The sequence below is a fragment of the Candidatus Eisenbacteria bacterium genome (assembly GCA_030017955.1).
Lineage (GTDB): Bacteria > Eisenbacteria > RBG-16-71-46 > JASEGR01 > JASEGR01 > JASEGR01.
The window spans coordinates 1-45,430 of sequence record JASEGR010000014.1 but is presented as its reverse complement, the minus strand read 5'-3'; the positions used below and the strand labels follow the sequence as shown (position 1 = coordinate 45,430).

Sequence of the window (45,430 nt, the reverse complement as noted above, 5' to 3'; positions counted from 1 at the left end):
CATTTTGAAGGATCTGGCCCGTTCATCCATCCTGCTGCCGGGCCTCACGGCATTGAGATACAGATGGAAGAAGACCTCCGAGAGATTCTCTGGCGAATTGTTCGTATAGCTCAACGACTCCGTCGCCAGAATCGTCCCGTCACCGACATTCAAAGTAGCGTCGATTGTGTAGTGAACAGCCTGCTGCCACGCTCCCGCGCTCCCGGTCACAAGAAGAAGGCAGAGTGCGATAACACCCAGAAAAGCGCTTCTCTTCACAATATTCTCCTTTTCTCACATCCCCTTTCACTGGGACATTCCAAAAATACTAGTTTCAGACTCCATCACCTGTCAAGGATGATAGGCCTGAGATGCAAAGCAGCGCATCCAACAAACGTGCCTCTTGACAGATCTCCAAGAGAGTTTCAAAATTATGATTGAGTTGGAAAGATACCCGTGAGTTGCGGATGATTGAGGAGGAAATGTTGCCTATGCGTCAAGTAGATCGCCCGGGAGATTTTGGCTGATGAGGGTCAGACTGTGCGTATGAATCCTTCAACTGCGTACATCGTACTTGGCACTGTTGTCATCGCCATCGGTGGAATCGTGGCAACACTCGGGTGGAACCTCAGGTCCACTCAAAACACCAGGAAGATGCTAGCTGAAGCGAGGATCGCGGAAATCAAGACACGTCGTCAGGCCCTCCTTTCCGCTGTCGTTGCCGAGGTCGGTCACAACGAAAAGACATCTGCAGATCCCAGGTTCACTGAGCTGGACGATGCTAAGTTAATACATTTCACTGTCTACCAGCGTTTCAGGGCTGATGCGCTTTCTGGGGTTCTGGCAAGTGGGCTGTTTCTTCTGGAAGACGATCGGGAGTTTTTCGAAGCCGCAACGGATTTGTACGAAAGGATCAAGGATTTCGATCGACGCCTAGATACTACCGAAGACGAAATCCGTCGTGCTCCCGAAACCGCACAGATGTGGAGGATAAAGCTCCGCGATAGCTCACAGTTCGCCGGTTTGAAAGAGCGGCTGGGCAACATGAGGAGGCTCGTGGCAACAAACTACGGCTCGGGGGAAAATTGGGACACTTCCAGTGGGGACTAGACTCCTGTCAGTTCGGACCAACTCTGCTCATATGTAACTTGTAGATGCAACTGGTACGACTTGGCACTGGAAGGCCGACCGCCTTTCGGCGGCAGTTCACGGCGACGGATGAGCCATGTCGATTGGCAGAATACGGAGCCAGTAGCGCTGGGCATCCTCTGGCAGAGCTTTCTTGGTTTACTTGAACAGATTGGATTTGGCCGCACCGGGTGAACTTTGCGCTGCGAGTATGCATAAGGAAGACAAGGAATGTCCGAGAGAAAAATAGCTTCCATCGAATGTCAGATACCAGGAGGACTCTCTGAATTTGTGAGCATTGATTCAGATACGTCTCTACTGGATTGGGACATAGTTCTCTTTCGTCCGCACATACGCAATTTGGTTGGATCCCACAATGACTTCTATAAGGGCAAACCGTGTTTATCAGATGCCCGGTCTTTCCTACTGCGCGAGCGCGCAGAACACTGGCGGCGTGAGATACTCGACGCGATCCACTCCGGTAAGACGGTCATTGTCCTCCTGACGGAGCTTCATGAGGTGTATGTAGATACGGGGGAGCGTGAGCACTCTGGCACTGGTCGTAATCGGCAGACGACCAGCGTCGTTGAGTTATACAGTAATTATAGGTGTTTGCCCTTCGATCTGAATCCGATCAGCTCCAAGGGTTCCGCCATGCGACTTGCGAAAGAAAGTGACATTCTTTCGAGTTACTGGTCCGAGTTCGGAGGTTGCTCTTGCTACACGTTACGCATAGAAGGACATATCTCAAAGCCGCTCCTGATGACAAGGACTGGAGACAAGACTGTCGGCGCGCTGATGAAGGTCAAGGACTCGACTGGGGCACTCCTGTTACTTCCACATCTTGATATGGAGTCGGAAGATTTCTACAAGAAGACAAAAGGCGGAGGGTGGAAATGGACAACACTGGGTCAGCAATTTGGCCGCCGACTCCTCGGAGCAATCATCGAAATTGACAAATCCCTGAAGCAGTCGGAGGCCATCACTCCGACTCCCGAGTGGGCGATGACCACAGACTTCGACTTGCCCAAAGAAGCGAGGTTGAGGCAGGAGTTGTTGAAGACAGATGATCGCCTCGAGAGACTCCAACGACAAAGACAGACGATACGAGGGCAACTCGTTGATGAGGGAGTTCTCCGGCGGTTGCTTTTCGAAAAAGGGGCGCCGCTGGAAGATGCAATTCTTCGTGCCTTGAAGCTGCTGGGATTCTCTGCCAATAGATATAGAGACACCGAATCTGAATTCGACGCAGTCTTCGAAAGTCCTGAAGGGCGTTTCTTGGGTGAGGCAGAGGGCAAAGACAACAACGCGATTGGAATAGACAAGCTTCGTCAGCTTGAGATGAATATTCATGAGGATCTAGAACGCGAAGAAGTAGCTGAGCCCGCTAGGGGCGTTCTTTTCGGCAACGCGTATCGCATATTGGCACTAGACGACAGAAAGACATTCTTCACCGAGAAGTGCCTAAAGGCAGTGAAGCGCAGTGGTACGGTCCTTGTAGAGACACCGGATTTGTTCAAGGTTGCTCAGTACCTTTCAGGAGAGGCAGATCGGGCTTATGCCCAAGAATGCCGGAAAGCTATGTTGGAATCTTCCGGTCATATCGCACGGTTTCCTCCACCGCCACAGCTCGCCATGGCCAAACCGACGATTAAGGAAGTCAGCGGGAGTGGATGACGGCCGTACCACAATCGATCGCTCGTATGGATGGTCGATAGCCGCCGCAGAGTTGGGGCGAGGACATTTGCTGGTCTAACGTTCACCCCTGATGTGAGATGCCCTGCCTCGGCGTCTGACCTCTCCTCAACGGAAGCCAGGGTGTCTGGCCCATGCAACTCCGCGGTGTTCTATCACACAGAGAACTTGTTGATCGGATGATGTTCACCTTGCCTTCCCTGACCGAACGTGGCAGGATATTAGCATGGCGATAACCAAGAGAAACGAAGCTTACTTTGAAACCAGACTTGGTCGAATTTACTGCGTCGATTCTCTGGAGTTCATGCGCACAGAAATTGGCGATGCCTCGGTCGATCTCATCATGACGAGTCCCCCGTTTGGGCTCGTGCGCAAAAAGGCCTACGGCAATGTGGACGCCGAGAGCTATGGGACTTGGTTCCACCCTTTTGGACTCGAATTCCACCGTATCCTGAAGCCTAATGGCTCACTTGTGATAGACATCGGAGGCGCTTGGAATAAAGGGCAACCCACGCGGAGTCTCTACCACTTCGAACTGCTGATCATGCTGTGCAAAGACCTGGGCTTCCATTTGGCGCAGGAAATTTTCTGGTGGAACCCCTCAAAGCTTCCAACTCCTGCCGAGTGGGTTACGGTTCGCAGAGTCCGCGTGAAGGATGCTGTGAACTGCGTCTGGTGGCTGTCGAAAACGCCTTGGCCGAAAGCAAGCAATCGCCGTGTGCTCCTTCCCTACAGCGACTCAATGAAGAACCTACTCAAGAATGGATACAAGGCGAAGAAACGACCGAGCGGCCACGACATCAGTACCAAGTTCAATATCAATAACAAGGCATCAATCCCACCCAATCTCCTGGCCGTCCCGAACACGGAAAGCAACTCCCATTACCTGCGGTATTGCAAGGAGAAGGGACTTCCTCAGCATCCGGCCCGTTTTCCGGGCGACGTGCCGGAGTTCTTCATCCGCATGCTCACCGATCCCGGAGAGATAGTCTTCGATCCCTTTGCAGGGAGTTGCGTTACTGGCGAAGTAGCCGAACGGCTGAAGCGGAAATGGATCTGTTGCGACAGTGTCGAAGAATACCTCGCCGGAGCATTAGCCCGTTTCGAAAACGGGGACCCGACCCTTTTTCCTGAGATGCCTCAGAACAGACACGTCAGAGAGATTTGCTATAAAATATTCCATCCTTCAGCCATGTGGGACCGGCTGGAATATGATCCACTGCCGGTACACGGTGGGCGGACGCGAAAGCTCGGGTCGAAAGTCAGACACCCCGACTCGGAGAGCAAGAGCAAACCCACGTTTGTCCGAGAGCGGGTTGCGAAGCCTAGGGGGAAAGCTCATTCGAGGGCGAATGCCGGAACGAAATCATCAACCAAATTCAAGAAGCGAAGTACAAGAAAGAGAGCCTGAGCCGTGCCAGCAATTGATCCCCCACGACTTGTCAATGCTATCCTCGACGCCTTTCAGGACTCGGGGGCATCCGGTATCTTTGTGTCATCACTACGTGAGCATCCTCGTAGATTTGTCGTGGAAACTGAAACTTGTGGAATAGAAGTGTGGATCTATGTCTGGACACTCACTCACGGCGGCAGGCCCAGTCTTCCCGATGAATACCGAATCCAGATGACGACCGTCTCCTCGCCCCTGCCATTGAATCCCAGAGGTCCTACCTTGCTTCTCGGATATGAACCGAACTTGAAAATGTTCACGGGTTTTGATCTGACCCGTCACCGTACATTCACTGCCGGTTCACCGTCTGTTCAGATCAGCATCAAATCCATTTACAGGGCTCTCGAGGACGGTCTCGCGTTTGATAGAAAGAGCAACCAAGAGATTGCTGTCGCGATCCGTCCAGATCAGATGCTTAACTACATGGCTAATGCCGAAGACCTTCACCGCTTGGGCAAGAACGCTGCAATGTACAGCCTGTTGTCTAGGGCGTCGGCGCTTGAGAGAATCACAACCGAAGAGATCAAGAAACTTACGCCAAAACGTCGGAGAATCCTCGCCACTGTGAACCGATGGGCACGATCAGCGTGCTTTCGCCAGCAGGTTCTCTCTGCCTACGGCAACAGATGCTCAGTTACGCGGATGCAGCTGCGTCTTGTCGATGCTGCCCACATCATGCCGGTTGAGGTAGAAGGGACAGCGGACGAGGTGCGCAACGGTATTGCTCTATCACCGACCTACCATCGGGCGTTTGATGGCGGCCTCATATACCTCGATGACCAGTATGTTATGAGAATCAATTCGGAACGGGAATTGCAGCTTGTGACACTTGATCTTAGCGGTGGAGTCGATGACTTTAGGCACTACCTTGACAAGCGAATTCACCTGCCCCCAGACAGGAGGCAATGGCCTGACATCAACATGATCCGAAAGGCTAACAAGTACCGACGTATTTGTAGGTAACCGGGTTCTGAGATTCACTTTGACCTGACGTCTGCCCGGGTATCAGATTATTACGGTAACGGTCTGAATAGAACGTCGGTGACTCAACAACTGGTTTCACATGGTCGTCGCTCACGCATCGGTAACTTAACCCCAACGTCATCCCCAGGAGTAGGTTCTTAACGAGTTGAATCTCCTGTTGTGAGGAAGTCTTCTGGTAGCTTAGGGCGCGACTGCTCGGGTGATATTTTCATCAACGATACTGAGACGTGCCCAGTGCCAGAAGTCTCTTCTTAGAGCTGAAGAGGCAGTCACTCATCGCGGCGAGCGAACCACTCATTCAGCGGATAGCCGAGCATTGAGAAACTCACCGCTGGAAATCTTCGACCAGTATCGCGACCGCGTCAAATCGATCCCGCAAACATTTCTTGAATCGCCTGGCAGTAGCCCCCAGTTCGATCGGTGCGTCGTGAGAACCAAAGCTGGCTTGCTATATGTAAACAATATGACATCCCGCGCCAGCTTGAGCGTGAATATCGTACACACCCGACCAGGAAAAATTGTGGGACTTTGAGAATTACCCGACTGACAAACTGCGTGGACAAATTGACAGCTGGAGGATAATATCCGGGAAATTGTACAAGCGGCGGTTGGATGCTTTCCGGTGTAAGAGATTCAATTGCGGAAAGGAGGAAATCATGAAGAAGTACGGTGCAGAGTTCTTCGGAACATTCTGGCTTGTCCTTGGCGGATGCGGGAGCGCAGTACTGGCAGCTGCATTTCCGGATTTGGGTATCGGCTTTCTTGGAGTTGCGCTAGCCTTCGGCTTGACGGTACTGACGATGGCTTATGCTATCGGGCATATATCGGGCTGCCATCTGAATCCGGCGATCTCCATAGGGCTATGGGCCGGCGGCCGGTTTCCTGGGAAGGAAGTAATTCCCTACGTTGTTTCCCAGGTCCTGGGAGCGATTGTCGCGGGGGCATCCTTTTCATTATTGCCGCCGGGAATGCAGCCTTTGATATGACCGCCGGTTTCGCTTCGAACGGCTACGGTGTTCACTCGCCAGGTGGGTATTCGCTGCTTGCGGCTCTTGTGACTGAAGTTGTAATGACCATGATGTTCCTGCTCGTCATTATGGGCGCAACTGATAAACGTGCGCCACAAGGCTTCGCCCCAATTGCAATTGGCCTGTGTCTCACCTTGATTCACCTGATCAGTATTCCTGTCACTAATACTTCGGTCAATCCTGCACGCAGTACTGGCGTAGCCGTGTTTGCCGGAGGGTGGGCTTTGGGGCAATTGTGGCTTTTCTGGGTAGCCCCGATCGTGGGTGGTATCATAGGTGCAACGATCTATCGGCTGATCGGCGGCAAGGAGAACTGATTGACGAAGCCTGCACTACTGAGGTTGGCACGCCCGCTGGTGCGCGGCCTTTGGGATCTTCAATCCGATTTGGGCGAGTGCTTTGTCAACCGGCAACTGCGCAAATGGCGGCTCAAGCGATTCAATGACACTGATCCGGGTTGCCTTTTCGAGGATTTCTTCGGCCAGCTGTTCTTTCTCTTTTTCCGACGGCTCACCAAGGTAGTTGGCGATAAGCTCGTTTACTCTGAGTCGCGCGAGGGCGTAAACCATACCGTCGGCTCTGTAGCAGGACACCGCCTCCTTGAATAGAGCTTTGGCATCGTCATAGTCTTCCTGCCACACAGCATGGAGGGCTGCCTCGTAGTAGTCGTCCCCCTTTTTTGACGTCTTCGTTACATGGATTGGCCTGGAGAAAAAATCTGACCTATCCGCCATCCGACCTCCATCTTGCACTGTGCGAAATCAGAGAATGCGATGGACCTGGCTCTGGTGGGCGCGTTCAAACCCAGGCGGTCCGCGCGTACTACTCCCTGCGTTACAAGAATGTCTGTGAATGAAACCTGGCCTACATTCTCTATTCAGATATTTCGTTCAATTGAAGGAAAACAGGAGAGTTTTTTCGGATTCCTGGTGCAGGTTGGCGAAGAAAGATGACGACTAGGCGGTGACCGTGGGGCGCAGAGCCGCAGTAGAATCGTCCGGCCAGTGCCAGGTTCCTTGAGGCAGAATCAGAATGGGAGTTTCAAACCGGAGAATCCTCCGACACCGACTCCGAAGTAAATGAGATTGTATTTTATGTCGAGCGGGACGCCGAGCTCAAAAACAAGGGACTTGGGGAACCACGGATTTAGTTGAGCTTCGCCGGAGGTCGAGACCTTAGTACCGGCAAATAGAGCCCAGGTGACTCTTGTGGGAAGGTCGCTGAACGAGACTCCCTTTCTCCTGTCTCGCCAATCAGGACCATACGCGCCATTGATGCCGCCGTAAATGTCCAAATCACCCCATGTCTTGCCGACCATGCCCGCGACCATCGGAGAAAGCTGCGCCCTTCCGACAAGATAGGTGACCGACGGGGCAACTGCGAAATCGACTGGCATTCCTCTGAGAGCGAATCTGACCTTTCCGTTTACTCCCACGCCGTACTGGATGACCTGAACACCAAAGTCGGCGTTGTCACTCACTCCAACCTGATAGAGTGCGCCTGCAGTAAGCGGAGGCGTGTAATCGTCGCTTTTTGCACTCTTTCTGTCCTTCTCGGAAACATAGGTTGGGAGATTCAGGAAAACTGTACCCGATGTCTTTCCCCTGCCGACGGTCCTTGTGCTTTGAAAAGTTCCGAAGAAGCATCCCTGTAGGAGCGGCAACAGTGCAAACAGAATCACACACCACAGATTCCTGGCCATGCTTCTGCGAGAGCTCACCTCAAGTCCTTTCTTCATAGAGAGGAAACTTCTTGGAGAAACTCTGGATATCCTTTTTCACTTCTTCAAGGACAACCGGATCACCCACGTTTGCGAGAGTATCGCAAATAAATGTGCCGATCCTCTCCATCTCCGCTTCTTTCATTCCCCTGGTGGTCACGGCAGGCGTGCCTATGCGTATTCCACTTGCCACCGTCGGGGGCTGCTCGTCAAAAGGCACAGTGTTCTTGTTCACGGTTATGCCAACAGCCTCAAGCACTCTTTCCGCATCTTTCCCCGTCACGCCATTTGCTTTCAGATTCACAAGCATCAGATGATTGTCAGTCCCTCCGGAAACGATGTGGAATCCTCTCTTCTTTATTGTCTCGCAAAGGGCTGAGGCATTCGAGACAATCTGCTTCTGATAGGCCTTGAACGAGTCTGCCATCGCCTCCTTGAAACAAACCGCCTTGGCAGCAACCACGTGCATTAGCGGTCCGCCCTGCATGCCCGGAAAGTTGCTCTTGTCGATTGCTTTTGCATGCTTCTCTTTACAGAGAATGAATCCTCCTCTTGGGCCGCGCAGTGTTTTATGCGTGGTGCTCGTGACAGCATCGGCATACGGAACCGGGCTTGGGTGAATTCCTGCAGAGATGAGGCCGGCTATGTGCGCCATGTCAACGACCAGATATGCTCCAACTTCATCAGCGATTTCTCTGAACTTCGGAAAATCTATGATCCTGGGATAGGCGCTTGCTCCTGCTATGATAAGTTTCGGCTTGTGTTCGAGGGCAATTTTTCTCAGCTCGTCATAATCTATTCTTTCGGTCTCCTTCGAAACTCCATAGTGGACTACCTTGAAGAATCTCCCGGAGAAGTTGACCGGGTGCCCGTGAGTGAGGTGCCCTCCGTGCGAAAGATTCATTCCCAGAATGGTGTCACCCATGTTGAGGAACGCAAAATACGTGGACATGTTCGCCTGGGAGCCAGAGTGAGGTTGAACGTTGGCGTGCTCGGCCGAGAAGAGTCTCTTCACGCGTTCGATGGCGAGAGTCTCGGCAACGTCTACGAACTCGCACCCGCCGTAGTATCTCTTTTTCGGATAACCCTCGGCATACTTGTTTGTCAAGGGCGAGCCGAGCGCTTCAAGCACGGCTTCGCTCACAAAATTCTCTGAAGCTATGAGCTCGAGCGTTCCCCTCTGCCGTCCGACTTCACCCAGGATTGCACTCGCTATTTCCGGATCCGTTCGCTCAAGATTGGCCATCTTGTTTGTTGTTGGCACAGCTTCTTTCTCTCTCATAGGACTTGATCTTTCCGATTCTTCTCCCATGGCGCTCGCCCAAGAAACCAGCTTCGAGCCACACTTTCAAGATGCGTTTCGCTTTCTCGGCGTCGGTCCTCATTGCTGCCAGAACCAGGACATTCGAATCGTTATGTTCTCTTGAAAGTTTCGCGATTTCTTCATCCATGCACAGCGCCGCTCTCACTCCCGGAACTTTGTTTGCGACGATTGACATTCCTATTCCGGTTTTGCAGATGAGAATGCCCCTTTCCCACTTCCCCGAGGCCACTCCTTCGGCAACAGGAAATCCGTAGTCAGTATAATCAACCGACTGCTCTCCTTCGGGTCCGAGGTCGGACACCTCGTGCGAAAGCGAGAGAAGGAAAACTCTGAGGGCTTCCTTAAGCTTGATCCCCTGATGGTCTGCTGCTATTGCTATCTTCATCTTATCTCGAAGCCTTCGCATAGCTTGGCGACTGAACGTAAGCAAGCCATCCATGCTTGTCTTCGACTTTTCCATCTATTATGCCGAAGAAGGCTTCCTGAATCCTCTTGGTTACAGGCCCCCTTCCGCCCTTGCCGATTACGATCTTGTCAATGGAATTTATGGGGGTCACTTCTGCCGCGCTCCCTGTGAAGAAGACCTCGTCCGCAATATAGAGAAATTCCCTCGGAATGGGTTCCTCGCGGACTACATATCCCATTTCCTTCGCGAGCACCATGACGGAATCTCTCGTTATTCCCAGAAGAATCGACGCCCCCATCGGAGGAGTGAATATCTCACCCTTCCTCACAACGAATATGTTCTCGCCGGAACCTTCACTCACATGTCCTGCCGGGTCAAGTGCGATCCCCTCACTGTAGCCGTCAACCAATGCGTCCATCTTTATGAGCTGCGAGTTCATGTAGTTCCCGCCGGTTTTCGCTAGGGCCGGGAAAGTGTTCGGTGCCATTCTGTCCCACGAAGAGACGCGCACGTCCACGCCCTTTTCAGTGGCGTCTTGTCCCAGGTATTTTCCCCACGGCCAGACGGCAATTGCAACATCGACCGGGCAATTCACCGGGTTCACGCCAAGCTCTCCGAATCCCCTGTAAACGAGCGGTCTTATGTAACACTCTTCAAATCCATTCGCCTTGATCGTTGCCTTGACAGCCTCTTCAATTTCGTCTTTCGAGTAAGGAATTTCCATTCTGTAGATTTTGCACGAGTCGAACATCCTGTCTGTGTGAGCATCAAGTCTGAAGACCGCGGGGCCTTTCGGTGTTTTGTAGCATCTTATGCCTTCGAAAATGCTCGAGCCGTAGTGGACAACGTGGGAGAGAATATGGATCTTTGCATTGTCCCAGTCAACCAGCGTGCCGTTCATCCAGATTTTGCTTGCTTTTTCCATGCTCCCTTCTCTCCTTTCCCATCCTTTTCCCGAACCATTCTGGTCAGAAGCTCGAGAGACTTATTCACAAGACTCTCAATCATTGTTAACGATTCCTCATAAGCTCTCTCTTGCCCTCCTGCCGGATCAACAATATCCCGTCGAGAGGGCACACAGCCACCGCAGAATTCGCTCAGAAGGAATGCTCTTGTCTTTGCCCCGGGAACCAGTTCAATTACCCTCTCAACATGTGACTCGTCCATCCCCAGAATCACATCAGAGCCTTCGATAAGCTCCTTCGTAAGCGGAGCTGATCTGTGCCCGGAAAGGTCGATTTGTCTTCTCTTCGCGACCTCTAAGGCAATTGGAGGGACCGTACTTCCAAGAGCAGCTATCGTTCCGCAAGACCTGACTTCAACTTCCTTGATCCTGCGCTCGGAACAGAGCTTCCTAAGAATACCTTCGGCAATCGGACTTCTGCATGTATTCCCAGTACAGACAAAAAGGACTTTCAACGTTCGCATTTTTCCGGCAGTTATCCTAAGTCCCTGTATGCCTGCTGTCAAGGAGAAAGCAGGCAAATCCCCTTGCGTCAATGACTATGCAGAGTGCCTTGACTGCTTGAGGAGCGCCGTAATCCTCTGCGCGGGAATCGCTCCTTCTCTGATGATTGATGGAGGCGAGATTCTGACGTCCACAACTGTCGAGGCGAGAGCCTGCGGGGATATTCCTCCGTCAATCACAAGGTCGATTCCGGTCTCGAAATTCCTGAGAACCTCCTTGCATGTACGCGGGGGAGTAGAGCCGGACACATTAGCGCTGGTCGAGACCATTCCTTCACCAAGCAATTCGAGAATCGAGAGGCAGAGCTTGCTTGATGGCTGCCGGAGCGCTATCCCGTCTCTTTCTCTTACCTCGGAGGGAAGGTCATCCTGCGGAGAGAGAATGAGACTCAGAGGCCCGGGCCAGAAACCTTTCATAAGGGCTTCTGCTTCCGGAGTCACGGCTTTCACGTATCGCGATACCCAGTCTCGTTCTCCCACGAGCAGAATAAACGGCTTTTTTGCATCCCTTTTCTTGAGCGCGATGATTCTCCGGATCGCGTCTGTCATCGAGAGAGATGCGCTTAGACCGTAGAGGGTGTCCGTCGGAAGCGCGAGAACTCCGCCGGTCCTAAGAACAGAGACAGCTCTCTCTATTGCCTCTGCTTCCGGTGCTTCGGGGTCGGCCTTGATTACTCTTGTCTGTGGTGTCTGAGCGCGAGTCATGTCTGGAGACCGCAATCGGCGATAGAAAGACTAGAATCCCATTTCATCCCACGAAGAGTTCTTCAACTTCTCCCTGAATCGTACAAGCTTCTTCTCCAGCTTCTCATCTTCGAGCGAGATTATTTCGATCGCGAGCAATGCAGCATTTCGTGCTCCTGCTTTTCCAACCGAGACTGCCGCAACCGGAATACCGGACGGCATTTGAACCGTCGAGAGAAGTGAATCAAGTCCGCCGAGTGATGCATCGAGAGGAACACCGATGACAGGAAGCGTGGTTTCAGATGCGATCGTCCCTGCAAGGTGCGCAGCCATCCCCGCGCCTGCAATGATTACCTTTATTCCCCTCTCTCTGGCCGAGATGGCATATTCTCTTACTTTTCCGGGCGACCTGTGGGCCGAGGCAACCATCTCCTCAGCCCTCACCCCAAAATGCGTCAGAACCCTCCTGCACTCTTTCATAACGGTCCGGTCAGACTTGCTGCCGTAGACAATTCCAATTGGAGGCCGAGCCATTTGCCTCACCCCTTCCTCAGATTGAGCTGCGCTTCTCTGTCAATCCCTCTTCCGGCAATGTCGGTCCTGCAAAACGCTCCTTTGAAACTGATCTTTGAGCAGGCTTCATAGGCATTCTTCTGAGCTTCAAACAGGGTCTTCCCTTTTGCGCAAACGGAAAGAACTCTTCCGCCTTTCGTCACGGTTTTTCCTTTTTCAAGTCCCGTTCCGGCGTGCAGGACAAGCGCACCCCCTCGTTCTGCTTCCTCAATCCCATCGATGGGAAATCCCGTGGAATAGCTCCCAGGGTAGCCACCTGATGCAATCATAACTGCCACACAGAATCCATCTTCCCATGTCAGGGATTGCGGCAGCCCCTTTCCCTCAACGACGGCATCCAGAACGTGAAGCAAGTCATCCTTAAGGAGAGGGAGGATCGCCTGTGCCTCCGGATCTCCGAGTCTGCAATTGTATTCAAGTACCCGAGGACCGGACTTGGTGAGAATAAGCCCACAGTATATGACGCCCTTGTAGCAGACTCCATCTTCCCTTAGTCCCGCCACGGTTCTTGAGAGAATCTCATAGACTTCCTTTTCAAGCTCACCTGACTCGGCAAAGTGAAAAGGCGCGTAGGCGCCCATGCCGCCGGTGTTCGGCCCTCTGTCGCCATCAAACGCCCTTTTGTGATCTTGAGAAGGGACAAGAGGAAGGAATATCTCTCCATCAGTGAGAGCAATTATCGAAACTTCTTCCCCTTCAAGGAATTCCTCAATCACGATTCTATTTCCAGAGGTCATGAATTTCTTCTCCACCATCATGTGACGGATCGCATCTCTGGCTTCGTCCGGAGATTCCGCGACGACTACTCCCTTGCCGTAAGCAAGACCATCTGCCTTGACCACAGTCCTGCCGCGATTCCCCGCCAGGGCCCCCAGAGCTTCTTCGTACGAATCGAAGACCTGAAACTGGGCAGTCGGTATGCCGTGCCTTTTCATGAATTCCTTCGCGTACACTTTGCTTCCTTCAAGGCGCGATGCCTCTTTGGTGGGCCCAAAAGCCCTGAGCCCTGCTTCGGTGAATCTGTCAACAATTCCCATTACAAGAGGTTCTTCCGGGCCGATGAAGGTTAAGTCAATCTCCCTCTCTCTCGCGAATTGAACAAGAGAACCGGTATCGTTAGCCGCGATTTTCACACATTCTCCCAGCTTTGCCATGCCGGCATTTCCCGGCGCAAAGTAGAGCTTCTCAACAAGCGCGCTCTTCGATAGCAGCCACGAGACAGCATGTTCCCGTCCACCACCGCCGACAACGAGAAGTTTTTTCTTTTTCATCAGGACTCGTTTGAAACAAACGTCAATGCTGCTTCTGGCATGACATATACCAGAGATTTTTCGGGGAGTGAAGCAGTCGCTTTCTCTATGACTTCTTCAGGACTTTTTGCAGATTCCATTCGCATTAACGCGACAACATCGCTGTCAAGTTCCGAGAGAAGCACAATGCTGCATCTTTCGGCTTTGTCAAGAGTTGCCAGTGCAGTGTGGCCGTTCAGAGTATATTCCTGCATCAACGACTCCCTGATCTGACCTGAGTTCGCAAGTTGAAAGTACGGGAGGAATGCCTCTGAACCGATTCCTTCACTGCATTCAGCCACCAAGACGAGCGTGCCCCCCTCTTTGACAGACTGAAACGCATGGTGCAATGCCTTGTGAGCCTGGATAAAGTTCATGTCTTTTGGAAATCCTCCGCAGCTTGCAACCACCATGTCTGCTTTTCTTTTCAGCTTCGTTGAGAAAACCTCCATGACCTTCTTGCTTCCATCTCTGTGCGCCGTCTCAACGTTGCCGCAGAAGAACCGCGCAATGCGCCCTTCTGCGTTCGTTATTGTGTTTACAAGAAACGCCGGCTTCGCGAATCTTACCGCTTCTATCATGTCTTCGTGCACGGGATTCCCATCCAAAATACCGGTCATCGAGGTGCCGCCCCTTCCCTTCTCGCCGCTCACGGTTAGTTTGTGGTTTGCGACAATGCTCTCCTTCGAAGCAATGCCTGGAAGAAAGGTCTTCCTTCCGCCAGTGAATCCGGCAAAGTAGTGGAAGGTTATTGAACCGGTGAGTATGAGTCCGTCCGCGTCCGCCGCTATTTTGCTCACCGTGACGGGGGGTTCCGCGCGACGTCATCCCCAGCGTAACCATGGATGATAGGTCGCCAGCGTCATGTTGAACCACCTTGTATTCTTTTCTCACCTCAGGGGTCAGGAGCCTGCCGAGTTCATCATCGGTTGCCTTCACGTGCATTCCGTTTGCGACAAGAAGAGAAATATCAATCTTGCTCTTTGCCCACGTTTTCAGATACTTCACGAGAAGCGGAATGAATTCGGTTGTTCCCGCAGACCGGGTCTTGTCAGGGACAATAATGGCGAGCTTCTTCTTGCCTGCAGCAAAATCCTTTAGAGGCGCGCTGCCTATTGGCGAATCAAGTGAGGCAGTGAGTGCTTCCTCGAGGTCAAGGATTGGCTCAAGCGGCCTTGGTTCGATTTTCTCAATTTTCGCATCCGGCGGAAGCTCAAGATTTCTGACTCCTTTGCCGTACTTGAACTTCATGAGTCTCTCCTTTTCCTCAAGGTTTTGAAAGCTCCTCTCTGAGAATCCTGTTCACAAGCTCGGGGTTTGCCATGCCCTTCGAGAGTTTCATTGTTTGCCCTACAAGAAATGTGAATGATTTCGACTTTCCTCCAAGGTATTCCGTGACAATCTCCTGATTCTCCTTCAAGACGCACAATATGAATTCTCTGATTTGTTCTTCATCGGTCACCTGGACAAAACCTTTCTCTTCTACTATCGACCTCGGTCCTTTTCCGGTCTTTGCCATCTCTTCAAAGACAGTCTTGGCAATCTTTCCGCTTATGGTCCCGTCCTTGAGAAGGAGGATTAGCTCGGAAAGAGAGTGACTCGAGATTGGGCAGGAGCTGATATCACCGGCTTTCTCGGAGACTATTCTCAAGACTTCGGTCATTATCCAGTTGCTTGCGGTCTTTGCATCACCGCACTCTGAGACTACCGCTTCATAATAATCAGCAAGCGATCTCACGGACGTGAGGAGCCAGGCATCGTGCTGCGGCAGTCCGTACTGCCTGATGAATCTCTTCCGTCTTTCATTCGGAAGCTCCGGGAGGCCCTTCCTGATCTCTTCAACCATTTCACCGCTTATGACGAGTGGAAGCAGATCCGGCTCGGGGAAATATCTGTAATCGTGCGCCTCCTCCTTGCTGCGCATCGGGAGGCATACCTCTTTCACCGGGTCCCAGAGAAGTGTTTCCTGCTTCACCCTTTCTCCCCGTTTCAGAAGCTCTATCTGCCTCTCGATTTCGAAACTCAGGCCTTTCTCAACTCCTTTGAAGGAGTTTATGTTCTTTATCTCTGATTTTGTGCCCATTTCCCGCTCACCTTTGAGTCTGACGGAGACATTCGCGTCACACCTCAGACTCCCCTTCTCCATGTTTCCATCGCAGACTTCGAGGAACTCAAGGAGCTGCTTCAGAGACAAAAGATATGAATGTGCCTCTTTCGGCGAGCGGATGTCAGGCTCAGTCACTATCTCAATGAGGGGAACTCCACACCTATTAAGGTCGACAAATGTAAACTGCTCATCTTCGTCTTTTTCCGGATGAAATGATTTGCCGGCATCTTCTTCCAAATGAATCCTCTTCAAACCTATTGTCCTCGCTTCTCCGTCGACCTCGGCCTCCAGGATTCCATTCTCAGCAAGCGGTTTCTCATACTGTGAAATCTGATAGCTTTTGGGAAGGTCGGGATAGAAATAGTTCTTTCTTGCAAAGATGCTCTCTTTCCTGATGGTAGTTGAAGCTGCAAGCGCCACTCTGATCGCAAGTTCGACAGCTTTCTCGTTCAGGACCGGAAGTACTCCAGGATGACCAAGACAGATAGGGCACACCTGCGAGTTTGGCGGCTCACCGAAATTTGTCCCGCACGAGCAGAATAGCTTAGACTGTGTCAGAAGTTGCGCGTGGATTTCGAGCCCGATTATTGCTTCGTACTCACTTGAACTGTTTTTCAAGCTCCGGCCTCTTGTTGTGAAATCCGCACTTCTCGGAAAAATTATATGCAATCCTGAATATCAATTCTTCGGAAAATGAAGGCCCAATCGCCTGAGTTCCTACGGGAAGGCCTTCGGCTGAGAACCCGGAAGGAAAAGAGATCGAAGGTATGCCGCTCAGGTTGACCGCAAGAGTGAAAATGTCCGAGAGGTACATTGAAAGCGGATCGACGAGCTTCTCTCCAAACCCAAATGGAGGTGTCGGCGACGTGGGCATAAGAACGGCATTGACCTTCTTGAAAGCCGCCTCGAAATCAGCTTTTATCAGAGTTCTAACCTTCTGCGCCCTCAGATAGTATTCGTCGTAATAGCCGGAGCTCAGAGCATAAGTGCCAAGCATGATCCTTCTTTTCACTTCTCTCCCGAAGCCTTCTGTTCTCGTTTTGTCGTACATGTCGGAAATATCACTGTAGTGCGCAGCCCTTTTTCCATACCTGATACCGTCATATCTGGCAAGATTCGAAGATGCTTCTGCGTTCGCGACAAGATAGTAGCTTGCAACTGAATACTTGAGATTTGGAAGCTCAATCCGCTCAGCCCTGGCGCCCAACGACTCAAGAGCCGAGACTGCTTTTTCAAAGCAGCTCGACACTTCCTCGTTGACCCCTTCTTCAAGGAAGCTCTCCGGGATTCCAAACTTCACGCCGTCGAGCCCCTTCTTTATCTCCTCCATTGAAACCGGCCTGGTCAGAGTCGAAGATGTTGAATCCATGGGATCATAGCCGGAAATAAGGTTGAAGACAGTCGCACAGTCCTCAATGTCACGCGAAAAGATTCCTATTTGGTCGAGTGACGATGCAAATGCAACAAGTCCGTACCGCGAAACAGCGCCATAAGTTGGCTTAAGACCAAACAGGTTTGTGAACCCTGCCGGCTGCCTGACTGAACCGCCTGTGTCCGAACCAAGCGCGACGGTGGCCATTCCGGCGGAAACCGCTGCCGCCGAGCCTCCGGATGAACCTCCCGGGACTTTGTCGAGATTCCAAGGGTTTCTGGTCGGGAAGAACGCCGAATTCTCGGTCGATGAGCCCATTCCGAACTCATCAAGGTTGGTCTTTCCAATCAGGATTGCTCCGGCCGCCTTGAGTCTCTGGACAGCCGTTGAATCATACGGAGGAATGTAGCCCTCGAGGATTCTTGATGCGCAGTTGGTTTCGATTCCCTTCGTGCAGATGTTGTTCTTTACGGCGACAGGCACCCCAGAGAGAAGCCCGTCACTTGCGCTGACAGAACCTCTGTCGATTGCCCTTGCAGCGCTGATCGCCTGCTCCGTAATGGCACTCAGGTATGCCCGGACCCTGCAATCGAATTTCCCGATTCTGCGCGCGGATGCGCCTACCACGTCCTCGGCTCCAATATTCCGGCTCTTGAGAAGCTCTCTGATGCTGTGGGCCGGCAGATAATGAATATCTTCATTCATGGCAGAATGGATCTCTTTACACGACCCTCGGGACCTTAAAGCATCCTTTCCCGGAATCTGGAGCAAGCCGTATCGCCTCGCCTTCCGGAAGTGAGGGTTTCGGCTCGTCGCTTCGCACGTGAGGGACAGGCTTATGAACGTAAGAGGTCGGCGGGATCGATCCAACATCAAGCTTGGAAATCATCTCCATGTACTCAAGAACAGAATTCAGTTCCTTGACAAGTTGCTCAATTTCCTCGCCGGTGAAGGAGATTTTTGCAAGCCGGGCGACATGAATCACATCTTTGGTAGAGACTGCCATCTAGAATCTCCCTCTGTAAGCGTAACCGACCAAGTCGCCAACGACGAGAACCTCTTTCGGAATTTCCCGGGCGAATCTTGATATCACTCCATCCGACTTAGTCCATTTCCTTCCCACTGCTGAGAAAAGGTACACTTTCTCTTTTGCTCTCGTCAGCGCAACGTGAAAAAGCCTTCTCTCCTCCTCGAGTTCATGCTTTTCAAGAAGAGAGGAAGCATGCGGGAAGATGCCCTCTTCGACTCCGGCGATAAAAACGACCGAGAATTCAAGCCCTTTCGCACAATGTACAGTCATCAGGCTCACTCTGTCACTACTTTCCTCCCATGTATCGACATCAGACATAATCGAAAGCTCCTGGAGAAACAAGATCAGATCGCGCGTCTCGCTATCTTGGTCCCATTTCTCAGCCGCCCTTAAGAGCTCTTCGACGTTCTCAAGCCTCTCCTCCCCCTCTTTCGAAACATACTCAAGATAACCGGTACTCTCGACCACGGCTTTCATGAGGCCGCAGACACCTTCGTTGCCGTGTGCAGCGAGGCCGTCAACCAGACCGACGAAGGACCCGATTGCCTTTTTGGCTTTCTCTCCAATGCCATCAACAGAGCGAACCTGCCTCAGGGCTTCAAAGAGCAGAATATTCTTCTCCTTGGAAAACTCCTTCAGCTTCTGAATAGTTGTCTTTCCGATGCCTCTCTGCGGGACATTCAATACCCTTAGAAGGCTTACGTCATCAAGCGGGTTGGCGATGATTCTCAGATATGAAATGAGGTCCTTCACTTCTTTTCTTTCGTAGAAGGAGAGCCCGGCAACTATTTCATAGGGTATCCTGCTCTTGAAGAGCGCATTCTCAATCGCCCTGGATTGGGCGTTGGTTCTGTAGAGAATTGATATCTGGCCGAAGCTTCTGTGCCTGGACCATTCGTCCCGGACCTTTCCAGCAATGCATTCTGCCTCCTGGTCTCCATCATTCACTATGAAGAGCGAAACCGGCTCCCCTTCTTCATTCTTAGTCCACATGGACTTGCCTTTTCTTTTGCTGTTGTTGCGTATCACTTCTTTCGCTGCCAGGACTATCTTCCGGCTTGACCGGAAATTCTCCTCGAGTCTGACCACTTTCGCACCGGGAAACTTCTCTTCAAAAGACAGAATATTTCCGAGCTCAGCACCTCTCCATCCGAAAATGGACTGGTCGTCATCACCTACCGCACAGACATTCCTGTGGATGTGCGAAAGCTTCCGGATCAACTCAAACTGAATGCAGTTCGTATCCTGGTATTCATCAACGAGGACATGCTTGAAGCGCTGCGCATAATCGTCCTTTACGGCTGGAACCTGATCGAAAAGTGAAACGGTCGCAAGCAGGATATCATCGAAATCGAGAGCATTTCTCGCAAGAAGTGCTTTGTCATATGCCCTGTATATGGCTGCAATATCTTTCTCATACTGGGTAGATGCGATTCTCAGGTATTCCTCATGAGAGACAATGGCGTTCTTTGCCGAGCTTATCCTGTCCCCAACGACCTGAGGACTGTACACCTTTGACGGGAGACCGAGGTTAGAGATGATCTCGTCCAGAACCGAAAAGCTATCCTTCCGGTCATAGACAACAAAATTGGGTCTGAGGCCAATTCTTGATGCATGGGCCCTCAGGATTCGAAGGCAGATTGAGTGAAAGGTGCCGATCCACATGTCACCCATCTTTTCTCCAAGAGAAGAGGATATCCGTTCCAACATTTCACGCGCTGCTTTTCTCGTGAACGTGAAAGCAAGAATCTCAGATGGAGCAACGGAGAGTTGGTGGACGAGATGGGCTGCTCTTGCCGCAAGTACGCTCGTTTTCCCCGAACCGGCGCCCGCCAGCACGAGAAGAGGCCCCTGATTGTACGTCACTGCCTCAAGCTGCGAGGGGCTTAACCTGAACTCCATTCTTAGTACTCTGCGCCAAGACTGAAGTGAATGTGCGACTTTCCGACATGGTCAAGATCTGTGGGCCAGGCAAAATCGACCTTGAGAATGAGGAATGAAAGGGAAGTATGAAGACCGGTGCCGAATGCCGCTTTCACGGAATCCAGTCTGTGGCCCCCTTGAGAATGTGTGAAGGCCTTGAACTCTCTGTTGTCGTACCAGGCAGCCCCCGCATCGAAAAAGACGATCCCGCCGATATTTCTTATTGAGATTGGGATGGGCCACACAATGCCGAGATGACTTATGAACGGATACCTGAGCTCGGCATTCACGAATGTTGCCTTGGTCCCCCTGAATTCGAAATCTCCGTATCCTCTGATTGTATAGACGCCTCCCATAAGAAGAGTCTCAGGCTGCGCGCCTCCTCCAATCGATCCTCCCACACGCATTGCAAGGCTGTAGCCTCTACTGAAGCCGACATACTTTCTGAGATCAAATGACACTTTCCTGAACGAGCGGTAGTTCTCAGTCAGACGCACTGATGGTGAATAGGCCACCCACCACCTCGCTCCGTTCGTCGGCCCAAGTTGTCCCCAAAGGGACGTGTCTTTAACAAGACTTATGCTGGGTGACAGTATGCGTATTACCTGCTTGGGATTATCCTGCGGTACGGGATACACCAGATAATCCGGAAGGAACTCTCTTTCTATTGTCAGATGCGTGAGGTCAAGGTCAAGTCTGGAGAATTTTCCAAAAGGATAGCTCCCAAGAAGAACATAACCATAAGTCCTCTCGGAGAAAAACCTCGCTCTTGAAAACTGTTCTCCCAGAAGAGTAATGCTGGAGTAGTAGTAGTTCTTATAGTGGAAGGCGCCTATTCCCATATCAAGGCGCTTTGCAAGGTAGTAATAGACAAACATGATGTCTGTCTGATCGATTGATGAGAACAAGTCAGAGGCGAGGTAGATCCTGTGGTTTCCAAACATGTCGCTTAGAGAGAGTTCCGTCGAGCCGCCGAACCCGACCGCAGAGTTGTATTGAAACCCTCCGCTTATCCCGTCCGCAGTCAGCTTGAACTTGTACGGCTTGGGCTCTTCGACATACGCCGTGTCGGTCTCGGTACTCTCGGGAAGACTGCTTTGCACCCCCTCCGCAAGCGCCTTTTCAATCTTTTCAGACAGCGGAAGTATCACCACGTTCCTGGGACGTGAAACTTCCTCTTCGTTCTTCTTCTCCTCAGCCTTCGGCTCACCGGACGATGCAACCGAGACCGGAGTCATTGACGCAACTTCCTGAGCAACGAATACGTCCCAGCCCCCACCGGTGAAGATTGAAAAGGCCATCCTGTCATTTTCCAGAGACCAGCTAATCGAGAAGACTCCGCCAAGAACATTGGTAAGCTGACTGACCGTTGACTTATCCAGGTCGTACAAGAAGACGTTCCTCGTCCCGCCGCCGGAGGAGATGAAAGCCAGTTTCGATCCGTCAGGAGACAGAGCGAGCGAAACAGCCCCTCCGGGGTGAGAGAAGACTTCCTTTATATCCTCCGTCTCCACATCGATTGAAAAAACGGAATACCGGAAGCCCTTCTCCACTCCATTCATAATTTGACTCGCAGCCACAGGGGAGCCGCGATCTGATGCGAAAAAGATCTTGTTCCCGTCTCGTGTCCAGACTGCGTCTATATCGTCGTACACGTCGTTCGTGAGACGCCTGGTCTTGCCCGAACCGGTGTCTGACAGATAGAGGTCTGCCTTCCCATCCTTCAATCCGGAAATCACAATCTTCTCCCCGTCAGGCGACCACGAAGGAGAGGAGATTCCCTCAAGCGGCGGCTTCAGAGTCGATTTGACTCTCCCGCTGACTCCGTCTATCAGATGGAGAACATCTTTTCCTTTGCTCTTCGCCACGACAGCAAGCTTCTTCCCGTCTGCCGACCAGGCAAGAGAACGCTTGAAAAGCGGAACACTCTCGAATTGTGACGATCTTTCGCCACGAACTAGTCTCTTCAGCATCTTGCCGTCTATTGCGGAAATCAGGTAAACATCGGTGAATTGCCTCCTGTCGGAGAGAACTGCAATCCTCTCGCCGTCAGGCGAAATCGCAGGGTCGGCATTGATGTAGGAGTTGTCCCTCTCGTGATCCGTCACTCTCCTGGCGAACTTCTCCGGATCTTCCCGCTTCGACACCTCGGGCCAGTATTCCTTCTTGAGATATTTTATCCACTCGTCGCTGAACTTGGACTGGCTCATGCCGAACGCTCTGTCGAAGACTCTGTCCATGCTCCTCATGCCCCTTGCAGAGGCGATCATTTCAGCAAGCTTCTCCCGGCCATGCCTCTCGACGATATACCGTATGGCTGACTGGCCCTCCTTGTATGCAAGATACCCTCCGCTTATCATATCGAGAGGAACCAGATATCCGGAGATTGTCGCGTCCCTCATGAACATGTCGGACTCACTGTCCCACCCAAGGGACTCGTACTCCGCCAGCCCCTCCGCGAACCACAATGGGAGCTGGAAGAAATACTGTCCGGTGAGCCAGGATTCCAGAACGTCACCGTAGAGTGCGTCAAACATATATGCGTGCGTGAGCTCGTGCACCAGGACATGTCTGAAGTCCTCGTATGAACCGGTAAAAGGAACCACAACCCTGTTCTTGAAGATCTCTGTGAACCCTCCGACACCTTCCTCAATGAGTTCGGTAATCACGTTCGTCTGTTCGAAATCATTGTGGGACGCGTACACGATGATCGGGACCTTCTTTGTCAGCGTGTGCCCGAGGTCGAGGCTGAGTTTGGATGAGGCCCTCTCCGCGACCTCCACTGCAAAGTATGCGAGGGATTCGGCTTCTTCATAGAAGTACACGTCAAAATGTGTTGAGGAGATAGATGACCAGTCAAAATGCCTGTACTGGACCTTGTTTTTCCCATAACCCTGCGCAAAGGCACTCGAATAACACAGACTTATGAGAAGGACAGAGAAGCAAACCTTGCTTAATCTCACCTGCTCACGCTCCTCTTTTCTGAAACCTCACGCTGCATTACATGCCCCCTCACCAACCTCTCCCCTTTGGGGAGAGGATTGAGGTGAGGCGATATCAATACTCCACCTTGAACCTTAGATCCAGATTGTACTCATATTCTTCCGAACCCTTCAACACCCTTTTCTTCGCAACCCTTCCATTCAGAAAAACAAGATTGCTCACACGATACTCAAGAAGGACGTCCTGCTGTGATAAGACAGCGAGTCCCTGGCTGTACTTCATGTAAAGCTCTGGAGTGAGATACTTCCCAACGCCAACCTGCATGCCTCCGGCCGACGGAAAACCTCGAGCCCCGCTCGACGAAAACTCCAGAACATCAACCCATTCAACCTTTCCCGTTATCTGTCTCTCCAGTTTCTTAAGAAGATAATTTCCCACCGGATACGCGAGAAAGAATCTGTTCGTCTCGTCAACCGTTTTGAGAGTATCGACATTTTCTGCAGGCGTGGAATTTGCCCCTTCGCCGAGCCAATATTTTCTCACTGCAAGAAGCTCGATGATCTCCGACTGCGAACGGCCTTTGGCAGAGGAGAATTCAGGAACAGGCTTGCTTGCCTTTCCGGTGACATGCAGGGCGATGTCTTCTCCTGCAACCTTAGAAACTGCAGTTATGTCCATCACAGGGTCGATTTTCTCAACGTCCGTGAACTCGAGCGTCCCTGAGGTAATCTTGAACTCGCTGTCTATCAGGAGATACTCACCCCTCACAATTTTCATGGAACCAAGTAAGACAAGACCTCTTGTCCCGTTCCTTGCTTTCAGGGCGCCGCTCAACTCAAGGTCGGCGTCAGAATTCTTGATCCAGAAATTTCCAGGCACATTGAAGGTCACATCGTAAAGCCACCCCTTGGAGCTCTCTTCATCCGGTCCCTTGTCCTCGCCGATTCCGCTGAACTCCTTTCTTACTATGGTCTGCCTGAGAGTGGCAGTACCGGTGACAAGCGGGCTCTTTGTGCCATCCGGCCACTTGCCCGGGACAATTTTCAGGTCCGCATCAATCCTGGAAGCGTAGTTCTCATTGTCGGTTATGGTGAAATTGGTCATCTTGATTTTGAAGTCATAGTCGGCTGCCCACCCGTGGCCAAGCGTGATGACGCCAGATCCTTCACAGATTCCCCGTCTTCCTTCCTTTGCCACAAACGAAGTGATTCTCACCAACTTTCTCTCGAAGACCACTCTAACCTCTATGTCTCTCAATAGCTCATCCCTATTCCTGAGCCTCATGGTGCCAGATTCAAGGGCCAGGGCCCCGAATATTTCCGGCGAGTAAGGGGTGCCTTTGAGCTCGACATTCCCACTCATCCTCCCACTTGTCGAAGTGATGCCTCTCAGGAACAGTGACGCCATTCTGAAATCGCTCTGCGGCATCTTCAAAACCAGCTCCATCGGCCTGTCCCTGAATTTTGTCTTCATCTCAGTGAGTGATATTTCTATGGGGAGCTCCCCGTTCAGGTTGCTCACGGATCCACCCGATGTGATGGTGAGTTCACCGATTGACAAGAGCCCGTCTTCATAACCTGCTTTCGCAGAGACCTTTCCAAACATCACACCGGCCACCATCACGTCATTCAGCTCGGTGTTCAGTGAAAACTGGGGTTTCCCGGGGGTGCCGCGAATCGAAAGTGAAAAAGCCCCACGCCCCTGAGCACCTTTGAGCTTCTCCGAGACTTTGCCCAGCTCCTCCAGGTCAAACGCGTCTAGAGAGAGACTCAGATCAAACCGCGTGTCTCCTTTGAGAATGTTGTTCCACCCGACGCTGCTGAAGAAGTCACCAAATGAAACCGGCACGAAGACCGAGCCAGAGAGCACCGCCTTATTCCTGCCTCCATAGAACTCGCAATTCTTGAACTGAATTGCCTTGGAAGAATATGCAATGTCGGCCGCGATCTGCTCGAACCTCTGCTTTCCAATCTCCGCAGAGTCAAGCCTTATCTGGCAGTTCACCTGCGGAAAATCATACGTTCCGGCGATGGACAGTCGTGAATTCAGAACGCCCGCACTCGCCCCCAGCTTCTCGGGCACGAGTCGAGCCAGGTTCAGGTTTGTTATGGCGACATCACCCAGCATCTCCTTCGTCTCGAAGTTTACCGAGAATGATACGGTTATCGACCCATCCTCTGATTCTGCGACCAAAGCATCGGAATGAAATTCGTGTTTCGAGACGGAGAATTCCGTCTGCGAAGTCACTGCCCAGGAGCTCTTTCCTACTATGATCGACCCTCCGGTAAGTACACCTTTGGCCAGGCCGTCATGGATAGAGATCTCACCTGATACTGCTAAGGAAGTGTCTCCATGGATGAGCGCAAGCTCCCTCAGAAACAGTTTCTCTTTGTACGCACAGTCAAGCCGGAGGTCGCCTACGTCTCTTCCCTGAAATCCGCATCCGGAGAGTCCCAGTTTCAACCAAAAAGACGGTTCACGACCCAGGGAGGCCTCCCTCACGGAGAAGTGGCCTTTCTCTGCCTCTGCTTTCTCCCATCTCAAGTCCTTAAACTCTCCATCCATCTCCAATTTTGGCGAGGATAAGTCCCCGGCAAGATTCCCCGAAACCGCAACCTGCCCGTTTACCTGCTCCTTCCTCTTGAAGAATTTGCCCAGTGCCCGGCCCTCAATCTTTCCCGAAAAAGGAAAGTTTAGTTCTCCTCCTCTGCCGACGGATCCTGAGCAATCAAATGAAACATCTTCCCCGCCGATTGTCAGAGACTCAACAACAGCTCTTTCATTTTCATAGCGCACGTTGGCAAGGCCTGAATCCAGCCGGACTCCCTGGATCGATCCCTCCGTGAGTGCAAAACGTGCCGCACACCGCGGATTCCCTCCCGAAGGAAACTCGCCCTTGAATGAAACTCTGCCGGAGATTTCGCCTGTCGGTGCTCCGCCCAGCCCTGCGAGACGAAAGCCTGTCCCAACTCCCACCGATAACAGGTCAACGACGCCTGAGAAACCGTGCCTCTTCGACAGTTCAAGATTCCCATTGCCGATCAGGGTTCCATCCCCTGTCTGCAGAGAGAAATGCGCCAATCTGAGGAGCCCCTTTCCGTAGAGGGCTTTGCCATCGAGTTTCCGAATCTCGGTCGACCGGACGACACCAGAAAGGGAAAAAAGAATGGTCGCTGCGCCTCCCTGTCCGGAAGCTTTCACCTCCCCGCCAACCGTTCCTTCAACCGGGCACTTGCTGCGGAAGTAGGCGCCCCACACATCAGAAAGCTCAAGTCCTTTCAAGTCTGCCTGGGCTTCAAATTTTCCATTCGCCAAGTTCCCCTTCATTGCAATCTGTGATTTCCCTATTGCGAAAGAAAGCCTTCCAAGATCGAGTCTGCCCCTTTCCTGCTCGAGAATCCCGGAGACACCATGCACCGCCCTTCCTCTGCTGACGAAACTTCCGCTTTTTACAAGAACCCCTTTCTTGTCTCCGTTCTGAATGTAGGATCCGACCGCGCTCAGGTTTGAAAGCATTGGATCTCGCAGCTCAGGCTCGATGAATACTCTTGCTCCTTTGAGTTCAATCGTAGCTACGTTCAGGCTTCCGTCTCCACCTTTCTTCTTTCCGAGGACCGGAAGAACGATATTCCCGTTGCCGTTTCTCCCGAAAACAACCTGCGGGTCTTCAACCAGAACGCCGATTATCCTCGGATTCTTGCCGATAAGGCTGAAGAGTTGGCACTTCACTACCACCCTCGGCGCTTTGATGAACTCGACCCAGCGGCCATCCACTTTGTACTTAAGGGAGAAATTCTCGATGGATAACCCGCTGAACGCATTTACGGAAACGTTTGAAAGGCCCACAGTGACATCGGGGGTCGCGATTACGCTGCTATTTAGAAACGCCACAAGCCTTGGGGTTAAGATCCCGGGTCTCGTCACAAGTATGGCGCCCAGCACGGAGATAAAGACGAAAACGGCAAGCACAGCGATAAGCACGACGCCAAGAATTTTCTTCCTTGACCCTTTCTTCGCCGGAGCGTTTTCGTTTCTGGAATCTGCCATGTGTTTCTCAGTCATTCGGGCCTTCCGCTAGAACGCCTGTCCGAGGCTAGCATGCAGCTGGTATGTGTGCCCGTCTATCGGCTTGAGCTTCCTGCCGTAGTCAACCCTCATAGGCCCCACCGGGGTTCTCAGTCTCAGGCCGAGGCCGGCGGAATATCTGTAGTCGGCTATCGTAATGGCGCTTTTCTCCCTTAGAGGAACGAAGTCGCTCCAACCAATCTGCTTCAAGTCCGGCCACACATTTCCGCTGTCAAGAAACAGTGCCCCGCCCAACCTGCCAATCAACGGGAATCTTATTTCAGCGTTTGCCATAAGAAGCGCAAGTCCGCCTTCCGACTCCGCCTGCGTGCCCTCAGCTCCTATTTCTCTTTCCCTATAGCCTCTCACCGTGGTTGCGCCGCCGAGTGTGTACCTGTTTTCGTACGGCACACGGTAGAGGTCGGGATATGCGGCGGTGCTTGGCCCCTTCTTGCCGAACGGGACAACCACCCCTGCTTTCACTCTGCCTGCAAGCACCACTCTCTTAAAGACTGTCTTGTACCAGCAGCCGGTGGCCGTGACCTTCTCGAAGCTGTTGTCTCCTCCAAAAACACCTCCTGCGAATTCTTCGACAATCTGGTGATACGAGCCCCGCTCCGGATCGAACAGGTCATTCCGCATGTCTCTCTCCACCGACAGGTTCAAGCTGTTCGTCACGTAGGACTTGAGAGCAGTTGAGTCTGTGGCATTGACCCATCTCTGATCATAGGCAAGAATGGTCCTGACCTTATTAGCAAAGTCGTACCGTTCAGAGAGGAGGAACCCTGTGGTCTTCCTGGCAACATCCTGCCTCTCGATATCCTCAAAATAGACTCCAGCCCTGGAAGCCACCCGCCTTCCAAACGTCCAGGAGGTCTCACCGCCTGCATCCATCCTGGTGTAGTCCAGTCTGACTTCGGGACGAGGAAGCACGTGTTCAAGATCAAAGGCGACCCGGGATGTTCCGACAAATCTCACGCCGGTCCCCAGAACCCTGTTGTTTCCCCACTCTGCTGTCAAATTTATGAGCTCGGTCGACCCGTAGCCCACTGCCGCTGCTGTCCATCTCATCTTCTTTTCTTTGACCTTTATCACAAGGTCCATCTCGCTGCGCAGGCTGTCTTTCCTTTCTGTGATGAATTGAACATCGGAGAAATATCCCAGATCATATATCCTCTGCTGGCTGCGAAAGAGAAGCGATCTCGATAGAATATCTCCCTTCTTCAGCAGCATCTCGCGGAGAACATGCTTCTCTGACACTGAGGTATTGCCCTCAACCGAGACTGCCCCGACGAAGACCCTCTTTCCTTCTTTCACGTCGAAAGCAATATCGGCCAGCTCTCCTCTCCTCTCCCACAGGACCCCTGCTGCCGCATTCATATATCCTTCGTCCCCATAAAGAGAAAGAATCTTGTTCCTTATGTTCTCGATCTTGGACAGGTTCAGGGGCTGGCCGACCTTGAGGTCAACAAGCTTCCAGACCCTTCGCTCTTCAATGGCCTGGACTCCGCTCAGGGCCACAGACCCGACGAAGAATCTCTGACCCTCATCTATCTCGAACACAACCGTTGCGCCATTTCCTTTCTCATTGTAGATAACTTCCTGCTTGACCACTTTGGCATCCAGAAACCCGTTGGTCTTGTAGAAGGACACGATCGACTGCGCATCCGACCTCAGGAAGTCACGCCTGAGGAACGATTTTCCAAACGGTCTGAAGAGAGATTTCCCTTTCGTTTTCATCAACGAGCGGAGTCTTTTCGAAGAAAAAGAGGAATTGCCTTTGATTTCAATCTTCTCAATCCTTACTGCTTCGCCAAGTTCCTCAAGCTGCGAGTAAAGTGTGGCCGGGCACGAAAGAAGAGCGGCGGCTAATAGGACCCTGAGAAAACTGCGGACATCCAATGCCTTGTCACCTCTAAGCGCGGAGGACTGCGAAGAAGACAACCAGGAAGGAACTCATCTGTCCGCTCCGGGATGCTCCTGCGCCTCCTGTGTAACTGCATGCCTTCTCTGTATGATCTTAGCAGTATCGTTGACCAGAGCAAGCACCATGAGCGCGATGATGAACGCGATGCCGGCCTTTTGCAGCAAGTTTTGCTTACCCGGAGAAAGAGGCCTGCCTGAAATGCCTTCATAACAAGAAAAGAGTATATGCCCGCCGTCGAGGACCGGGATAGGCAGCAGGTTGAAGACCATAAGAGCTATGCTCACCGCCATCACAAAGACAAGGTAACTGTCAATCCCCTTCTTTGCCTGGTCGGCCGTAATTTGGACAATTGCAATAGGACCTGCAACCGACTCTCTGAAGGAATAGGGATGGGTCACAACGACCCAGAATGCCTTGTACGTGCTCACCACCATCGCCACCGCCGCCTCGGCTCCCCTCTTCACAGACTTCAGGAATCCGGTCCTTACGACGTAGGTAAGGCTGTCCGGAAGCGAAATTCCTATGAGCCCTATTCTTCCGGCGCCGGGAATGTCCTGGCTCACAGTCTTAACGGAAAATGACAGGGTCCTTCCATCTCTCAGAGCGCGGATACTGATAGTAGTGTCCGGTTTGGAGTGAATATGCAGCTGTATGTCGTACCAGTCCTTGATCGGCTGCGAGTCCACCGAAATGATTCTGTCTCCGATCCTCATTCCCGCCAGGTAGGCAGGCATACCGGGAACGATGGAACCGACAACCGGCTCTATGGCAGGAGATATGCCGCTGAAGAATGAGTCAATGAGACCCGCCTTCCAGGAGAAACCTATCTCGTTTCCCTCTCTCTCGACGATGATGCTGGGGTCCACCCTGTTCTTTTCGTTGAGATCAAGTTCCTGGTTGAAGTCTTTCCAGGTAGATACGCTCCTTCCGTTAACGGATTTTATCCTGTCTCCGCTCCTTATGCCCAGAGTGTACGGGAGTGAGTTCTCCAGCACCCTCCCTGCCACTGCGCTGAAATCCTGAAACTTCATGCCGACCAGAAAGATGGTGACTCCGAGAACTATGGCGAAAACAAAATTCATCAAGGGTCCGCCAAGTGCAATAAGCGCCCGGTTCCACCACGGCTTGGATATGAAATCATACGGTTCGGGCGGCCTCGAAAGCTCCTCGACAGTCTGACCCGACAGTTTTACGTATCCGCCGAGCGGCACAATCGAGATCTTGTATTCTGTGTCGCCAATCTTCTTCCCGAGAATCCGGGGGCCGAAACCTACGGAGAATTTCTCCACTCTCACCTTGAACAACTTGCTGGCGACAAAGTGGCCGAATTCATGGACTATTACAAGAATCCCGAGAGCTATTCCGCCAAGCAGTATGGTGTAGATCAACGCCGACTTCTCCCTTCGACTTCCAGAACGAGGTCTCTGGTTTGCCTCTTCACATCACCATCAACCTTCAGAACTGTCTCAAGGTCCGGATTCTCCACGTCCTTGTGATCTTTGAGAACGGCGGCAAGAACTTCCGCTATGTCTCCAAATGAGATCCGGTTATCAACAAAAGCATCCACCAGAATTTCATCTGCCGCATTCAAGGCAGCGGGAGCCGTTCCGCCTCGCTCTGCCGCATTCAATGCAAGGCCCAGGCATGGAAACCTTTCGAGATCCGGCTCAGAGAAGCTGAGCTCGCCGACTTCTGCGAGAGCTAGAATGGGGAGACCTGTGCCAACTCTTTCAGGATAACACAGGGCCCGCTGAATTGGTATTCTCATGTCCGGAGTGGTCAGACCGGCGATGACATTCCCGTCAATCAATTCCACAAGCCCGTGCACGATTGACTGCGGGTGAATCAAAATAGATATTCTCGGGAGTTCAATGTCGAAGAGCCACCCTGCCTCGACCACCTCGAACCCTTTGTTTATGAGCGTGGCGGAATCCACTGTAATCCTCTTTCCCATCTTCCAGGTCGGATGAGCAAGAACCTTGTCCGGCGTGGAATTTCTCAGCGCTCTTTTGTCAGCCGAGAGCAGCGGCCCACCAGACGCAGTCAGAAAAATCCTCCCTATCTCGTCTCTCTCCACACCTTCCAGGCACTGAAACAGCGAACTGTGCTCGGAATCAACAGGGATGATCTCACCGCCCGAGTCCCGTGCAGCTTTCATCACCAGGTGTCCCCCAACCACAAGGCTCTCCTTATTTGCAAGAGCCACCCTCTTGCCTGCTTCCAGCGCCCTCAACGTGGGAACAAGACCTGCCGCCCCAACTACTGAATTGACAACGGTGTCTGCTTCCTCCAACGCGGCAAGCTCAGCGACCCCCTGACTGCCGCTCAGGACCTCCACACCCTGTATTCGGGCATTCTCCTTGAATGCACTAGCTGCTTTCTCATCCTGGATGGCCACGAATCGGGGGCTGAATTCTTCGACCTGCTCGGAAAGAAGCTCGACACGGCATCTTGTGGAAAGCCCCATCACGGAAAATCTCCCACCAAGCCTCTTCACTACATCGAGCGAGGCTCGTCCCACCGAACCGGTAGAACCCAAGATTACTATGTTTGTCGGCTTCTTCTGAGACAACAGACATCCTTTCCGGGCATTGATTATCGCAGCAATATCCTCAGGTAGTAGTACGCCAGCGGGGCCGTGAACAGAAGACTGTCGAATCTATCGAGGACGCCGCCATGCCCTGGTATTGTTCCGGATGAGTCCTTCGTATTAACGTCCCTTTTTATCAGCGATTCGACGAGATCACCGAGCTGCCCGAACGCTCCGATCAGGAAACCGAAAATGAGGCTTTGTCCGAGAGAGAGAAAATCGGCAAACCAGAACTTTGCAAGCAGAGAAAATCCCACCGCAAATGCAAGCCCACCTAGGGATCCCTCAACGGACTTCTTGGGACTCACCCTTTCTATCAGAGGATGCCTCCCCCACCTGCGTCCGATAATATAGGCGGCAGTATCGCAACCCCAAGTCACAAGAAAAACGAGGAGCACATACCTGCTCCCGCCGGCGTAGGATTGCATAGTGACTCTCGGCATTTCTCTAAGAAGAACAAGATGGCTCGCCATCAATCCTACATACACCACACACAGCCAGGTTGCTGCAATACGATACAGCGCATTTGACGGATCTTTCCTCATCAGCTCCATGATCATGAGTGCGATGAGAACCAAAGTGAGCACGGGGACAAGATCCCGGCCCGCACTCCAGAAGGCAAACCAGCTAAGGGCAAGTCCGGAGACGACTCCGGGGATCATGAGCGGGTTTGCACCTTTCCGGCGGACCATTCTGTAGAATTCGATTGAACCGAGCAGGATGACCAGGTCGGCAAGGAAAAGGAAGAAGAATCCTCCAAGCCGTGAAAGAAGGATGAGAATGGGAATGAAAACGATTCCGCTCAGGTATCTTTTGCTCTCTGAAGAGATCATCTGGCGGCCTGATCGCCTGAAGAAGGTCCGGCAGGCCGTCTTCTATCCACTTCGGGGTCGCGGGCTATCAATGTTTCTCAGTCAACCTTTCCGAATCTTCTCTCTCTTTTCTGATATTCCGCTATGGCCTGGAAGAGGTGCTTTTTCCTGAAGTCGGGCCAGAGGACGTCAGTTATCCACATTTCGGAATATGCAAGCTGCCACAGGAGGAAATTGCTTATTCTCATCTCGCCGCTTGTCCGTATCAGGAGGTCGGGATCCGGCAGCGCCCCGTTGTAGAGGAACATCCTGAACGTCTCCTCATCGATCCTCGAGGGCCTCATCTTCCCGGCAAGAACGGATTCGCTCAACTTGCGGGCTGCGTCAACAATTTCCCTCCGGCCTCCGTAGCTCAGCGCAAGATTCAAGATCATTCCGGTGCATCCTGACAGATATTCTACCGTCTCGAGTACCACTCTCCTCGATGCCGGGGGGAGGTCCTCGATTCTTCCAAGAACCGCAAGCCTGACATTCTGCTCTTTGAGTTCCTCCCTCTCTTCTCTCAATACCCGTTCAAGAATTCTCATCAGCGCATTCACTTCATTCGCCGGTCTTGACCAGTTCTCTCTGGAGAATGTGTAAAGGGTAAGGAATTCGATTCCCAGCTCGACACACCCTTCCACTACTTCGCGGACGGCTTTCCTGCCGGCCCTGTGTCCGGCAATTCTTGGGAGCGCTCTTTTCCTGGCCCACCTTCCGTTTCCATCCATTATTACGGCGATGTGCCTTGGAAGGTTACCGGCCTTCAGTATCTGTTTCTTTGCGGGAAAAGTCTTCATTCCATCACCGGGAAGAGAAGTGCTCCTCGGGAACAACAAGGAGACAGGCTTCTGAGGGAATAGAGGTTCTACACCTCCATTATTTCCTTCTGTTTCTTTGCCAGCAGTTCGTCAATTTGAGAAATGTATTTATCCGTGAGTTTTTGCGTCTCGGCCTGAGACCTCTTTGATAAGTCCTCTGAGAGATGCTCTTCCTTCTCGAGCTTCTTCAGATGGTCATTTGCGTCTCTTCTGGCTGCCCTTATCGCAATCCGCCCCTCCTCTGCAAGCTTAGCCACCAGTTTTGCAAGGTCCTTTCTTCTTTCCTCCGTAAGTGAGGGGATAGAGAGTTTTACCGTGATACCGTCATCGATGGGATTCAATCCAAGATCAGACTTCTGAATTGCCTTGACGACTTCCGGAAGAACGCCTTTCTCCCACGGTTGTATGACGATGAGGCGCGGCTCCGGGACGGTGATTGTCGCCACCTGATTGACAGGAAGCATTGTTCCATGGTAATTGACCTTGACGATGTCAAGCAGGGTAGAACTGGCTTTTCCGGTTCTGATCTGGGCAAGCTCATGCCCGACATTTACGATTGCCTTTTTCATCCGATCCTCTGCCTCAGCCAGGATCTTCTTTTCCATTTTATCCCTCCGAGACTAGGGTCCCTATTCTCTCACCCTTTACTATTCTTTTCAGGTTTCCATATTTTGTTACATTGAAGACTATGAGGGCAAGCTTGTTGTCCATGCAAAGAGAAATGGCAGTTGCATCCATTACCTTGAGTCCTTTTGTAAGAACATCAAGATAGCTCAGAGAATCGAAACGCGTCGCCTTCGGATCAATCTCCGGGTCTGCGTCATAGACGCCTTCGACTCTTGTCGCCTTGAGAATCACGTCGGCTTCAACTTCGACTGCCCGCAGAACGGCGGCCGTGTCAGTCGTGAAGTAGGGGTTTCCAGTCCCCCCCGCAAGGATGATGACTCTGCCTTTCTCCAGATGTCTCACCGCGCGTCTTCTGATGTACGGCTCCGCCAGCGCCTCCATCCTTATCGCCGTCAAGACCCTGGTCTCCACGCCGACTCTCTCCAGAATGCTCTGAAGCGCCAGGGCATTTATCACGGTTCCGAGCATGCCCATGGAATCTGCGCTTACCCTTTCGATTCCCAACGCTGATGCCGCACTTCCCCTGAAGATGTTGCCTCCCCCGATTACTATGCCGACATCCACTCCGAGCTCTTTCGTTTCCTTGATTTCTTTGGATATTGAGGACAATCTCTCGGGGTCAATACCGCCGGCCAGATTGCCCGCCAGGCTCTCTCCGCTAAGCTTGAGGAGAATGCGGCGGTACCGGAGCTTCTTTCTTTCAGTTTTCGTCAAAGGCTACACCCGAAGAGAATGAGGCCGTTCATTGAAGGACAGCGCTGATGGAGTTGTTTGATTATTCGCCAAGCGCGAATCTGCTGAATTTTCTTACGACGATGTTCTCACCGAGAGTTGCAATGTGTTCCTTAATCAGGTCTGAGACTTTCTTCTCGGGATCTCTGATGTACAACTGATCGAGCAGACAGATTTCGGTGTAGAACTTTTCCATTCTTCCTTCGACTATCTTTTCAACCACATTTGCAGGTTTTCCCAGGGCAAGGGCTTCCTCGCGGTGCCTGGCTTTTTCTTTTTCCAGGATATCAGCCGGAATAGCGTCTCTTCCCACGGACACGGGGCTTAACGCTGCAATCTGGAGCGCGATGTTTCTTACAAGATTCTTGAACTCATCTGTCCTGGCGACGAAATCAGTCTCGCAGTTTACTTCAACAAGAACTCCCACCCTGCTCCCGGGATGGATGTATGCCTCTATCAATCCTTCCCTTGCTTCCCTCCCGGACTTCTTCTCGGCATCAAGAAGTCCCTTCTTCTTCAAATGGCTTACAGCAGCTTCGAGATCGCCGCCGGTCTCAACGAGTGCTTTCTTACACTCAATCATCGCTGCACCGGTTCTTTCCCTGAGCTCCTTCACCTGAGATACAGAAACATTCATGACCTGCTCCTTTTATAATTGGATTTCTTTGAAAACGTAGCCGGAATTCTCTCCTATTCTTTACTCACGAGAGTCAACCAGATTGTTTGTACCAACCGCTTCCACATTCGCTCCGCCCTCGGCTGCCTCCTCCCTGGCCTGAATGACAGTGTCACTTACGATGGAGCAAAAGAGTTTTATTGCCCTTATGGCATCGTCATTTCCGGGCAGCGGGTAATCGATGGGATCTGGGTCGCAGTTCGTATCGACGGTGCCGACTACCGGTATCTTCAATCTATTTGCCTCAGCGACAGCAATCTTCTCTTTCTTTGTATCCACCACAAAAACCATGGAAGGAAGCACTGTCATACCTTTTATCCCGGAGAAAGAACGCTCCAGCTTCTGCTTCTCCTTGTCCAGCCGGGCGGCCTCCTTCTTTGAGAACGCGTTGAACGTTCCGTCGGAGCTTATCCGTTCCAATTCAAGCAAACGTTTTATGTTGGACCGTATTGTCTCGAAGTTCGTGAGCATCCCCCCGAGCCATCTCTCATTCACGTAAAACATCCCGCATTTCTGAGCTTCTTCCCTGATAGAATCCTTTCCCTGCTTTTTGGTCCCGACAAAGAGAATGGCCCCACCGGCTTTTACGCATTCAGCTATTGCTTTCTTCGCCTCCTCGATGCATTTCTGTGTCTTCTGGAGATCGATGATGTAGATTCCATTTCTCTCGATGAAGATGAACTTCTTCATCTTTGGGTTCCATCTCCTGGTCTGATGCCCGAAATGAACCCCTGCTTCGAGAAGATCCTTCATTCCAATCTCACGCACGACAATCCTCCTTTTTCCGGTTAGTCCCTCCGCCGTCTTTGAAGCTGGTCGAAAAACCCTGCCATCAGCATGTCAGGGCACCGTTCGACCGGAAAGAGACGGCGTGTGTTTTACCTGCCCGAACAACGACCAACTGTGCCAGCACCTGGAAAGCGAAGCTTGAGAAAACCACGGAGGACGATTCGCGCCTTCGATTCTCACTAGGCACGTATCATCTCTTTGAGAACTGGAATCTTTTCCTGGCCGCAGCCTGGCCGTACTTCTTCCGTTCCTTCATCCTCGGATCTCTCGTAAGCATGCCGCTTTTTCCGAGGATCCCTTTTGAATCAGGTTCAAGCCTGGCCAGCGCCCTGGCTACACCCAATCTCACTGCGCCGGCCTGCCCATGTGGTCCTCCACCGCGCACGCTGGCTGCCACGTCATATTTCCCAGCCAGATTTGCGATCACGAAGGGTTCGACAACGGTGGCTTCCTCAACCGTTCTCGGGAAGTATTCTCCCAGCGGTTTGCCGTTCACCTGAACTTTCCCGCTCCCCGGGAAGATCTTCACCTTGGCCACTGCTTCCTTTCTTCTTCCAGTTGCACTTGCTCCTTCAACCACCTATTTAGCTCCTTTCTCCGAAAACGTGAAGCTCTCCCGATTTGCTCAGCGGACTATCTCAAAATTCTCAGGGCGCTGCGCAACATGAGGATGATTGGGCCCGCTGTAGATTTTGAGATTTGTGAGAAGAGCCCTCCCCAGCTTCGTCTTGGGAATCATCCCTTTCACTGCAAGCATGACAATCTTCTCCGGCTTTGCAGCTTGGAGTTTCTTGAAGCTCGTGACCTTCATCCCTCCAGGATAACCCGAATGCCTGAAGTAAGTCTTCTGCTCCCGTTTCCTTCCGGTCACCTTGACCTTCTCGGCATTCACGATGATCACATGGTTCCCGGGACCGAGGTGCGGGGTAAATTCAGGAGAGGTCTTCCCCCTCAATAACGAGGCAACCGCAGTCGCCATTCTCCCCAGGGTCTTCCCCTCGGCATCGACCAAATACCACTTCTCCTTAATATCCTCTTTTCTGGGCGTAAACGTCTTCATTCCTTCTCCTCCGCCAATTGGTTTCCAAAGTTTTTCATATTACTTGCTCTTGACGGCTTGGTCAAGAGAATTTCGACAGCTCCAGCACCTTGGAAATCCCCTCGGAAAAGGGCGGCCTTAGGACTCCGTGTTCGGTCACTATCGCAGTGATGTACCTTGAAGGAGTCACGTCAAATGCCGGATTTCTCGTCTTCACGCCTCTGGGAGTCACTCGCCGGCCCATAAATCTGGAGACCTCGTCGCCCGAGCGCTCCTCTATCGGAATCTCTCCGCCTGACGGACACATTGGGTCAATTGTTGACGTGGGTGCAAGAACATAGAACGGTATCCCATTCTCTCTTGCCAGCACGGAGAGGACATATGTTCCTATCTTGTTAGCCGCATCTCCATTCCTTGCAATCCTGTCTGCCCCAACCAGAACACAACTCACCCCGAGTTCCCTCATAGCCCATCCGGAGGCAGTGTCGCATATGACAGTCACGTCGATTCCTGCCTGAGAAAGCTCCCAAGCGGTAAGCCTCGCGCCTTGAAGGAGAGGCCTTGTCTCCGAAGCAATCACCTTGAGTTTTTTCCCATTTCTCTTGGCGGCATAGAGCGCGCTGAGAGCAGTTCCGAGGCCTGATGTGGCCAAACCACCTGCGTTGCAGTGTGTGTAAACCGTTCCCGCATCTGGAAGGAGCGAGGCGCCATGCTCGCCAATCCTTCTGGAAACATCCAGGTCTTCGTTCAGTATCCTAAGGGCTTCGTCCCTGAGAGCGTCCACCAGTCTCTTCTCGTTTTCCTTTTCAATTACCCTGCTCATACGCGAAAGAGCCCACTTGAGATTTACTGCGGTCGGCCTTGTGCCGCCAAGGATCGAAATGGCTTCACCAAGCTTCTTTTTCAGAACATCCTTTTTCTCCCCTGACAGCCTCTTCGCCTCGGCAGCCACTCCGAGTGCAGCCGCGACTCCTATGAGGGGCGCACCTCTTATTGCGAGCCGCCTTATCGCATCAGCCACTCCTTTGGCAGTCGAGAGCTCCAGATGAGAGACAGAGTGAGGGAGTTTTGTCTGGTCGATGACCCGCACCTTCCCACGAACCCACTCCACGCTCTTTACTGGAGACAGCCCGCGCGTCTTCCTCGAATGCTTCGTGCTCTTCTTTCCAGTCGCCATTCCTTTTATCTCTCAGAGATTCCCGGAAGGACTACTTCTGCCTGTAGGTGCCTGCCCTCAACTTCCGGGCAAACACGTTTTCATCTTGAGCGCCATGGAGTACAGCCTCGAAACAGGAAGACCCATCACGTTGAAGTAACAGCCGTCAACTTTTTCGATGAAGATTGCTCCAAGACCCTGTATGCCGTATGAGCCCGCTTTGTCCATCGGCTCTCCCGAGTCAACGTAGGATTCAATCTCCGAAGAGGTTAACTTCTTCACCTTGACGCGGGTCCTCTCGTACGAGGACAGCATGGTCCGTCGCTCTATGCTCACAAGCGCTATCCCGGTGAAAACCTCATGCCATTTGCCTGAGAGCGAACGGAGCATTTGGGTAGCCTGCTGCCTCGATTCCGGCTTGCCGAGGATCTCGCCTTCAAGCAGGACTATTGTGTCTGCTCCCAGAACAGAACCGTCTTCGACCTGAGCAGCGATAGAAAGGGCTTTCTTCCTTGCAAGTTCAGTAACGTGCTCCCCCGGGGAGAGATTCTTCTCATTATCCTCATTGACAAAAGAAACCGCCGTCTCAAACTTAACGCCGACAAGTTTGAGAAGTTCGGCGCGTCTCGGCGATTTCGACGCGAGAAGGAATTTCCCGCCAAGATCAGGAAACACCGGAGCCGTCCTCCTTCTCGCGTGAATCCAGGATAATCGTGACTGGACCTTCGTTTTCGATCTCAACGATCATTTTCGTCCTGAACTTTCCGCCACGCGCTGTCACTCCGTCCTTGGCAAGTCTCTCGATGAAAACTCCGTAAAGAGCCTCTGCCAGGGCCGGCTCGGAAGCGTTATCAAAACTCGGCCTTCGTCCTTTCCGCGCATCACCAAGAAGCGTGAATTGAGAGACGACAAGTGCCTCTCCCTGAATCTCCTTGAGCGACAGATTCATCTTTCCTTCACCATCTTCAAAGATCCTCAGGTTCGCACACTTGGAGGCAAGCCATGCCGCATCTTTTTCAGAGTCGCCCTTTGCGACACCAACCAGAATGACCAGCCCCGGGCCAATAGAAGAAACCAGCCGGCCGTCACAGAGCACGCTTCCTCTTCGCACCCTCTGGACGACCGCCTTCATTCATGGGCCTCCTTCTTCCTTGGAGCAGGAAAGAACTGCTCCCTCTCCACGGACGACACGCCCGCAACTTTCCTTACCTCTTTTGCCACGTCGTTCAGGTGTCTCAGGTTTTTCACTTCCACAAAAAACCTTCCTTTGGCCACTCCGTCAACCGTGCCAAGAGATACAGTCCTTATGTGACTTCCGCATGAAGATATTGCCTTCGCGATGCCGGCAAGCAGATTCTGCCGGTCGCCCCCTACAACGAGAAGGCTCACGACAAATGAATCCTCCTTCTCAGCATCCCACTCAACACTGACCATTCTCTCGCGTCCGACTCTATCTTCGAACGAATTAGGGCAGTCAATCCTGTGGATTGAGACGCCCCTCCCTCTTGTGATTATTCCTGTCACTTTGTCGCCCGGCACCGGCTGGCAGCATTTGGCAAAACTTATCATCAGGTTGTCCAGACCGTGAATCCTTACCCCTCTTGCTTTCCCGGGGACAAGCTCCCTGAGCTTGTCCAGCGGCCCGGGAGTTTTCTTCTCTTTCCATTCCGGGAAGAGCCTTTGGAGAACCTGCTTCGGCGAGACTTCGCCCTGGCCGATCCTTGCGTAGAGACCTTGGATGTCGTTGCAGTCCAGACTCTGGGCCGCATCCAGAAGCTCATCCTCGCTGCCGAGCTTCAACCTGTGCTTTCTCATTTCTCTTTCAAGAATCTCTTTTCCGAGTCCTATGCTCTCCTTCTGCCTTTCCAGTCGCAGCCAGTGTCTTATCTTGCCCCTTGCGCTCGACGTTTTTGCCAGGTGAAGCCAGTCTTCACGGGGTCTCCCGGTTGGTGAAGTGATTATCTCGACCCTGTCACCGCTCTTAAGCTCGAAACGAAGAGGGACTATGCTGCCGTTCACTTTTGCTCCGACGCAGCGATTCCCCACCTCGGTGTGAATAAGGTAGGCAAAGTCAATAGGCGTTCCTCCGCGAGGCAGTTTCTTCAAATCCCCCTTCGGAGTAACTACAAATACATCATCTTGATAGAGCGAAACCTTAAGAAGTTCCATGAGCTCTGCATCCGGGATCTCGCCAAGCTCCTGCATATCCACAACGAATCCGCCCAGCTTCTCCAGAAGCTCCTTGTCAATCTTCCCGCCCTTGTAGCCATAGTGCGCGGCGAAGCCCCGCTCGGCGGCCAGATGCATCTCTTTCGTCCTGATCTGGATTTCAACGAGCCTTCCTCTTGGGCCCACGACCGTCGTGTGAAGTGACTGGTAGAGGTTTCCCTTCTGGGCGGCAATGAAATCCTTGAATCTGTCCTGAACCGGTGTGAAAAGGTCGTGGATAATACCAAGGACTCTGTAACAGTCGGCCTTGTCGTTCGTGATGACTCTCGCGGCTTGGAGGTCAAAGATATCCTCCAGTCTCCTTCCCTGATCGTGCATCTTCCTGTAGATGCTGTAGAAGTGTTTCGGCCTCGCTACTATTTCGGCCTTCACGCCCTCTCTTGCGAGCGACCCCGCTATCTCCTCCTTGACCTCATCCAGGTACTTCTCCCGTTCCTCCCTTTTCTCTGCCACCGTGGCTGCAAGCTCTCTGTACTCGGACTGGTAGAGAAACTTGAAGGACAGGTCTTCCAGCTCTCTCTTTATCTCTGCAATCCCGAGCATGTGGGCGAGTGGAGCGTAGATCTCCAATGTTTCCATGGAGATTCTCTTGATCTTTTCCGCCTCAAGAAACTCGAGTGTTCTCATGTTGTGAAGTCTGTCGGCAAGCTTCAGGAAGATGACCCGAAGATCTCTGGCCATCGAGAAAAGCATCTTTCTGAAATTTTCGACCTGCCCTTTCTCGGGGTTCATGAGGTGGTACCGGCTGATCTTTGTGACTCCGTCCACGATGCTTGCAATTTCGCTTCCGAACGATTCATCCACGTCTTTGATGCTCTTTGATGTATCTTCTATTACATCGTGGAGCAAGGCGGATGAGACTATTATCGTGTCAAGTCTCGCCTGAATGAGGTCGGCTATTATCTTCGCCACAGAGATGGAGTGGCATACAAACGGCTCTCCTGACTTTCTCTTCTGGGCCCCGTGCGCTTCCCTTGAGAATTCGTACGCCTTTGTGACAAGGTCCAGGTCAACGCCGGAACCGTAGCCGGCGATCTCACTCACAAGATCGTCAAACAGTTTTTTCGGCCCGTCAGTCATCTTCAAATTTCAGGTCCTTCAATTTGAGCTGCACTCTCTTCTCCCCTCTCCACTGGTTCACGACCGGCGTAAAAGCCAGAGATATCCTCCCGCCCTTCGTGTTCACCATGCTGGCAAACGGCGCCATTCCGAAACCAAAACACTCACGAACGACCCCGTCTCTCTGCACCGCCATTCTCAATGTGCTTCTTCTTCCGGTCACCGCCCGGCCGACAAGGTCACATCCGTGAACCTCAAAAACCGGTTCGGGATTCCCCGGGCCGAATGGAGATAGCTGAATCAACTCTTCGGCAAAAGCATTGCTGCACGATGGGAGCATTAGTTCCATTTCCGTCTCAATCGATGGCACTGTCTCGGCGCTTTCAAGGACCCCTGCGGCAAGGTCACCGAGCCTGGCTTTCAGCGATGGAATCTGAGATTTGTGTATGCTAAACCCTGCCGCCCTGGGATGGCCGCCGTAGCTGATCAGGAGGTCGCGGTTGGCACCAAGGGCTTTTGTAATGTCGAAGCCGGGTATGCTCCTCGCCGACCCTCTTCCAATTCCCCCGCTCAAGGAAATCAGAATTGAGGGCCTCCAGTAAGTATCAACGAGCTTCGAAGAAACAACCCCTATGACACCTGGGTGCCACCTCTCAGACGAGAGAACTATGCACGGGGGAATCGTATCTGCCTGGAGCTCGGCGTTTGCTTCGTCAAGTATCTCTTCGTCGAGCTTTCTTCTTGTCTGGTTCATTCCATCAAGAAGCTGTGCCAGCATCAGAGCCGATTCATAGTCCTCTTCAAGAAGGAGCCTCAAGCCGCTGTCGCTGTCTCCTAGTCTTCCTGCAGCGTTTATCCTGGGACCCAGCACAAAGGCAATGTCTTCCCAATCAAGTTCACCTTTCTTTATGCCTGCCACTTCTTTCAGAGCGGTTATTCCTTTCCTTTTTCCTTGTCTGAGCGAATCCATGCCAAGTTTGGCAAACACACGGTTTTCTCCAACAAGGGGAACCAGGTCGGCAATCGCACCAAGCGCAAGAACGTCAAGATATTCGTCAAGGATCTCTCTCTCACTTACTTCCGGCAGCACAAGTGCAAGGGCAAGTTTGTAGGCCACTCCTACTCCGGCAAGTTCTTTGAAAGGATAAGGACAGTCAGGCCTTCTGGGGTTCACCACGGCGCAAGCGGGGGGAATGTCACCGGGGACTTCATGATGATCCGTCACTATTACATCTATGGACATTGAGCTTGCGCTGCGAATCTCACTCGCCGAGCTCACCCCGCAGTCAACGGTCACTATCAGGGAGACTTCCTTTTCCCTCGCCACCTCCAGCGCTCTCTGTGAGAAACCGTACCCATCCCTCATTCTGTCCGGAATGAAATAGGTCGCATGCCCATCCAGAGACTCTATTACTCTCCCCAGGAGAAAGGTAGATGTAATCCCGTCAACGTCGTAGTCGCCGCACACAAGAATATTTTCTCCATTTTTGACTGCGGCTCTCAGTCGTTCAACTGCCTTGTCCATGTCCTTCATCAGAAAAGGATCGTGAAGTAAGCTGGGATTCGGCGAGAGGAATTGCCGTACCTCTTCTTCCGAACCCAAACCCCGGTTGATGCAAAGCTGCGCAGTTTGGGGAAAGATACCTGTCTGCTGCGAGAGCGTTATTGCCTCAGCCGACGGCCCGGGCGAGATTCTCTTCCATCCGGGCTGGGAAAGAAGATGAGAAAAATCCCTTCTCATTCAAGTACCCTCATGGCGAATTGAGTGGCGTAAAGTCGGGGATCCGGATAAACGTCAAAGGGAGCAAGCCATAAGCCGAGTTCTGTCGGTTTGAACCGCGACGATCATTTCTCTAGGCCCGGCGTTGCCGCCGGGCTCGAGCGACCTACCCGAGAGTCATATCGAGGCGGGCCACCTCTCCTCTCCTATTTGGTCTTGCTCCGGATGGGGTTTGCCTAGCTGCAGGCGTCACCGCCTGCACTGGTGAGCTCTTACCTCGCCTTTTCACCCTTACCTCTCCAGAACGGAGAGGCGGTGTCTTTTCTGTGGCACTTTCCTTCCTGTCGCCAGGACTCCGCGTTACGGAGCATCCTGCCCTATGGAGCTCGGACTTTCCTCGAGTCCCCCGGAGGGAACTCGCGATCGTCTGGCTTACTCCCTTCTCCCAGACTCTTCTCAGAAGCGAGACATCTCCCGTTCTTAACGTAGGTTCTTGCAGCGAGCTTTGCAAGCTTATCGGCGCCGGTCATCCCCTCTCTTCTGATATGGGACACCTTGAACTCGCCGAACTCAAGGAGCTTCGCTCTTGCGGCGGCGTGGAGAGGCTTGAGACCCGGCTCCTTCACCCTGTAAAGTCCGTTTATTTGTCTCACCACAAGCTCACTGTCCATAAACACAGTAAGCTTATCGGGTTTGAAGCGCCGAGCCTCGTCCAACCCGAGGATCAGCGCATTGTATTCAGCTTCGTTGTTCGTCAGCCCTCCCAGGTACCGGCTGACCTCGACAAGCTTCCCCCCGTCTCCATCAACGATGATTACCCCCGCGCCTGCCGGCCCGGGGTTTCCTTGTGAAGAGCCATCACAATAGAGTACGATTTCTCTTTTCAGGCGCCTTCATCCCCCTGCTTTTCCGGATCTTGGTCAAGCCAGATCAGAATCCTGCCGCATGCTTCGCATGATATGACCTTCTCCCGTTTTCTTACTTCATTCACGGTCTGCGGCGGCAGAACGGCGAAGCATCCTCCACAGCCGCCTCTTTTCACCTCGGCCACGGCTTGCCCGGCCTTGCTCTCCAGGATTCTCTCGTAGCGCGCCTTCAGGTCAGGCTTCAGGCTTGAGGCCAGCTCCTCCCGTTCGGCCCTGAGGCTTTCCACTTTCTGTTTGGCGTCCGCAAGCTCTTTGTCAAGTTCGGCCTTCTCGCGGGCACCTTTTTCCTGTGCTCTCTTGTGCTCAAACAGGGAAGTCGTCAGCTCGGCAGTCAACCTTTCCTCTGCTTCAAGCAGTTCCAGAATCACAGTCTCAATGTCAGAACGCTTGGTTTTGACCTGCTCTATCTCGTGCAGCAAAGCCTGATATTCCTTGTTGGTCCTAACGTCAAATAGCTGCCTTTCGAACTTTTTCTGCTCCTCGGACAGGGAATCAAGGTCTCTCTCCTTCTCCCTCCGTTTCTTCATGGCAATATCCAATTCACTCTTTTTTGAAGCACAGACACCGTCGAGTGTCTTGATTCTCTCCTCGATTGCCTTGATTCTCTCGGGAATACCTCTTATCGTGTCTGACAACTGCCGAAGCCCGGTGTCTTTCTCCTGGAGTTTGGGAAGAACTATGAGTTGCTCTCGCACGTTATCTCTCCCTCAGGAAGCCGGAAGCACGAAAGCCAGCCCTTGGTCCGGAGGAATCGCCCACAAAACATAAAAAGGTGCACCCCGAAGGGGCACACCTTTTGGTCAGGACCCCAAGACCTCGTCCCAGGCCGCGCTTGATGAGACCTGGAGGACAGACGTCCCCTTCAAGTGATCTGCTTCTCCCTCGCATCGATTCCCTCATATTCTGCATAGGTGGTGTGGGCGGAACAGGGATTGAACCTGTGGCCCCTGGCTTGTGACGCCAGTGCTCTCCCAGCTGAGCTATCCGCCCGTTTGGGCCCACTCGGATTCGAACCAAGGACCAACCGGTTATGAGCCGGTCGCTCTGCCGCTGAGCTATGGGCCCCAGTGTCGTGTCCCGGAAATTCCTTGTCTATGTCTTTGCCCCGGGACACGACACTT

39 protein-coding genes, 2 tRNA genes, 1 other RNA gene and 2 pseudogenes are annotated in these 45,430 nt (G+C 52.4%); 6 read left to right on the top strand and 38 right to left on the bottom strand.

Going from position 1 to position 45,430, the window contains the following annotated elements; all coding sequences use genetic code 11:
- The coding region (locus QME66_03460; protein MDI6808024.1) for a M1 family peptidase at positions 1 to 258 on the bottom strand (258 nt) is incomplete at its 3' end.
- A gap of 267 nt (positions 259 to 525) precedes the next feature.
- On the opposite strand from QME66_03460, the gene QME66_03455 reads away from it, so the two are divergent.
- From QME66_03455 to aqpZ, 5 genes and pseudogenes are all read left to right on the top strand, one after another.
- Complete coding sequence (locus QME66_03455) at positions 526 to 1,089, top strand: hypothetical protein (protein ID MDI6808023.1); 564 nt, start codon at positions 526 to 528, stop codon at positions 1,087 to 1,089.
- A gap of 672 nt (positions 1,090 to 1,761) precedes the next feature.
- The gene (locus tag QME66_03450) at positions 1,762 to 2,784 is read left to right on the top strand and encodes a hypothetical protein (protein MDI6808022.1); all 1,023 of its coding nucleotides are present in this window, start codon (positions 1,762 to 1,764) and stop codon (positions 2,782 to 2,784) included.
- A 244-nt stretch (positions 2,785 to 3,028) separates the two neighbouring features.
- The gene (locus tag QME66_03445) at positions 3,029 to 4,213 is read left to right on the top strand and encodes a site-specific DNA-methyltransferase (protein ID MDI6808021.1); all 1,185 of its coding nucleotides are present in this window, start codon (positions 3,029 to 3,031) and stop codon (positions 4,211 to 4,213) included.
- 117 nt (positions 4,214 to 4,330) lie between these two features.
- Entirely contained in the window at positions 4,331 to 5,215 is an 885-nt protein-coding gene (locus QME66_03440; protein MDI6808020.1) for an HNH endonuclease, read from the top strand.
- A gap of 677 nt (positions 5,216 to 5,892) precedes the next feature.
- Positions 5,893 to 6,581: pseudogene (aqpZ, locus tag QME66_03435) on the top strand (aquaporin Z).
- A 15-nt stretch (positions 6,582 to 6,596) separates the two neighbouring features.
- Here aqpZ and QME66_03430 read toward each other — a convergent pair.
- The 10 genes from QME66_03430 to larA form a co-directional block, all read right to left on the bottom strand.
- Positions 6,597 to 6,998 (bottom strand): hypothetical protein, encoded by a 402-nt coding sequence (locus QME66_03430; protein MDI6808019.1) that lies wholly within the window; start codon positions 6,996 to 6,998, stop codon positions 6,597 to 6,599.
- Positions 6,999 to 7,291: 293 nt separating this feature from the next.
- Complete coding sequence (locus QME66_03425) at positions 7,292 to 8,002, bottom strand: hypothetical protein (GenBank protein MDI6808018.1); 711 nt, start codon at positions 8,000 to 8,002, stop codon at positions 7,292 to 7,294.
- Positions 7,986 to 9,230, bottom strand: a complete 1,245-nt coding sequence (glyA, locus tag QME66_03420; protein ID MDI6808017.1) for a serine hydroxymethyltransferase — start codon at positions 9,228 to 9,230, stop codon at positions 7,986 to 7,988. The genes QME66_03425 and glyA overlap by 17 nt, the downstream gene beginning before the upstream one ends.
- On the bottom strand, positions 9,217 to 9,693 hold the full coding sequence (gene rpiB / locus QME66_03415; GenBank protein ID MDI6808016.1) for a ribose 5-phosphate isomerase B: 477 nt from the start codon (positions 9,691 to 9,693) through the stop codon (positions 9,217 to 9,219). The genes glyA and rpiB overlap by 14 nt, the downstream gene beginning before the upstream one ends.
- 1 nt (position 9,694) lies before the next feature.
- On the bottom strand, positions 9,695 to 10,639 hold the full coding sequence (locus QME66_03410; protein ID MDI6808015.1) for a branched-chain amino acid transaminase: 945 nt from the start codon (positions 10,637 to 10,639) through the stop codon (positions 9,695 to 9,697).
- Positions 10,612 to 11,142, bottom strand: coding sequence for a low molecular weight protein arginine phosphatase (locus tag QME66_03405; protein ID MDI6808014.1), 531 nt, complete (start codon positions 11,140 to 11,142; stop codon positions 10,612 to 10,614). The genes QME66_03410 and QME66_03405 overlap by 28 nt, the downstream gene beginning before the upstream one ends.
- Positions 11,143 to 11,217: 75 nt before the next feature.
- Positions 11,218 to 11,886, bottom strand: a complete 669-nt coding sequence (locus QME66_03400) for an L-threonylcarbamoyladenylate synthase (GenBank protein MDI6808013.1) — start codon at positions 11,884 to 11,886, stop codon at positions 11,218 to 11,220.
- A gap of 30 nt (positions 11,887 to 11,916) precedes the next feature.
- A complete protein-coding gene (purE, locus tag QME66_03395) occupies positions 11,917 to 12,399 on the bottom strand; it encodes a 5-(carboxyamino)imidazole ribonucleotide mutase (GenBank protein MDI6808012.1) in 483 nt (160 codons plus the stop codon).
- A gap of 5 nt (positions 12,400 to 12,404) precedes the next feature.
- Entirely contained in the window at positions 12,405 to 13,709 is a 1,305-nt protein-coding gene (gene purD, locus QME66_03390) for a phosphoribosylamine--glycine ligase (GenBank protein MDI6808011.1), read from the bottom strand.
- Positions 13,709 to 14,527: a nickel-dependent lactate racemase gene (larA, locus tag QME66_03385; protein MDI6808010.1), complete on the bottom strand. Its 819-nt coding sequence runs from the start codon at positions 14,525 to 14,527 to the stop codon at positions 13,709 to 13,711. Before larA ends, purD begins: the two co-directional genes overlap by 1 nt.
- A 77-nt stretch (positions 14,528 to 14,604) precedes the next feature.
- Here larA and QME66_03380 point away from each other — a divergent pair, with 77 nt between their 5' ends.
- Positions 14,605 to 15,006 (top strand): hypothetical protein, encoded by a 402-nt coding sequence (locus tag QME66_03380; protein MDI6808009.1) that lies wholly within the window; start codon positions 14,605 to 14,607, stop codon positions 15,004 to 15,006.
- Here QME66_03380 and gatB read toward each other — a convergent pair.
- From gatB to QME66_03245, 27 genes and pseudogenes are all read right to left on the bottom strand, one after another.
- Entirely contained in the window at positions 14,995 to 16,452 is a 1,458-nt protein-coding gene (gene gatB, locus QME66_03375) for an Asp-tRNA(Asn)/Glu-tRNA(Gln) amidotransferase subunit GatB (GenBank protein ID MDI6808008.1), read from the bottom strand. The genes QME66_03380 and gatB overlap by 12 nt on opposite strands.
- A complete protein-coding gene (gatA, locus tag QME66_03370; GenBank protein ID MDI6808007.1) occupies positions 16,433 to 17,911 on the bottom strand; it encodes an Asp-tRNA(Asn)/Glu-tRNA(Gln) amidotransferase subunit GatA in 1,479 nt (492 codons plus the stop codon). The genes gatB and gatA overlap by 20 nt, the downstream gene beginning before the upstream one ends.
- A gap of 16 nt (positions 17,912 to 17,927) precedes the next feature.
- A complete protein-coding gene (gene gatC / locus QME66_03365; protein ID MDI6808006.1) occupies positions 17,928 to 18,212 on the bottom strand; it encodes an Asp-tRNA(Asn)/Glu-tRNA(Gln) amidotransferase subunit GatC in 285 nt (94 codons plus the stop codon).
- The gene (locus QME66_03360) at positions 18,213 to 20,138 is read right to left on the bottom strand and encodes a UvrD-helicase domain-containing protein (GenBank protein MDI6808005.1); all 1,926 of its coding nucleotides are present in this window, start codon (positions 20,136 to 20,138) and stop codon (positions 18,213 to 18,215) included.
- 2 nt (positions 20,139 to 20,140) lie between these two features.
- Positions 20,141 to 23,122, bottom strand: coding sequence for a BamA/TamA family outer membrane protein (locus QME66_03355; GenBank protein MDI6808004.1), 2,982 nt, complete (start codon positions 23,120 to 23,122; stop codon positions 20,141 to 20,143).
- 94 nt (positions 23,123 to 23,216) lie between these two features.
- Positions 23,217 to 27,164, bottom strand: coding sequence for a translocation/assembly module TamB domain-containing protein (locus QME66_03350; GenBank protein MDI6808003.1), 3,948 nt, complete (start codon positions 27,162 to 27,164; stop codon positions 23,217 to 23,219).
- A gap of 12 nt (positions 27,165 to 27,176) precedes the next feature.
- Positions 27,177 to 29,069 carry an outer membrane protein assembly factor BamA gene (gene bamA / locus QME66_03345; GenBank protein MDI6808002.1) on the bottom strand — a complete coding sequence of 631 codons (1,893 nt, stop codon included), beginning with the start codon at positions 29,067 to 29,069 and terminating at the stop codon, positions 27,177 to 27,179.
- A 54-nt stretch (positions 29,070 to 29,123) separates the two neighbouring features.
- Complete coding sequence (gene rseP / locus QME66_03340) at positions 29,124 to 30,482, bottom strand: RIP metalloprotease RseP (protein MDI6808001.1); 1,359 nt, start codon at positions 30,480 to 30,482, stop codon at positions 29,124 to 29,126.
- Positions 30,479 to 31,666 carry a 1-deoxy-D-xylulose-5-phosphate reductoisomerase gene (locus QME66_03335; protein ID MDI6808000.1) on the bottom strand — a complete coding sequence of 396 codons (1,188 nt, stop codon included), beginning with the start codon at positions 31,664 to 31,666 and terminating at the stop codon, positions 30,479 to 30,481. The genes rseP and QME66_03335 overlap by 4 nt, the downstream gene beginning before the upstream one ends.
- A 23-nt stretch (positions 31,667 to 31,689) precedes the next feature.
- Positions 31,690 to 32,517, bottom strand: a complete 828-nt coding sequence (locus QME66_03330) for a phosphatidate cytidylyltransferase (GenBank protein ID MDI6807999.1) — start codon at positions 32,515 to 32,517, stop codon at positions 31,690 to 31,692.
- 77 nt (positions 32,518 to 32,594) lie between these two features.
- Positions 32,595 to 33,335: an isoprenyl transferase gene (locus QME66_03325; protein ID MDI6807998.1), complete on the bottom strand. Its 741-nt coding sequence runs from the start codon at positions 33,333 to 33,335 to the stop codon at positions 32,595 to 32,597.
- A 68-nt stretch (positions 33,336 to 33,403) separates the two neighbouring features.
- Positions 33,404 to 33,961, bottom strand: coding sequence for a ribosome recycling factor (frr, locus tag QME66_03320; protein MDI6807997.1), 558 nt, complete (start codon positions 33,959 to 33,961; stop codon positions 33,404 to 33,406).
- Position 33,962: 1 nt separating this feature from the next.
- Complete coding sequence (gene pyrH / locus QME66_03315) at positions 33,963 to 34,697, bottom strand: UMP kinase (GenBank protein ID MDI6807996.1); 735 nt, start codon at positions 34,695 to 34,697, stop codon at positions 33,963 to 33,965.
- A 61-nt stretch (positions 34,698 to 34,758) separates the two neighbouring features.
- Positions 34,759 to 35,352, bottom strand: coding sequence for a translation elongation factor Ts (gene tsf, locus QME66_03310; GenBank protein ID MDI6807995.1), 594 nt, complete (start codon positions 35,350 to 35,352; stop codon positions 34,759 to 34,761).
- 60 nt (positions 35,353 to 35,412) lie between these two features.
- Entirely contained in the window at positions 35,413 to 36,159 is a 747-nt protein-coding gene (rpsB, locus tag QME66_03305; GenBank protein MDI6807994.1) for a 30S ribosomal protein S2, read from the bottom strand.
- Between the two features lie 211 nt (positions 36,160 to 36,370).
- Positions 36,371 to 36,760 carry a 30S ribosomal protein S9 gene (gene rpsI / locus QME66_03300; GenBank protein ID MDI6807993.1) on the bottom strand — a complete coding sequence of 130 codons (390 nt, stop codon included), beginning with the start codon at positions 36,758 to 36,760 and terminating at the stop codon, positions 36,371 to 36,373.
- A 45-nt stretch (positions 36,761 to 36,805) separates the two neighbouring features.
- Entirely contained in the window at positions 36,806 to 37,240 is a 435-nt protein-coding gene (gene rplM, locus QME66_03295) for a 50S ribosomal protein L13 (protein ID MDI6807992.1), read from the bottom strand.
- Positions 37,241 to 37,301: 61 nt separating this feature from the next.
- Entirely contained in the window at positions 37,302 to 38,396 is a 1,095-nt protein-coding gene (gene mtnA / locus QME66_03290; GenBank protein ID MDI6807991.1) for an S-methyl-5-thioribose-1-phosphate isomerase, read from the bottom strand.
- A gap of 57 nt (positions 38,397 to 38,453) precedes the next feature.
- On the bottom strand, positions 38,454 to 39,050 hold the full coding sequence (locus tag QME66_03285) for a Maf family protein (GenBank protein MDI6807990.1): 597 nt from the start codon (positions 39,048 to 39,050) through the stop codon (positions 38,454 to 38,456).
- A complete protein-coding gene (dtd, locus tag QME66_03280) occupies positions 39,040 to 39,507 on the bottom strand; it encodes a D-aminoacyl-tRNA deacylase (GenBank protein MDI6807989.1) in 468 nt (155 codons plus the stop codon). Before dtd ends, QME66_03285 begins: the two co-directional genes overlap by 11 nt.
- A complete protein-coding gene (locus tag QME66_03275; GenBank protein MDI6807988.1) occupies positions 39,504 to 41,684 on the bottom strand; it encodes a bifunctional (p)ppGpp synthetase/guanosine-3',5'-bis(diphosphate) 3'-pyrophosphohydrolase in 2,181 nt (726 codons plus the stop codon). Before QME66_03275 ends, dtd begins: the two co-directional genes overlap by 4 nt.
- The gene (gene recJ / locus QME66_03270; protein MDI6807987.1) at positions 41,677 to 43,404 is read right to left on the bottom strand and encodes a single-stranded-DNA-specific exonuclease RecJ; all 1,728 of its coding nucleotides are present in this window, start codon (positions 43,402 to 43,404) and stop codon (positions 41,677 to 41,679) included. The genes QME66_03275 and recJ overlap by 8 nt, the downstream gene beginning before the upstream one ends.
- 56 nt (positions 43,405 to 43,460) lie before the next feature.
- An RNA gene (gene rnpB, locus QME66_03265) (RNase P RNA component class A) lies at positions 43,461 to 43,822 on the bottom strand.
- 70 nt (positions 43,823 to 43,892) lie between these two features.
- Positions 43,893 to 44,258: pseudogene (locus QME66_03260) on the bottom strand (ribonuclease HI family protein).
- Between the two features lie 8 nt (positions 44,259 to 44,266).
- Positions 44,267 to 45,004, bottom strand: coding sequence for a C4-type zinc ribbon domain-containing protein (locus QME66_03255; GenBank protein MDI6807986.1), 738 nt, complete (start codon positions 45,002 to 45,004; stop codon positions 44,267 to 44,269).
- Between the two features lie 222 nt (positions 45,005 to 45,226).
- Positions 45,227 to 45,299 (bottom strand) — tRNA-Val (locus tag QME66_03250).
- A gap of 3 nt (positions 45,300 to 45,302) precedes the next feature.
- A tRNA-Ile gene (locus tag QME66_03245) sits at positions 45,303 to 45,374 on the bottom strand.
- Between the last annotated feature and the right edge of the window lie 56 nt (positions 45,375 to 45,430).

Excerpts from the sequence above, each read along its gene's own strand:
- QME66_03400 (MDI6808013.1), bottom strand. The coding sequence starts at position 11,886 with ATGACTCGCGCTCAGACACCACAGACAAGAGTAATCAAGGCCGACCCC.
- QME66_03410 (MDI6808015.1), bottom strand. The coding sequence starts at position 10,639 with ATGGAAAAAGCAAGCAAAATCTGGATGAACGGCACGCTGGTTGACTGG.
- purE (MDI6808012.1), bottom strand. The coding sequence starts at position 12,399 with ATGGCTCGGCCTCCAATTGGAATTGTCTACGGCAGCAAGTCTGACCGG.
- QME66_03330 (MDI6807999.1), bottom strand. The coding sequence starts at position 32,517 with ATGATCTCTTCAGAGAGCAAAAGATACCTGAGCGGAATCGTTTTCATT.
- rpiB (MDI6808016.1), bottom strand. The coding sequence starts at position 9,693 with ATGAAGATAGCAATAGCAGCAGACCATCAGGGGATCAAGCTTAAGGAA.
- QME66_03425 (MDI6808018.1), bottom strand. The coding sequence starts at position 8,002 with ATGAAGAAAGGACTTGAGGTGAGCTCTCGCAGAAGCATGGCCAGGAAT.
- purD (MDI6808011.1), bottom strand. The coding sequence starts at position 13,709 with ATGAAAAAGAAAAAACTTCTCGTTGTCGGCGGTGGTGGACGGGAACAT.
- recJ (MDI6807987.1), bottom strand. The coding sequence starts at position 43,404 with ATGAGAAGGGATTTTTCTCATCTTCTTTCCCAGCCCGGATGGAAGAGA.
- QME66_03445 (MDI6808021.1), top strand. The coding sequence starts at position 3,029 with ATGGCGATAACCAAGAGAAACGAAGCTTACTTTGAAACCAGACTTGGT.
- QME66_03325 (MDI6807998.1), bottom strand. The coding sequence starts at position 33,335 with ATGAAGACTTTTCCCGCAAAGAAACAGATACTGAAGGCCGGTAACCTT.
- QME66_03405 (MDI6808014.1), bottom strand. The coding sequence starts at position 11,142 with ATGCGAACGTTGAAAGTCCTTTTTGTCTGTACTGGGAATACATGCAGA.
- QME66_03455 (MDI6808023.1), top strand. The coding sequence starts at position 526 with ATGAATCCTTCAACTGCGTACATCGTACTTGGCACTGTTGTCATCGCC.
- QME66_03450 (MDI6808022.1), top strand. The coding sequence starts at position 1,762 with ATGCGACTTGCGAAAGAAAGTGACATTCTTTCGAGTTACTGGTCCGAG.
- QME66_03350 (MDI6808003.1), bottom strand. The coding sequence starts at position 27,164 with ATGACTGAGAAACACATGGCAGATTCCAGAAACGAAAACGCTCCGGCG.
- gatC (MDI6808006.1), bottom strand. The coding sequence starts at position 18,212 with ATGGCAGTCTCTACCAAAGATGTGATTCATGTCGCCCGGCTTGCAAAA.
- QME66_03430 (MDI6808019.1), bottom strand. The coding sequence starts at position 6,998 with ATGGCGGATAGGTCAGATTTTTTCTCCAGGCCAATCCATGTAACGAAG.
- tsf (MDI6807995.1), bottom strand. The coding sequence starts at position 35,352 with ATGAATGTTTCTGTATCTCAGGTGAAGGAGCTCAGGGAAAGAACCGGT.
- rplM (MDI6807992.1), bottom strand. The coding sequence starts at position 37,240 with ATGAAGACGTTTACGCCCAGAAAAGAGGATATTAAGGAGAAGTGGTAT.
- glyA (MDI6808017.1), bottom strand. The coding sequence starts at position 9,230 with ATGGCCAATCTTGAGCGAACGGATCCGGAAATAGCGAGTGCAATCCTG.
- gatA (MDI6808007.1), bottom strand. The coding sequence starts at position 17,911 with ATGAATGAAGATATTCATTATCTGCCGGCCCACAGCATCAGAGAGCTT.
- QME66_03275 (MDI6807988.1), bottom strand. The coding sequence starts at position 41,684 with ATGACTGACGGGCCGAAAAAACTGTTTGACGATCTTGTGAGTGAGATC.
- QME66_03360 (MDI6808005.1), bottom strand. The coding sequence starts at position 20,138 with ATGGAGTTCAGGTTAAGCCCCTCGCAGCTTGAGGCAGTGACGTACAAT.
- dtd (MDI6807989.1), bottom strand. The coding sequence starts at position 39,507 with ATGAAGGCGGTCGTCCAGAGGGTGCGAAGAGGAAGCGTGCTCTGTGAC.
- mtnA (MDI6807991.1), bottom strand. The coding sequence starts at position 38,396 with ATGGCGACTGGAAAGAAGAGCACGAAGCATTCGAGGAAGACGCGCGGG.
- frr (MDI6807997.1), bottom strand. The coding sequence starts at position 33,961 with ATGGAAAAGAAGATCCTGGCTGAGGCAGAGGATCGGATGAAAAAGGCA.